We start from the raw sequence: 46,083 nt of genomic DNA on the forward strand, positions 1-46,083 counted from the left end.
CGTCGAAGGCATCGCCGTCGTCCTCGCCGTCGGCCACTCCCTGAGCGGGCTCAGTCGACCGCTGCCGCCTTGGGCTCCAGGATCGCCTGGGTGATCATCGGTGCCGTGATCGCGATCTGCCAGGCACGGGCGCCGAGACGCGCGAGCTCTTCCTCGACGGCGGCCTCCATGTCACCGGTGGTCACCGGCGGCTTCCACAGCACCCGCCGCAGGTAGTCGGGGGTCAGCAGGTTCTCCACCGGCACGTCGTGCTCCTCCGCGAAGGCGTTGACCAGCGCCCGTGCCGTCGACAGCCGGGCGGCCGCCACCGGGTCGCGCTCGGCCCAGACCCGCGGAGCCGGCGGACCGTCGGAGCGGATCGTCAACGGGGGCAGCTCGTTGTCGCGCAGGGCCTTGGCCCGGGCGAGGGCAGCGAGCCACTGGTCGGAGTAGCGGCGCGCCCCGCGACCGTGGAAGCCCTGGGTGTCCAGCAGCTCGGAGGTGGTGCTCGGCATGGTGTTGGCGGCCACGATGAGCGCGGAGTCGGGGATCAACCGGCCGGGCGTCGTGTCGCGCTGGGCGGCGATCGTGTCGCGGGCCGTCCACAGCTCGCGTACGGCGGCCAGCGCGCGCCGCCCCTTGGCCTTGTGGATCCCGGACGTACGCCGCCACGGGTCCTGACGAGGCGGCGGGACGTGGTTGATGAGGTGCTGGAACTCCTGCTCGGCCCAGTCGTCCTTGCCCGACTCGACCAGGGCCGCGGCGATCACGTCGCGCAGCTCGACCAGCACCTCGACGTCGAGGGCGGCGTACTCCAGCCAGGGTTGGGGCAACGGCCGCCGTGACCAGTCGACCGCGGAGTGCTCCTTGCGCATCGACCGGCCCAGGATGACCTCGACCAGGGTGGCCAGGCCGACGCGGGGATAGCCCAGCAGCCGGGCTGCCAGCTCGGTGTCGAAGAGCCGCACCGGCGTGAGCCCGACCTCGCGCAGGCAGGGGAGGTCCTGGCTGGCGGCGTGCAGGATCCACTCGGCGTCGCCGATGGCCTCGTTCAGCGAGGACAGGTCGGCGAAGGCGATCGGGTCGATCAGCGCCGTACCCGATCCCTCGCGGCGCAGCTGGATCAGGTAGGCGCGGGGGGAGTAGCGGTAGCCGGACGCGCGCTCGGCGTCGAGGGCGATCGGTCCAGTGCCGGCCGCCACCCTGGTCACGACGTCGGCCAGGGCTGCCTCGGTCTCGGTGATGTCGGGCAACCCGTCGCGCAGCGTCAGCAGCGGCGCAGGAGGCGCCTCCGGCTCTGCGGAGGTCGCGTCAGTGGTGTCGATGGGCTCGCGGTCGTCGGTGGGCTCTGGCGGATTGCTCGGCCCCGACATCAGCCGCCACGTTGTCCGCGTCGGGAGGGCATCGTCGCCACGCCCTCGGGCACCGGCGGGAGTCCGACGGCGGTGCAGAGCAGCTCACCCCATGCCTCGACGTGGGCCGTGAGGTCGCCGGTCGGTGACCAGGACGCCCGGATCTCGAGCTGGGCGGTGGCCGGCTCGTCGGCCATCCCGCCGAAGCTCTCGGAGCTGACGCAGGTGACGCTGCCCGACGGCACGGCGTACGCCGCTCCGTGGGCCTCCAGCGCCTCGGTGAGCCAGCTCCAGCCGACGCCGGCCAGCATGGGATCGCTGACCAGCTCGGGGTCGATCTCGGCGCGGGCGTAGGCCACGCAGCGGAAGGTGCCGAGCCAGGCGTCGTTGCCGGCCGGGTCGTGGAGCACGACGATGCGACCCGACCCGACGTCCTCGCCCTCGACGGTCACGTCGGCCGACAGGGCAGACGCGAACGGGGCGATCCGCTGGGGGGCGGGCATCTCCTCGACGAAGAGCTCGGAGCGGAACTTCGCCGCCCTCATCTGCTTCACGGCGCGACTGAACTCGGGCGGAGCCGACGGTGGCTCGATGCGGGGTTGCTCGGGTGCCGCCATGTCGACAGGTTAGGCCGACGCGGTGGTCCCGGGGACCCGACTCGCCGCCTGACCTGCGAAGATCGGCGCATGCCCGCCGCCTCCGCGACCAATCCGGCGCTGCGCGACTCGGCCTTCCTGCGCGCCGCGCGGAGCGAGCCGACGCCCTACACGCCGGTGTGGTTCATGCGTCAGGCCGGGCGCTCGCTGCCGGAGTACCTCAAGATCCGCGAGGGCACCACCATGCTCGAGTCGTGCATGCGGCCCGAGCTGGTCGTGGAGATCACCATGCAGCCGGTGAGGCGGTACGGCGTCGACGCGGCGATCTTCTTCAGCGACATCGTGCTGCCCCTGAAGGCCGTAGGCGTCGACCTCGAGATCGAGCCGGGGGTCGGGCCGGTCGTGGCCGAGCCGGTGCGCACGCTCGCTGACGTCGAGGCCATCCCCGACCTCACCCCCGAGCACGTCCCGTTCATCACCGAGGCGGTGCAGGGGCTGGTCGGCGAGCTCGGGAACACACCGCTGATCGGCTTCGCCGGTGCGCCGTTCACCGTGGCGTCGTACCTCGTCGAGGGAGGTCCCTCCAAGGAGCACGCCCAGACCAAGGCGCTGATGTTCGGGGCTCCCGACGTGTGGGACGCGCTGATGCGCAAGATCTCCGGGATCGCGGCGGCCTACCTCGAGGTGCAGGTCGACGCCGGTGCCTCGGCGGTGCAGCTGTTCGACTCCTGGGCCGGTGCGGTGACGCGCGACGACTACGGCACCTATGTCCAGCCGTGGTCGGCCGAGGTGCTGAGCCGGATCGGTGAGACCGGCGTGCCGCGGATCCACTTCGGGGTCGGCACCGGCGAGATCCTCGACCTGATGGGCGAGGCCGGCGCCGACGTGGTGGGCGTCGACTGGCGGGTGCCGCTGTCAGCAGGCATCGAACGGGCCGGTGGCCGCGCCGTCCAGGGCAACCTCGACCCGACACTCGTCTTCGCGCCCACCGAGGTCATGCTCGAGCGGGCCCGCCAGGTGCTCGATGCCGGTGCTGCGGCTCCCGGTCACATCTTCAACCTCGGCCACGGCGTGATCCCGTCCACCGATCCCGACCAGCTGGCCCGGCTGACCGCCTTCGTCCAGGAGCACTCGGCCCGCTGACCGCTCAGGCCTCGGCGACCGGGGTCGACGGCAGCCGGCGGCGGCGTACCACCCACCACAGAGGTACGCCGAGCAGCGCCAGCAGCACGGCGAACGGGAGCACGGCCCCGAGCCCCGTGAGCACTGCCACGAAGGTGGCCCGGAACGCGTCCCAGCCGTTCTCCAGCCCGGCCAGGAACCCCTTCGCCTCGTGCGTCGTGCCGTGCACCATCGGGCGGCTCAGGTACACCGTGATCGTGCTGAGCGAGGTCTGGTCCTCCAGCCACGCCTGCTGCGACTTCAGCGAGTCGAGGTCGGCCTGCCGGCGGGCGAGGTCGTTCTCGATCGCGATGACGTCGCCGAGCTTCTGCGCCCGCGAGAGCAGGGCCTCGATCTGCTGCACGCTGCGCTCGCCCGCGCGGACCCTGGCATCGGTGTCGATCACCTTGGTGGTGACGTCCTCGGACTTCTGGCTGCGCTGCTCGACCTCGCCGAGCGTCCCGAACGCGCTCATCGCCTCGTCGAAGTGGTCGCTCGGCACCCGCAGGGTGAGGGTGCTGTCCGCCAGCCGCCCGTGCTCGTCGCTCGTGCTCTGCTCGTCCGCCACCGACCCGCCCCACGACGTGACCAGCCGGACGACCTCGGACCGGGCCCTGGCCATGTCCTTGGCGTGCAGTGTCACCTGCCCGGTCGAGATGACCGCGCGCGTCATCGGCGTGGTGACGGAGGCCTCCCGGATGGACGAGTCGGGCTCCGCCTTCAGCGCTGACGCGCTGGGCTCGGTGCTGCCACCGGCCGTGTCGGCCGTGGCACCCGAGCTGTCGCTGTTGGCCACGTTGTCGCCGTCGCGGCCGCCGAGCACCATGGCCGCGTAGACGACGCCGAGGACGACGAGGAGGACGGTGATCACCAGAGCCTGCTTCTTGGTCATGGTGCTGTGACGCGGGTGACGCCGCATCGGTTCCCCCGATGCCGTTGTGCCACGCTTGCGACGTGCGCGAACCCAGCAGCAGACCGGTCGTGGCGGTCGTCGGCGGCGGAGTCTCCGGTCTCGCGGCCGCACACCGTGTGCAGCAGCTGCTGCCCACTGCCGAGGTCGTCGTGCTGGAGGCCTCGCCGCGCATCGGAGGCAGCCTGCGCACCGCCGAGGTCGCCGGTCTCGTCACGGACGTCGGCGCCGAGTCGATCCTCAACCGGCGCCCCGAAGGAGTGGACCTGGCCCGTGAGGTGGGGCTCGGCGACGACCTCGTGCACCCGGCGACCATCACGGCCAGCCTGTGGAACCGCGGCCGGCTGGTGCCGATGCCGCGCACCTTGATGGGCGTCCCGCTCGACCTGCACGGCCTCGACGACGTCCTGTCCGCGAAGGGCCGGGCCAGGGCGGCCATGGATGCCGTGCTCCCGCAGACCGAGCTCGGCGATCGCGACGTCAGTGTCGGCCACCTCGTGGAGGAACGGCTCGGCAAAGAGGTCGTCGACCGGCTCGTGGAGCCACTGCTCGGCGGGGTGTACGCCGGGCACGCCCGCGAGATCTCGGCCCGGGCCGCCGTACCCCAGCTGGTGGCGAAGCTCGGTCAGGACCGCTCCCTGATGCACGCCGCAGCGGCCGCCACCCGTCCGCCCGACTCGACGGCCGCGCCAGTGTTCGCCGGCCTGCGCGGGGGAGTGGGGCGCCTGCCCGGGGAGCTGGCCCGCGCCGCTGGCGCCACGATCCGCACCGGCGCTACGGTCCGGGAGCTGGCGCGCCGACCGGACGGTGGCTGGAGTCTCGTCGTCGGTCCGACTCGTGACCTGGAGCTGGTCCTGGCGGACGCCGTCGTGCTGGCGACGCCGGCCCGCGCCACCTCGAGGCTGCTCGCCGATGCTGCGCCGGCGTCCGCGCTGGCGCTCGGGCGTGTCGAGTACGCCTCGATGGCCATCGTCACGCTGGCCGTCGCGTCTGCGGCGTTCCCCGAGGTGCCCGGCTCCGGCTTCCTGGTACCACCGGTCGACGGGCACGCCGTGAAGGCATCGACCTTCTCCTTCGCCAAGTGGGACTGGGTCCGCGAGGCGGGAGCGGGCGCCTCTGATCCGGTGGTCATCCTGCGTTGCTCGCTGGGCCGTCACCGGGAGGAGCAGACGCTCCAGCGCACCGACGAGGAGCTGGTCGGGCTGGCCCTGCGTGACCTCACCGATGCGATCGGGCTCTCGGTCCGGCCGGTCGACACGCACGTGCAGCGGTGGGGTGGCGCACTGCCTCAGTACGCCGTGGGCCACCTCGACCGGGTCTCCTCGATCCGGGCCGAGCTGGCTCGGCTGCCCGGCATCGCGGTCTGCGGCTCGGCGTACGACGGAGTGGGGATCCCCGCCTGCATCGCCTCGGCACACCTGGCGGCTGCGGAGGTCGTGGAGGACCTTGCGACAATGGGGCCATGACCAGCGGGAAGAAGGCGCGCGAGCTCAACGACACGATCCGCTACACGATGTGGTCGGTGTTCCGGCTGCGCGACGTGTTCGGCGACGACGCGTTCCGCCACGAGGAGGCGCGGCAGGTCGACGAGCTGGTCGCCAAGCTCGCGGCGGACGACGTCGTGGTCCGGGGCATGTACGAGCTCAGCGGACTCCGCGCCGACGCCGACGTGATGGTCTGGTGGCACGCAGAGGAGATCGAGAAGCTCCAGGACGCCTACCAGCAGCTGCGGCGTACGTCGTTCGGCAGTCGGCTCGAACCCGTGTGGTCACAGGTCGCCCTGCACCGCCCGGCGGAGTTCAACAAGAGCCACATCCCGGCCTTCCTGGCCGACGAGGAGGCCCGTGCCTACGTCTGCGTCTACCCGTTCGTGCGCTCCTACGAGTGGTACCTCCTCGAGGACTCCGAGCGCCGTCGCCTGCTCGCCGAGCACGGCCAGATGGCGCGTGAGTACCCCGACGTCCGCGCCAACACCGTCGCCAGCTTCGCCCTCGGCGACTACGAGTGGCTGCTGGCCTTCGAGGCCGACGAGCTGCACCGCATCGTCGACCTGATGCGCCACCTCCGCGGCTCGGAGACCCGCCGCCACGTCCGCGAGGAGATCCCCTTCTACACCGGCCGCCGGCGTACGCCGACCGAGCTGGTCACCTCGATGCCGTAGCCGCCGACATGCCCACCTTCACGACGACCGTGCTCCAGGACGGCAACAACACCGGCATCGAGGTGCCCGAGGAGATCGTGCTCGGCTTCGGCGCCGGCAAGCGCGTGCCGGTCGTGGTCACCCTCAACGGCCACACCTGGCGCTCGACGGTCGCGGTGTACGGCGGCAAGTACCTGCTCGGCATTGCCAAGGTCAACCGCGAGGCAGCCGGGGTGAGCGGCGGCGAGACCCATGAGATCACCCTGGAGCACGACACCGCCGAGCGCACCGTCGAGGTCCCGGCCGACCTGGCCGCGGCACTGGCCGAGGCGGGCCTGCGCGCAGCCTTCGACGCCCTCGCCTTCACCTACCGCAAGGAGCACGTCCGCTCGGTGGAGGAGGCCAAGGCCCAGGCCACCGGCGAGCGCCGGATCGCCAAGGTGGTCGACGGGCTCCGGTAAGCGGTCACACGAGTGCTCAGGTTTCACAACACGTGTTGTGAAACCGACAACCCCTTCACGCGTCCTCCGGCCCATCCTCAGGCTCGAGCGTCAGGCTGATCGAGTTGATGCAGTAGCGCTGGTCGGTGGGGGTGCCGTAGCCCTCGCCCTCGAAGACGTGGCCCAGGTGTGAGCCGCAGTTGGCGCACCGGACCTCGGTACGGACGCTGCCGAACGAGCGGTCCTCGATGTACTCCACCCGGTCCTCGGCCAGCGGCGCGTAGAACGACGGCCAGCCGCAGTGGGAGTCGAACTTGGTCTCCGAGCGGAACAGCTCGGTCTTGCAGGCGCGGCAACGGTAGACGCCGACGGTCTTGGTGTCGGTGTACTCACCCGTGAACGGCGCCTCGGTGCCGGCCTGGCGCAGCACCTTGAACTCGTCGGCCGACAGCTCCTCGCGCCACTCGGCGTCGCTCTTCTTCACCTGGTAGGTCATGCCTCCACGGTAGTGACCGCTGCAAGAGACAGTCGCGCAGAGGACTTGACGACTTCGGTGTACGACTGTTCACTGGGGAGTTCATCCCACGATCGACAGGAGACGGACAGGCATGGTCGCTGAGAGGGTCTCGTGGTCCGAGGTCCGCAAGTTCGGAGCCCGTCTGACCACTCCGCTCCACCCCGACGACTACCTCTCCCTGATCAACCCGCTCTGGACCGCGCGCGAGCTGCGCGGCCGGGTCGAGAAGGTCATCCCGGAGACGGACGACGCCGCGACGATCGTGATCAGGCCCGGCTGGGGCTGGCGCTACGACCACAAGCCCGGGCAGTACGTCGGCATCGGGATCCAGGTCAAGGGCAAGTTCCACTGGCGCTCCTACTCGGTGTCCTCGCCGCCCAAGCGGGACGGGCGCACCATCGCCATCACGGTGCGCGCCATGCCCGAGGGCTTCTTGTCCAGCCACCTCGTGCAGGGGCTCGAGCCGGGCACGATCATCCGGCTGGCGGAGCCCAACGGAGACTTCGTGCTGCCGGAGCCGCCGCCCGAGAAGATCCTCTTCCTGGTCGCCGGCAGCGGCATCACGCCCGTCATGGCGATGCTGCGCACCCTCGACCGCCGCAACACGATGCCCGACGTGGTGGTGGCCTACAGCTCGCCGACCAAGGAGCGGATGATCTTCCGCGACGAGATCGTCGAGCTCAGCGAGAAGCACGAGGGCCTGTCCCTCCACGAGCAGCACACCGACTCCGACGGCATCCTCGAGATGAGCGACCTCGAGCGCATCTGCCCGGACTGGAAGGAACGCGAGACGTGGGCCTGTGGGCCGTCGCCGATGCTCGACGCGGCCGAGGAGCACTGGGAGGCAGCAGGTCTCGAGGACTCGCTCCACCTCGAGCGCTTCACCCTCGAGCTCGGTGGCGAGGGTGGGGAGGGCGGCACGATCACCTTCCGCAACTCCAACAAGACCACGGACGCCGACGGCGCGACCTCGCTGATGGAGGCCGGGGAGGAAGCCGGCATCGGCATGCCCTACGGCTGCCGCATGGGCATCTGCCACACCTGCACGCTCACGCTCGTCGAGGGGACGGTGCGCGACATGCGCAACGGCGACGAGACCTCCGGCCCCAACGAACCCATCCAGACCTGCATCACTGCAGCAGCCGGTGACTGCACGCTCGACATCTGACCGACCACGAAGGGACACCCGGCATGGCTATCGCCGATGTGAAGGAATACACGCACCTCAGCGAGGAGGAGGTCGACGAGCTCGGCCGAGAGCTCGACCAGATCCGCCAGGACATCGAGGAGTCGCGCAACGACGACGACGCGGCGTACATCAACCGGATGATCACGATCCAGCGACGGCTCGCCGTCGCCGGACGCATCACTCTGTTCGCGAGCAAGTGGAAGCCGGCCTTCTGGGCTGGCGCCGGCATGCTCGCCGCGGCCAAGATCCTCGAGAACATGGAGATCGGCCACAACGTCATGCACGGCCAGTGGGACTGGATGAACGACCCCGAGATCCACTCCAGCACCTGGGAGTGGGACACCGCCCAGCCCGCCGAGCAGTGGAAGCACTCACACAACTACGTGCACCACCAGTTCACCAACGTGCTGGGTCACGACAACGACATCGGCTACGGCGTCCTGCGGATGGCCCGCGAGCAGAAGTGGAGCCCGTTCAACCTCGGGCAGCCGGTCTACAACGCCATGCTGGCCACGTTGTTCCAGTGGGGCGTCGCGCTGCACGACCTCGACATCGAGGCGATCCGCAAGCGCGAGAAGGACCCCAAGGTGATGAAGAAGCAGCTCGCGCAGATCGGCCGGAAGGTACGCCGCCAGATCGGCAAGGACTACCTCTTCTTCCCGGCGCTGACCGGGCCTGCCTTCCTGCACACGGCGGCCGCCAACGGGCTGGCCAACCTGACGCGCAACCTGTGGTCCTACATGATCATCTTCTGCGGGCACTTCCCCGACGGCGCCCTGCACTTCACCGAGGAGGAGATCGAGGACGAGACCCGCGCGGAGTGGTACCTCCGCCAGATGCTCGGCTCGGCCAACTTCACCGGCAGCCCGCTTCTGCACATCGCCTCCGGGAACCTCGGCTACCAGATCGAGCACCACCTGTTCCCCGACCTGCCGAGCAACCGCTACGCGGAGATCAGCGACCGGGTGCGACCGCTGGCCGAGAAGTACGGCATCCCGTACACCACCGGCCCGCTGTACAAGCAGTACGGCCAGGCGCTGCGCACGATCACGAAGCTCTCGCTGCCCAACAAGTTCACCAAGCCGGACCGGCGCGACTACCCGGAGACTCCCGAGGTTCCCCGCGGCCGGCGCCGCGACGACGAGCGTCCGACCCGGGCCTCCGAGACCGGTGCCTGGACCTCCAAGGTGACCGCGTGATCGACCAACCGGCAGGCGGACTGGACATCCGCGGGGGAGATGTCCCGTTCGCCAGCATGGGTGATCTCGGGCTGGACAAGCGCAAGGTCACGCAGTGCGCGCTGAGCCGGATCTGCGGGGTGTGCGGCGACAGCCTCGCGCGCCCGGTGGCCTTCCTCGGCAGCGAGGACGAGGCGGAGCGCAACGAGTTCCACTTCCCGCCGACGCACCGGGCCTGTGCGGAGGCGGCCATCGAGGTGTGGGGTAGCAGGTCCGCCTCGCTGGGGCACGCGTCGCAGCCGTCCTCCTGGGCGCTGGTGACCACCTCGGGCTTCGAGTTCGTCCGACCCACCGCGGAGTGGGTCGATCGACGGCCGGTGTTCGCGCCGAACTCGGTGATCGAGGACGTCAGGCTGCCCGCGTCCTGAGGGCTTCCCCGGCTTCCCCGGGGCTGCTTGCGTAGATTGCGGGCATGGCAACTCCCGCAGCCGAGGTCGACGCCGACGGCGTGCCGGTCCGGGTCTCCAGTCCCGACCGCCTGATCTACCCGGCCACCGAGTCCACACCCGAGATCACCAAGCTCCAGGTCGCGGAGTACTACGTCGCTGTCGGCGAGGGCATCATGCGTGCCCTCGGAGATCGCCCGACCGCCCTCGAACGCTGGACGAGCGGCGTACACCCCGGCATCACGCTCGCCACCGGTCGTGGCGACAAGAGCGACGCGTTCTACAGCAAGCGGGTGCCCAAGGGTGCTCCGGAGTACGTCGAGACCACGCGGGTGACCTTCCCGAGCGGGCGCACCGCCGACGAGGTGTGCGGCGCCAACCTGGCGACCATCGCGTGGTGTGCGCAGATGGGCACGATCACCTTCCACCCCTGGCCGACGCGCAGCGGTGACAACGACCACCCCGACGAGCTCCGGATCGACCTCGACCCCCAGCCCGGCACCACCTTCACCGACGCCGTCCGGGTAGCCGGCGTCGCCAGGGAGCTGCTCGAGGAGCTCGGCATCACCGGCTACCCGAAGACGAGCGGCAACCGCGGCGTGCACATCTACGTGCGCATCGAACCGCGCTGGGAGTTCACCGACCTGCGCCACGCGGCGATCGGCTTCGGCCGCGAGCTGGAGCGGCGCGACCCCGGCGTCACCACCGCCTGGTGGAAGGAGGAGCGCGGAGAGCGCATCTTCGTCGACTTCAACCAGAACAACCGCGACCGCACCATCGCCTCGGCGTACTCCCTGCGCCCCAAGGCCGGCGCACCGGTCTCCACCCCGATGACCTGGGAGGAGCTGGCCACCCTCACCGACCCCAACGAGTTCAACCTGTTCACGGTCCCTGAGCGACTGGCCGACGGTGACCCGTGGGCTTCGATCGACGACACGGCGTACTCCCTGGAGCCCCTGCTGCAGCTCTGGGAGGAGCTGCCCGGTGGAGAGCTGAACTTCCCGCCCGACTACCCGAAGATGCCCGGCGAGCCGCCGCGGGTGCAGCCGTCGAAGAAGGTCGCCGCCCACTGGAACGAGCAGGGCGAACGGATCGAGGACTGAGCCTGCGATGTGGACCTACTGTTCGTGCGGTGAGCGGCACTGGGGACGGTACGGTGCTGCCGGGCTGCTGCTGACCGACCCCGCCCGCACGGGAGTGGTGCTGCAGAAGCGGTCGCGGATGGTGCACCACGGTGGCACCTGGAGCGTTCCCGGTGGTGCCATCGAGGGGCTCGAGGGCCCCGTCCGCGCGGCCCTGCGCGAGGCCCACGAGGAGGCCGGCATCGAGGCCGAGGGCATCGACGTCGTCGACACGATCCTGGGTACCGACCACGGCGAGTGGACCTACACCTACGTGCTGGCCGAGGCCGAGCGACCCGCGGATCCGAGGCTCGGCACGTCCTGGGAGGCCGACCACACCGCCTGGGTCGACCTCGACCGAGTGGCCACCCGGCGGCTGCACCCCGGGCTGCGGGCCGACTGGCCCGGTCTGCTGACCACGCTGGAGGACTGCGACGGGAGGACCGCATGAGGGGAGAGCCGCACTGGACGGTCGGGAGCGACCCGGCCCAGCTGTTCACGGCCTACCTCGACTTCTACCGCGAGAAGGCGATCGCCAAGGTCACCTCCCTGTCGCCGGAGGAGCAGGACACCAGCCGGGTGCCCTCGGTCTGGACGCCGCTCCAGCTGCTGCACCACCTAGCCCACATGGAGCAGCGCTGGTTCGTGTGGGGCTTCCTCGCCGAGCCGGTGGCCGAGCCGTTCGGCGACGAGGTCGACGGCGTCTGGGGCATCCCGCCCGGACGCGGAGTCGAGGAGATGGTCGCGATGCTACGACGGACGGGGGAGCGGACCCGGTCGGTGCTCGCGTCGTACCCGCTCGACACCGTCGCCTCGGTCGGCGGCCGGTTCAGCGCCGACCCCCCGTCGCTGTCGTGGATCTGCTTCCACGTGCTCCAGGAGTACGCCCGGCACGTCGGCCACCTCGACGTAGCCGTCGAGCTCGCTGGCGGGCCGACGGGCGAGTGAGTGCCTGGATGGGTAAGTCCAGTGGGGCGCAGCGTGCTCCCCCTTGGATTTGCGCATCTACGCCTCGGGTGGGTCGACCGCGACGCCGAGGGAGCGGACGAACGAGCGCAGCGCGGTCAGGTCGAACGGGTCGATCGGCGGGTACGTCGCCGGATCGACCTGGACGACCACCCGCCGAAGGCCCTCCTCCCCGAGGGCGGCCACGAGGATCTCCACGGCAGCCTCGGCGCGCGGCCCCTCGGGCAGCTCGGGAAACGCGGGGTGGTGGACGATGACCGAGAGTCCCGGGCCCTCGACCCGGGCAGCGACCAGCGCCTTCGACAGCGCGAGCGTCTGTCCTCCGACCTCGATCGAGGCGCTGGCGAGATCGGCGACGGCCGGCCGGGACGTCGTACGTCGCTTGAAGAGGCCCATGGCAGTCAGATGGCCAAGCCCAGGAGGTCGCACGCTGCGCCCCACTCATCACGCACGCTGGACTGCGTTGTCGTCAGTCGCCGTGGCTCCGCCACGGCTCCCTCCTCCGCCAAGCCAGCACCCCACGGAATCACTCGCTGCGCTCCGGATTCCGCGGGGACCCCGGAAGAGCGAACGCACGCACTGAGCGGCGCTCGCATGCACGACCCCCTGCGCTTCCCCATCTCAGAAGCCGCTGATGCCTTCGCCCTCGCCGGCCTGTTCGTCGAAGGTCTCGTGCTCGAGCAGGTGCAGCACCGGGACGCCGAGCTTGCGACGGGCGCGCGAGGTCCAGTCGACGTGGAAGAACTCCCTGACCACGTGGGGGCGGGTCAGGATGATGACCTCGCGGGAGTCGACCTCGGCCACCTTGGCGACGAGCGCGCGGATGGGGTCGTTGGTCACGGGGTCGCCGAACGCCTTGCCGCCGGCCTTCTCGATCGCGGCGATGGTGGCGTTCACGCTCTCGCGACAGGTGTCGAGCAGCTCGTTGCGCAGGCCCTCGATGTCGGCGTCGCCGACGGCCACCGCAGGGGTGCTGAGCACCTCGCCGGTGGCCAGCGAGCCCATCGCCGACTCGACCCGGGAGGAGGCGTCCTCCACCGGTAGCAGGACGTGGTAGACCACCTGCTCCTCGATGTTCTCGTGCAGCGCCCGGAGGTTGGCGGCGTCCTTCTCGGTGAACGCCTGCTCGACGAGCAGGACCACGTGGTACTCGGTCATGACCCACCTCCCGCGGCATCCATACCGAGAACTGTAGTCAAGTCGTAGCTCACCGGCTGCTCGAGCTGGTCATAGGTGCACGACTCGGGGTCCCGGTCGGGTCGCCACCGCTTGAAATGGGCCGTGTGGCGAAAACGCCGGCCCTCGAGGGCGTCGTACTTCACCTCGAGGACACGCTCAGGACGCAGTGGTGTGAAGGACAGGTCCTTGCCCTGGCTCCAGCGACTCTGGGTGCCGGGCACGCGGTCGGGGTTGGCGATCGCCCATTCCTGCCACTCGCCCCACGGGTGGTCCGCGATGTCGCACTCCAGCGGGGTGAGCTCCTGGAGCAGCTCGGCCCGCCGCGCCTCGGTGAACGAGGCCGAGACCCCGACGTGCTGGAGCTTGCCGTCGGAGTAGAGCCCGAGCAACATCGACCCGAGCAGCGGTCGTTCGGGGGTCGAGGTCTTGTGCAGGCGGTAGCCGGCGAGCACCACGTCGGCCGTGCGCTCGTGCTTGATCTTGAGCATGGTCCGGGCGTTCTGCTGGTACGGCGCCCCCAGCGGCTTGGCCACCACGCCGTCGAGTCCGGCTCCCTCGAACTGCTCGAACCAGCCCTCGGCCTCCGCGGCATCGGTCGTCGTCCGGGTGAGGTACGTCGGACCGGTCAGCCCGCCCAGCTCCTGCTCCAGCCGCGCTCGCCGGACCGAGAACGGCTGGTCGACCAGCGACTCGTCACCGATCGCGAGCAGGTCGAAGGCGACGTACGACGCCGGCGTCTTCTCGGCGAGCATCGTGATGCGCGACTCGGCCGGGTGGATGCGCTCCTGGAGCACCTCGAACTCGAGCCTCGGCCCGACTGCGACGAACAGCTCGCCGTCGAGCACGCACCGGTCGGGCAGCTGCTCGCGGATCGCCGCCACCACCTCGGGGAAGTAGCGGGAGAGCGGCTTGGTGTTGCGTGAGGTGAGCTCGACCTCGTCACCGTCCTTGAACACGATGCACCGGAACCCGTCCCACTTCGGTTCGAAGGACAACCCGTCGTCGAACTTCGCGGGGTCGGGGATGCCCTTCACGGACTTCGCGAGCATCGGCTGGACGGGCGGCATGACTGGCAGGTCCACGGGTCGACCGTACCCGCGTGGCAGGACGACCTGCCTGCGACATACTCGGGCGCATGGCCTACACCGTCACCGACCTGCTCCGCCTGCCCTCGGGATCCGGCACGCTCGCCGACCGTGACCCTGCCGCCACGCCCGGCTTCAAGCACGGCAAGCGCGCGGCCGAGAAGGCGCTGCGCGACATCGGGCCGGAGCTGGCGGACCTCCAGGAGCGGATGTTCGCCGACGCCTACACGGGCGGACGACGCCGCGTGCTGGTCGTGCTCCAGGGCATGGACACCGCCGGCAAGGGTGGGGTCATCGACAAGGCCCTGGGCCTGCTCAGCCCCAACGGGTTCCGCCTGAAGTCGTTCAAGAAGCCCACCGAGGATGAGCTCGCCCACGACTTCCTCTGGCGCATCGACCAGGCGCTGCCCGATGCCGGGATGGTGGGCGTCTTCGACCGCTCCCACTACGAGGACGTGCTGGTCGGTCGCGTGCGGGAGCTTGCCGACGAGCAGGAGATCGAGCGTCGCTACGACGCCATCAACGCCTGGGAGAAGAACCTCGTCGACGAGGGCACGGTCGTCATCAAGTGTCTGCTGCACATGTCGCGCGAGGTCCAGCGCGAGCGTCTCCTGGCCCGGCTCGACGACCCCGACAAGCAGTGGAAGTTCCACCCCACCGATGTCGACGAGCGCGCCCTGTGGGAGGACTACCAGAAGGCCTACGCGATCGCGCTCGAGCGCTGCAACACCGATGCGGCTCCGTGGTACGTCGTCCCCAGCGACCGCAAGTGGTACCGCAACTGGGCCGTCGGACAGCTGCTCCTCGAGGCGTTGCGCGGGATGCGGCTGGAATGGCCGAAGCCGGAGTACGACGTCGCCGAGCAGCGCAAGCGGCTCGAGGACGAGGACGCGTCTTGAAGCAGGTCCGTGCGACCCGTTACGTGACACCTCTCCGCGAAGGCGGCTCACTTCCGGGCATCGTGGAGGCCGACGACCTGGGCACCTACGTCTGCAAGTTCCGTGGCGCCGGACAGGGGTTGCCGGTGCTGGTGGCCGAGGTGGTCGTCAGTGAGCTGGCGCTGCGGCTCGACCTGCGCACGCCGCGACTGGTGGTGCTCGAGCTCGAGCCGGCGATCGCACGCTACGAGGCCGACGAGGAGGTGCAGGACCTGCTCAACGCCAGCCTGGGCCTCAACCTGGGCGTGGACTTCCTGCCGGGGTCGTTCGGCTTCGACCCGACATTCCAGGTCGCGCCCGACATCGCCGCGCGGACGCTCTGGCTGGACGCCTTCGTCGCCAACGTCGACCGCAGCTGGCGCAACCCCAACCTGCTCGTCTGGCACGGCGACCTCTGGCTGATCGACCACGGCGCCTCGCTCTACTTCCACCACGCCTGGAGCGGCGGCATCACCGACCCGGCCCGCTTCGCGGTTCAGCCGTACGACGTGGGCGACCACGTCCTGGCCGCCCACGCCTCGGGTGCAGCGGCGGTCGATGCCGAGCTCGCTGCGCGCCTCGACACGAGCGTGCTCGAGGAGGTGCTGGCCCAGGTGCCCGACATGTGGCTCGAGCCACGGCCGGGTGCCGACTCGCCCGATGACGTGCGGGCGGCGTACGTCGCCTTCCTCCGCGCCCGACTCGAGGGCGGCCGCGCGTGGGTGCCGGGAAGGGCGGCGGCATGAAGCCCTACCAGTACGTCGTGCTGCGCTGCGTCCCGCGCGTGGAGCGCGAGGAGTTCGTCAACGTCGGCGTGGTGCTCTACTGCCAGGCCGCCGACTACCTCGACGCCCGCTGGGAGGTCTCGCCGGAACGGCTGGCGGCACTCACTCCGGGGGTGGACGTCGACGCAGTCTGCGACGGTCTCGAGTTCGTCGCCGCCGTCTGCCACGCCGACCCTGCCGCCGGCTCGGTCGCGACCAAGGACCCCGGCACCCGCTTCGGCTTCCTCAAGGCACCGCGCTCGACCGTCGTACAGCCCGGCCCGGTGCACGGCGGCCTCACCGCCGATCCCTCCGCCGAGCTCGACCGCCTGCTGGGGGCACTGGTCGGCTGACCCACCCGTCGGCTACTCGAACGTCCTCCATCGCCCCTCGGAGATCACCTCGACCGAGCCGTCGACGACCTGGATGGCCGTCTGCTCGTCGATGGCATAGGACGGCACGCCGATGTCGGCGGCCCACCGCTCCGCGTCGGCCATCGAGTTGCCGGGGAAGGCGTCGAGGTGCGGGAAGATCGAGAAGTCGACGAGCCCCAGGGTGCGGTCGTCCGGCGCGGACGGCCACTCCACGAAGTAGTCGCCGATCCGGGGCGTCAGCACCATGCTTCCGGCACTCACCCCCACCCAGACCTTGTCGGGCAGCGCCGGCACCAGCTCGGCCAGCCCGGACTGGCGCAGCCAGTGACAGAGGTACGTCGCGTCGCCACCGTCGACCAGGAGCACGTCGGCGTCCCGGAGCCAGGGGACCCATCGCTCCGTGCCGATGGAGGGGAGTGCGGTGAGCTCGAGGGCGCCGAGCGACGCCCAGCCGAGGCCGGTCAGGTACCGGAAGTCGGGCTCGGGGGCCAGCAGGCCGCGTACCGAGGTCGGACCGCACATCGGATGGCCCCACTGCGCCGTCGGGATGCAGAGCGCGTGGCAGTCGGCGATCGGCTTGCCGAGCAGGTGCACGAGGGCCGAGTGGATGCTCGGGTTCGTGACCCCACCTGAGGTGAGCAACAGCTTCAACGTTCCTCCCGGTTCGGGCGCGGACGACGGATCACATGTGCAGACCCGGCGCCGACCCGAGACTCATCGACGTCGGGGCAACGATTCGAACCTCAGCCGATCCGCTCGGTCAACGAGACGACGATCCCCTCGGGTCCGCGGACGTAGGCCATCAGCCAGGTGCCCTCGTGCTCGCCGATGCCGCCGACGAGTCCGTATCCCTCCGCAGCGAGGTCGTCCACGGCGGCCCGGAGGTCGTCGACCTCGAGGCAGACGTTGCGCAGACCGATCTCGTTGGCCATCGCCTCGGGGGAGCCGGGCACGTGGTCCGGCCTGACGAAGCTGGCCAGCTCCAGCCAGGTCCCACCACCAGGCACCGTCAGCCCCACGATCTCGGTGCGCGCCCCCGGGATGCCGCAGACCGTGTCGAGGAACTCACCCTCCACCGACATCCGCTCGCTCGCCTCGAGACCCAACCTGACGAAGAACTCCGTCGCTCGGTCGAGATCCTCGACGGTGATGCCGACATGGTCGAAATGCTTCACCTGTGCCATCGCTGCTGTCCTCCAGTGTTAGTCGGTCTCGTGTCCCTGGGACGTAGCCGCCCGTGCATTCTCGACATGGTGGCGGAGCTCGCGCGGTCCATTGTCCGCGCGACACCTCGGCTAGCGTGCGGGGATGTCCTCACGACTCGTCGCAGTGACGTACGACGCCGTCGACCCTGCAGGACTGGCCTCGTTCTGGGGCAGCCTGCTCGACAGGGAGGTCCTCCGTGAGGTACGCGGTGCCCTGCTTCCCGGGGAGGAGGCCCAGGTGGCCCTGCGCTTCGTCGCCCCTCCGGTCGGGGGGACCGGACCCGATCGGCTGCACCTCCACCTCACCAGCAGCAGCGTGAGCGACCAGGAGGAGACCGTCGCCCGCGCCCTGGCCCTCGGTGGCCGGCACCTCGACGTCGGCCAGCTCCCCGAGGAAGGGCACGTCGTGCTGGCCGACCCCGAGGGCCACGCCTTCTGCGTCATCGAGGCCGGCAACCAGTTCCTCGCCGGGTGCGGCTACCTCGGCGAGGTCTCCTGGGAGGGCAGCCGGAGAGTCGGTCTGTTCTGGCGCGAGGCGCTCGGTTGGCCACTGGTCTGGGACCGGGGAGAGGAGACGGCGATCCAATCCCCCGCCGGGGGCACCAAGCTCTCCTGGGGAGGTCCGCCCTTTCCACCCAAGGGGGCCAGGAACCGGCAGCGCTTCGACCTCGAGGCGTTCGACCTCGAGGAGGAAGTCGTGCGGCTGGTCGCGCTGGGGGCGACCCGGCTCGGTGACCGCGACGACGGGGTCGAGCTCAGCGACCCTGACGGCAACGAGTTCCGCGTGCTGCCGACCTCGACACCGCGAGCGGATCGGTGAGGCGGGGACACCCGGGACCAGCTCGTGTCACACCAGGGCTGTGCAGGCGAGCCGGTCACGACTCCTGTGTGACGCGAGGGAGGAATCCCCGGGCGCCCGGGGAAACCTACAGCCCCTGAACCCCTCGCCGCCGAGACACGAGCGCAACCGGGGCATTCCGGGGGCGATCCGGACGGCGTCGCGGGCGTGGACGGCAGGTTCAGCCCGCTCGCGCCACGTCCGAGGCACGAGGTCCGACGACCGAAGGGGGCACCGCCGTCGGCGGCAGGGTGACCCTGAAGGTGGTGCCCCGACCGGGCTCGCTCTCCACCGTCACCGCACCGTCGTGCGCTGCGACGATCGAGCTGACGATGTCGAGCCCGAGACCGGTGCCGGGGATGTGGCTGACACGGGCGTCGCTGCCCCGGTAGAAGCGCCCGAAGACGTCGTCGAGCTCCTCGGGCGGGATGCCGATGCCGGTGTCAGTGACGACGAGCTCGACGCCGTCGGCCTCCTGGCGCACGCCGACTGACACCGACCCGCCTGCGTTGCCGTACTTGATCGCGTTCGAGATCAGGTTGTCGAGCACCTGACGCATGCGCTGCCCGTCGGCGACGACACAGAGACGCTCGGGCGCCTCGAGCTCGAGGGCCATGCCGCACTTGTCCGCGACCGGTCGGGACGCCTCGATGGCCTCCTGCACGACCTGGACCAGGTCCACGGGAGCACGCTCCACCTGCAGACCGCCTTCGTCGGCCTGGCCGACGTGCAGGAGATCCGACAACAGGGTGCGCAACCGGAGGGCGTTGCGCTGCATCACCTGGAGCTGGGAGATCACGTCGTCAGGCAGGTCGTCGTGCTCGCACAGGATCTCGAGATATCCCAGCAACGAGGTGAGCGGCGTACGCAGCTCGTGCGACACCGACGACACGAACTCGTCCTTGACCTGCAAGGCCCTGATCAGGTCGGTGATGTCCTGGTAGGCGAGCGCGGCGCCGAGCTTCTCTCCTGCGGGGCCGCGCACCTGACGAGCAGACGTCGAGAAGGCCTTGCGGGTGCGCGGGTCCTCGCCCACCCAGTAGCAGTAGTCGTCGAACTCCTCGCCCTGGACAGCGCGGTACGACGGCATCTCCTCCATCGACATCCTGGTCTTGCCGTCGAGGAAGTAGACGTGCCCCAGCTGGCCCGCCGTGCCCTCGTGACCGGTCGGGAACGGCAGGTGCATGGACTCCTGGTGACGGCGGTTGCTGCGCTCGTAGTGCCCGTCCGGGCCGATCAGCAGCAGGCCGACCCCCACCGTCTCGAAGACGGCCTCGAGGGTCTGGTGCTCCCGCTCCATCTCGGCGTTGAGGGCCTTGAGCCGTTCGGCATGGGCATGCTGCTCGGAGACGTCGAGGATCTGGGAGATGAAGTGCAGCGGAGAGCCGTCCGGCTCACGCACCAGAGCCACCGACAGGTCGCCCCAGATGACGTGTCCGTCGGCGTGCAGGTAGCGCTTGTGCAGCCGGTAGGAGTCGATGTCACCGGCGACGGCCCGGTCGAACAGCTCGAGGTCGGCGTCGAGGTCGTCGGGGTGGGTGAGCTCCTGGAACCCGCGCTGGGAGAGCACGTCGGCGTCGTACCCGAGCATCTCGCACAGCGCGCGGTTCACCATCAGGAGTCGGCCGTCGAGCCCGACCAGCGTCATGCCGATGGGGGAGTGCTGCAGGGTCAGGCGCCACAGTGCGTCGTCGTCCGTCGGCGCGACCATCCAGCACCTCCTACCTGCACCGTGGCGGGGAGCGTTCTCCCACACCTTCAGGAACGGTAGTTGCCTGCCGTACGTTACGGAATGATATGTCCGTTTTGCTGGCAACGGGGAGATTCCCTCAGGTGCGCCAGGTCGAGCCGCCCCCGCGCGTGCGGTCGGAGAGGTCCCCTCAGACGGGCACGAGCTCGACGGCCCCGACCGCGTAGCGCGCCAGGATCGTGCGGGCCAGCTCCGGGTCGGCGCCCAGGGGCTCGGAGACGGCGACGGCACCGGCCTCCAGGGCGAGCTCCGCGGCACGGTCGGGCAGGAAGCCCGGCGCGAGGAACATGGACGCGACGGCCACGTGCCTCCGGCCCTCGGCGCGGAAGGCGCGCACCGCCTCGCCGGTGGCCGGAGGCGCGGCCGAGGCGAAGGCAGCGGTGACCGGGAGCTTGTGCCGGGCACCCCAGACCCGGGCCAGCCGACCGATGGCCTGGTTGGCGAGTGGGTCCGACGAACCCGCGGCAGCGAGCACGAGGGCATCGAGCTCGCGCACCCGGGCCGCGCTCAGCGCGTCGCGCAGGCGCCGGTCGAGCACGTCGAGGAACGTCGGCTCGAGGCCGAGGATGCCCGTCATCCGGATCTGCAGGCCGGGGTGGCGCTCGGTGGCCTCCGCGATCTGGCTCGGCACGTCGATCTTGGCGTGGTAGGCCTCGCTCAGCAACAGGGGTACGACGACGATCTCGTCGAACCCGGCCTTGACCAGCCTGTCGACGACGTTGCCGAAGGCGGGGCGGGACAGCTCGAGGAAGGCCGCCTCGATGCGCAGGTCGGGGCGCATGGCGCGGGTCTCGGCGACGAGTGCCTTGATGGTGGCGGCCGAACGAGGGTCGCGGCTGCCGTGGGCGAGGGTGATGAGGGCTGGAGCGGTCATGTCGATCCGTCTCCCTTCGAGCTCGTGCGTCGGACGCCGGCGCCGTTGGCGTCGTCCTCGGCAGTGGGAATGGGTGCCGTCAGGCTCTGGGGCAGGCTCATTGGTGGATGCCGCACTCGGTCTTGTTGCTGCCGACCCAGCGGCCGCTGCGGGGGTCCTCGCCCTCGGCCACCCGCTGCGTGCACGGCCAGCAGCCGATGGACGGGTAGCCGTCGTACTGGAGCGGGTTGACGAGGATGCCGTTCTCGGCGATGTACTTCTCGACGTCCTCGTCGGACCACCGCGCCAGCGGGGAGACCTTGACCTTCTGCTTCTTCTCGTCCCAGCCGACGACCGGGGCGATCACGCGGTTGTGGGTCTCAGCGCGGCGCAGCCCGGTCGCCCAGGCGTCGTACCCCGCGAGGCGCTCGGCCAGGGGCTGCACCTTGCGCAGCTTGCAGCACAGGTCGGGGTCGCGCTTGTAGAGGTCCTTGCCGTACGTCGCGTCCTGCTCCGCCACCGACTGCACGGGCGTGATGTTGATCAGGTTGACCGGCATGGTCGCCTCGACCGCGTCGCGGGTGCCGATGGTCTCGGCGAAGTGGTAGCCGGTGTCGAGGAACAGCACGTCGATGCCGGGCGCCACCCTGGAGGCGATGTGCGAGAGCACGGCGTCGCTCATCGAGGAGGTCACGCAGAACCGCTCGCCGAAGGTGGCCAGCGCCCACTCGATGATGTCCTCGGCCGGCGCGAGCTCGAGCTCGGCGCCGACGTGGGAGACGATCGCGCGGAGCTCGTCGGTGCTGCGACCCTCGGTCTCCGAGCCGCGGCGAGCGCGGGCGGCCAGGGTGTTGGGGGCGGTCATCGGACATCCCCCTTGGCGTGAGCAGAGGCCGGGGGACGCAGTTGTCCGATCATGTTGAGCTTGAACGCCCGCATGCACGAACGGCATTCCCACTGGCCGTGTCCCGGACCCTCGTCGGACTCGTGCGGCCACAGGTTCTCGTCCCCGCAGTAGGGGCAGTGGAACGGGACCGCACGGGCGCTCATACTGTCGCCCCTCCGGACAGGGCCTTGTCGCCCCGCAACAGCTCCTCGTCGGTCCGGGTCGCCCAGGCGGCGAAGCTCTCGCCGTCGACGCGGTCGACCAGGTAGTTGCCGACGATCGTGGTGATGTAGTCGTCCAGCCCGTCGCTGGTCACCTTGTGGGCGCGCAGCTTCTTGCCGAAGCCGGCGTTCAGTCCGAGGGCACCGCCGAGGTGCACCTGGAAGCCCTCGACCTGGTTGCCGTCGTCGTCGAGCACCAGCATGCCCTTGAGGCCGATGTCGGCGACCTGGGTGCGGGCGCAGGCGTTGGGGCAGCCGTTGACGTTGATGGTGATCGGGGTGTCGAGATCGGGGAAGCGTCGCTCCAGCTCGCTGACCAGGTCGATCGCGCGGTTCTTGGTGTCGACGATCGCGAGCTTGCAGAACTCGATGCCGGTGCAGGCCATCGTCGAACGGCGCCAGTTCGAGGGGCGGGCATCGAGGTCGATCGACTTCAGGTCGCCGACCACCGACTCGACGTCGTCGTGGGCCACGCCGAGGAGCACCACCTTCTGGTGGGCCGTCAGGCGAGCGCCGGCCAGGCCATAGCGCTCCACGATGTCGCCGAGGCCGAGCAGCGTCTCGCCGTTGATCCGGCCGGCCACCGGAGCGGCACCGATGTAGAAGGCGCCGTCCTTCTGGGCGTGTACGCCGATGTGGTCGTCTCCGCCGGGAGTGGGCTCCGGGGAGGGGTTGTCCACGAGCTTCTTCTCGAGGTACTCCGTCTCGAGCACCTCGCGGAACTTCTCCACGCCCCAGTCGGCGACCAGGAACTTCAGCCGGGCCCGCGACCGCAGTCGGCGGTAGCCGTAGTCACGGAAGACCGAGGTGACGGCCTCCCACGCGTCCGGGACCTCGTCGAGCGGGATCCACACGCCGAGCTTCTGCGCGAGCATCGGGTTGGTCGACAGCCCCCCGCCGACCCAGAGGTCGAACCCGGGGCCGTGCTCGGGGTGGACGGTGCCGACGAAGGAGACGTCGTTGACGGCCGGGACGCAGTCGTGGCTGGGGTGTCCGCTGGCGGAGGTCTTGAACTTGCGCGGGAGGTTGGAGAACTCCGGATTGCCGATGTAGCGGCGCTTGATCTCCTCGAGCGCCGGGGTGGCGTCGATGATCTCCTCGGCGGCGACCCCGGCGACGGGGGAGCCGAGGAAGGGCCGTGGAGAGTCACCGCAGGCCTCGATGCTGGTCATGCCGGCGTTGTCGAGGCGCTCCCAGATCTCCGGGACGTTCTCGATCTCGATCCAGTGGAACTGGATGTTCTGGCGGTCGGTGATGTCGGCGGTGCCGCGTGCGAAGTCGGTGCCGATGCTGCCCAGGGCCCGGAGCTTGGCCGCATCGAGCAGCTCGCCGTCGCTACGCACCCGGAGCATGAAGAACTCGTCGTCGAGCTCCTCCTCCTCGAGCATCGCCGTCTTGCCGCCGTCGAAGCCGGGAGCGCGCTGTGTGTAGAGACCCATCCAGCGGAAGCGGCCACGCAGGTCGGCCGGATCGATCGAGGCGAAGCCGCGCTTGGAGTAGATGTTCAGGATGCGCGCGCGGACGTTGAGCGGGTTGTCGTCCTTCTTGGACTGCTCGTTCTTGTTCAGCGGCTCGGTGTAGCCGAGTGCCCACTGGCCTTCGCCGCGCTTGGGGCGGGCTCGTCCGGAACGGCCGATTCGTCCCTCGGTCGGGGCCGGGCGGGTGCTGGTCATCAGTCAGAGTCCCTGGTGTGTCGTGTTCGGGGAGCCGGCGGGCGTCAGGCGGACGGCGTTGTCTGCGACGCTGCGGCGGCCAGGGCGGTTGTGAGCGGGAGGTTCAGAACCGGCGATGACACATCATGCTGCGGGTACGACCGAGGTCCACGTGGCGGCGGGCCACGAGCCAGGTGGTCGTATCGGCAGCGATCATGCGACGAGTCTCATCTTCCGGACGCCCGTTCCACAAACGTCAATCTCATGTCGTGAGACGGCTGTCCAAAATGTGGATCGCCAAATCGGGGCTGGACGGGGCCGACAGGTGGTCCCCTAGTCTGAGCGCATGACGGACGCGACGAGCCCAGGATCGGCAGTTTCAGGCGTGACGGGAGACCCGGGGGCGCTGGCCAAGACTGCGTCGGCGGCGTACGACGCCGCACTCGAGGTGATCGCCTCGGTGGAGCCCCGTGTGGCAGAGGCCACACGCAAGGAGCTGGCCGACCAGCGGTCGTCGCTGAAGCTGATCGCCTCGGAGAACTACGCGTCGCCGGCGGTGCTGCTCACCATGGGCACCTGGTTCAGCGACAAGTACGCCGAGGGCACCGTCGGCCACCGTTTCTACGCGGCCTGCCAGAACGTCGACACCGTGGAGGCCCTCGCCGCCGAGCACGCCCGCGAGCTGTTCGGGGCGCCGTACGCCTATGCCCAGCCGCACTCCGGCATCGACGCCAACCTCGTCGCCTTCTGGTCGATCCTCGCCAACCGTGTGGAGACGCCGGCGCTCGAGCGACTCGGCGCCAAGAACGTCAACGAGCTCTCCGAGACCGACTGGGAGGAGCTGCGCCACGAGTTCGGCAACCAGCGGCTGCTCGGCATGGCGCTCGACGCCGGCGGCCACCTGACCCACGGGTTCCGGCCCAACATCAGCGGCAAGATGTTCCACCAGCAGCAGTACGGCACCGACCCCGAGACCGGCCTGCTCGACTACGACGCCGTCGCGGCCAAGGCCCGAGAGTTCAAGCCCTTGGTGCTGGTGGCCGGCTACTCGGCGTACCCCCGCCGCGTGAACTTCGCCAAGATGCGCGAGATCGCCGACGAGGTCGGCGCCGTGCTGATGGTCGACATGGCGCACTTCGCCGGTCTCGTCGCGGGCAAGGTGTTCACCGGCGAGGAGAACCCGGTGCCGTACGCCCACGTCACCACCACGACCACACACAAGTCGCTGCGCGGCCCGCGGGGCGGTCTCGTGCTCGCCCAGGAGGAGTTCGCCGCCGATGTCGACCGTGGCTGCCCGATGGTGCTCGGCGGTCCGCTGTCGCACGTGATGGCCGCCAAGGCGGTCGCACTGGCCGAGGCGCGGCAACCGGCGTTCCAGACCTACGCCCAGAACATCGCCGACAACGCCAAGTCGCTGGCCGAGGGGTTCAACTCGCGGGGCGCGAAGCTGGTCACCGGTGGCACCGACAACCACATCGTGCTGCTCGACGTGTCGTCGTACGGCCTGACCGGCCGGCAGGCCGAGTCGGCGCTGCTCGACTCCGGTGTCGTCACCAACCGCAACTCGGTGCCGCAGGACCCCAACGGCGCCTGGTACACCTCCGGCATCCGCTTCGGCACGCCGGCGCTCACCACGCGCGGCTTCGGCCACGACGAGTTCGACACCGTGGCCGACCTCGTCCACGAGGTGCTCTCCCACACCACGCCCGGCACCAACAAGGCAGGGGCCCCGTCGAAGGCGACCTACCGCCTGGCCGACGGGGTCGCGGACCGCGTCCAGGCGCGGGCGCAGGAGATGCTCGACAAGAACCCGCTCTACCCGGGTCTCGAGCTCACCTGAGCGAGCTCACCGTCTCCAGAGGTAGTTGACCTCTGGCCGCCCGCTGCCGCCGTGCCGTTGGTGGCGCAGCACGAGTCCCTGGTCTGCGAGGTGCTCGAGGTAGCGGCGGGCGGTCACCCGGGAGACACCCACCGCGTCGGCCACCTCGCTCGCGGACAGACCCTCGGCCGCGTCACGGATGACGTCCGTGACCTGGCGCAACGAATCCGGGCTCATGCCCTTCGGCAGGTCGACCTGGCCCGACCGGTTGCGCAGCGCGCCGAACAGCTGGTCGACCTCGTCCTGGACGACGTCGTCCGCGGCCCCGGCGAGCTGCGCGCGGTAGTCGGCGTACTGCTCGAGCTTGGCCCGGAAGGTCGCGAACGAGAACGGCTTGAGCAGGTACAGCACCACGCCCTGGGTGACCGCGCGGCGGACCACCTCGGCGTCGCGGGCCGAGGTCACTGCGATCACGTCGCACAGGTGCCCGGCGGCGCGCAGTCGCTGCAGCAGGCCCAGCCCGTGACCGTCGGGCAGGTGCATGTCGAGCAGGATCAGGTCGACGTCCTGGTGCGCCGTCAGGTGGCGCACCGCCTCACCCGCCGAGCGAGCGATCCCGACGACCTCGAAGCCGTCCAGCCGGCGGGTGTACTCGGCGTGGGCCTCGGCCGCCAGCGCCTCGTCCTCCACGACGAGCACGCGCACGCTCATCGGTCACCGCCGAGGCTGACGGTGAACTCGGCGCCGCCGAGAGCGGAGGTGCCCACCGAGACTGTGCCGCCGTGGCGACGGGCCACCTGGCCCACGAGCGCCAGCCCCAGCCCGCGTCCGGAGGTCGCCTTGCTCGACCACCCTCGTTCGAGCACGCGCTCCGCGTCCTCCGGGGGTACGCCGGGCCCGCTGTCGCCGACCACGACCACCACGCGGTCCTCGTCCTCGACGATGGAGACGCTCACCTTGCGCTCGGAACTCTCGGTCACGGCGTCGAAGGCGTTGTCGACGAGGTTCCCGACCACCGTGACGAGGTCCCGAGCCGCGACCGGCAGCGCCTCGGAGCCCACGTCACCGCCGACGGTCAGCTCGATCCCGCGCTCCGCAGCCTGGGAGGTCTTGCCGAGGAGCAGGGCCGCCAGCACGGGGTCGTGCACCGCCCGGACGACGCGGTCGGCGAGGTCCTGGGCGATGCGGAGGTCCTCGGTGGCCAGCTCGACGGCGGTCTCCGGCCGGCCCATCTCGATCAGGGACACGACCGTGTGCAGCCGGTTGGCGGACTCGTGGTTCTGGGCGCGCAGCGACTCCGTCAGGCCCCGCACCAGGTCGAGCTCGCCGGTGACGTGCTGGAGCTCGGTGCGGTCGCGGAGCGTCACCACGGCGCCGACGTCCTGTCCGCCCCAGTAGGCCGGAGCCGAGCTGATCACCAGGACCTGCTCGTCGAGCACGTAGAGGGTGTCCGACTCCGAGAGGTCGCTCTCGATCGCCTCGACCAGGCCGGGCGGCAGTCCGAGGTCCACGAGGGACCTGCCGATGACGTCCTCGGGCAGGTCGAGCAGGCGCCGGGCCTCCTCGTTGACCAGCTGCACGCTGCCGTCGCCGTCGATCAGCACCAGACCCTCGCGGACCGCCTCGAGCACGGCACGGTAGTACTCGTACATCCGGGTGATCTCGCGCTCACCCATGCCGTGGGTCTGGCGGCGCAGCCTCCTGCTGATCAGCCAGGCGCCCAGGAGTCCGACCGCCAGGGCGCCCAGCGCAGCGAGGACGATCGCGGGCAGCTCGCTGCGCAGCTGGGCGTCGATGCGGTCGAGGGTGATCCCGACCGACACCAGGGCGACCACCTTGCCGCCGTCCAGGACCGGCACCACCGAGCGGATCGACGGACCGAGCGTGCCGGCGTACTCCTGGGTGAACACCTTGCCCTGCAGGGCGCCGCCGAGGTCGCCCACGAAGCGCCCGCCGATGCGGGCCGGGTCGGGATGGGTGTAGCGGGTGCGGTCGGGGGCCATCACCACCACGAAGTCGACGTCGGCGTCGGCGCGGACCGCCTCGGCGTACGGCTGGAGGGTGGTGCTGGGGTCGGCGGTGTGCAGTGCGTCCCGTACGGCGGGGGAGTCGGCGATGCTCCGCGCCACCGCGATCGCCTGCTCCCGGGCGCGGTCACGGGTGTCCCGGCGGGCATCGAGGGTGGCCAGGGCCAGGGCGGAGCCGACCAGCACCACCACGACCAGCACCTGGAGCACGAGGAACTGCCGGGCGACCGTGCCCTCCCCGTGCCTGCCCCGCCTCAGCAGCGTCCGCATCGCCCGCCTTCCGTACCGGTCGTGAACTCAACGAACACAAGGGTGACGCCGGTCACACACTTCACCACGATGGCGATGTCCGGACCAGCCCGGACACCGACCTGGAGGACTGATGAGCTCGATCCACCCCGGCAGCCCGAAGACGGCACCGCGTCGTGACCGCACCCACTATCTCTACATCGCCGTTGTCGTCGCCATGGTCCTCGGTGTCGCCGTGGGTCTGCTGGCCCCGGAGTTCGCGACCGGGCTGGCCTGGATCGGTGAGACCTTCGTGGCGCTGATCCGGATGATGATCCAACCGGTCATCTTCTGCACGCTCGTGCTCGGCGTGGGGTCCGTGCGCAGCGCGGCCAGCGTCGGCAAGGTCGGCGGCTTGGCCCTCGGCTACTTCATCGCGATGTCCACGGTGGCCCTCGCGATCGGGCTCGTGGTCGGCAACCTGATCGACCCGGGCGAGGGACTCAACCTGTCCCGCGACATCGCCGGCGAGGGCGCCAAGCAGGCCGACGGGGCTGGCTCGACCACCGACTTCATCGTCGGCATCGTGCCGGACTCGCTGTTCTCGTCGTTGACGTCGGGGGAGGTGCTCCAGACGCTGCTCGTGGCACTGCTGGTCGGGTTCGCGCTGCAGGCCATGGGTCGCACCGGCGAGCCCATCCTGGTGGGCATCGGCCACCTGCAGCGACTCGTCTTCCGGGTCCTCGCGATGATCATGTGGGTGGCCCCGGTCGGCGCCTTCGGCGCGATCGCGGCGGTGGTCGGCCAGACCGGCTGGGAGGCGTTGAAGAGCCTGGCCGTGCTGATGTTCGCGTTCTACCTGACCTGCTTCCTCTTCGTCTTCGTCGTGCTGGGCGCGATCCTCAAGGTGACGACCGGACTGAACATCTTCAGCCTGCTGAAGTACCTCGCTCGCGAGTTCCTGCTGATCCTCTCGACCTCCTCCTCGGAGTCGGCGTTGCCGAGGCTGATCGCCAAGATGGACCACCTCGGCGTCGACCGCGCAACCGTGGGCGTCGTGGTGCCGACCGGCTACTCCTTCAACCTCGACGGCACCGCGATCTACCTGACGATGGCCTCGATCTTCATCGCCGACGCGCTCGGCGACCCGCTCTCGCTGGGTGAGCAGATCTCGCTGCTGCTGTTCATGATCATCGCGTCGAAGGGTGCCGCCGGCGTCACTGGCGCCGGCCTGGCGACCCTGGCCGGTGGTCTCGCGTCGCACCGGCCCGACCTGCTCGACGGGGTCGGCTTCATCGTCGGCATCGACCGCTTCATGTCCGAGGCGCGGGCGCTGACCAACTTCGCGGGCAACTCGGTCGCCACGGTCCTGGTGGGGCACTGGACCCAGACGATCAACCGCGAGCAGGTGGACCGGGTCCTGGCCGGCGCGGACCCGTTCGACGAGACCACCATGCTGGACACTGACCACTCCGAAGGGGACCGGTCCAACGTGGTCCCCGGGGTGGACGAGGTCGAGGGGATCAAGGCCTAGGTCACGCGGTCGCGTCGACCAGGTCGAGACTGAACCGCGCGATGGCGGCCCTGTGGGCGGCGACCTGGTGCAGCTCGGGCGTCGGCTCGGCGTCCAGCAGGTCGAAGGGCAGCGCCGACAGGCCGGTGAAGATCAGCAGCTGCAGTGCGTGCGAGCGGCGTACGACGTCGTCGGGGATCCAGCACTCCTCGTCGCGGAGTCCGGCCATGTACCCGGCGAAGATCGCGTCCTCGACCTGGGCCAGGTCGGCGCTGCTGCGACGCCCGATCTGCACGTCGCCGACGAGCAGCTGGGATAGGTCGTACCCGATGGGGCCTGGTCCCCAGAACCCGTAGTCGATCAGCACGAAGTCGTCGGAGTCCGCACGTGCCAGCAGGTTGTTCGGGCACGCATCACCGTGCGCCGCCACGATCGGCCTGCTGCTCAGCTCCTCGGCGTACTCCGCCGAGCGGTCCGCCGCCTCCAGGAGCCGAGCCCGGAGGCCGTCGTCGAAGGCTGCGGCCACGAGCGGGTGCCGCCACACGCTGTCATCACGGAGGACGGGCAGCACGGCCATCGACAGACGTCCGTCGTAGTAGGTCTGGATCGTCATCGTGTGCCCGACACTGTCGAGCAGCTCCATCACGCGCGCGCTGGTGGCGTGCCGGCCGAGCAGCCTGGCCGCCTGCGAGTAGCGGCCCATGTCCCACTCGCGAGCGACGAGCGGGATCTCCTCCAGCCAGACGGCGTTGGACTCTTCGTCTAGGTCGAAGACACCGAGCGCCCGGACCATGGTGAGTCCTTGCGGCAGGCGGTCCCCGAGGTCGGAGCGGTAGGCCAGTGCCTCGGTCCGCCAGGGGACGGTCGCGGCAGCCCACTCGCGCTGCTCGGGCGGCACCATCGCGAAGAACGGGTGCCGTGCCCAGCTCTGGACGTGCTTGACGAACATCCGGAACGGCTTCGGGTCGCCGCCGACCTCGGCGGTGCCGCTGACCCAGTAGCGGCCCGCGGTGGTGATGGCCGGCAGGTCGTAGGGGAACTCCTGCGCGACGGACTCGAGGACCCTCGTCTCCGCCGGGTCGGTGTCGAACAGTTTGGCCACCATCTCGCCGAGCTGCTCGTCAGAGACGTCGGCCGGGCCGAGAGCGCTGCGGTCATGCATGAGAACTCCTGGTGGGAAAGTGGGTTTACCACTCCGAAGAAGGTAAACTTGCTTTATGAGTTCGGTCAAGCGGGTATTCCCCAGCGAGGAGCTGCACGCAACGCTGCTGATGGGCCTGCTCTTCCGCGAGGTGCGCCAGGTCTTCGCGGCCGAGGACTGGAAGGGCCTGCGCCAGTCGCACTTCCGGGTGATGTCGGCCGTTCCGCCCGAGGGCATCAGCGTCACCGAGCTGGGTGAACGGGTCGGGATGAGCAAGCAGGGCTGCGGCCAGTTCGTGACCAGCCTGGTGGGCTCCGGTCATCTGCGGACCGAGCCTGAGCCCTCCGACCGGCGCGTCCGCCGGGTGCGTCGTACGCCGAAGGGCAACCGCACCGTTGCCGCCGTCACGAAGCGGATGCTCGAGATCGAGGAGTCGTGGGCCGAGCGCGTGGGGGAGCGTCGCTACCGCATTTTCCGCAGCGTGCTCGAGGAGCTAGCTCTCGAGCAGTGACCGGTAGACGTCCATCGTCTGCTCGGCGATCGCCGGCCAGCTGAAGGACTCCTGGGCCCGACGCCGCCCGGCCAGTCCACGCTCGCGCGCCCGATCGGGGTCGCTGACGGCGTCCACCAGGGCGGCCGCCAGATCGGCGACGTAGCGCTCCGGCTCGATCGGCGTACCGGTCCCGTCGGCGGCCTGGTCGATGGGCACCAGCCAGCCGGTCTCCCCGTGTACGACGACCTCGGGGATGCCTCCGGTCGCGGTGGCCACGACAGCCGTCTCGCAGGCCATCGCCTCGAGGTTGACGATCCCCAGCGGCTCGTAGATGGACGGGCAGGCGAACACCGTCGCCGCGGTGAGCAGCGCGACCACGTCGTGCCGCGGCAGCATCTCCGCGATCCAGACGACGCCGTCCCGCTCGGCGGCCAGCCCGTCGACCAGGGCCCGGACCTCGGCCTCGATCTCCCTGGTGTCCGGTGCGCCCGCGCACAGCACCAGCTGCACCTCGGGTGGCAGCTGTGCCGCGGCCCTCAGGAAGAGCGGCAGGCCCTTCTGGCGGGTGATGCGGCCGACGAAGATGACACTGGGGCGGTCCGGGTCGAGCCCCAGCTCGCGGACCCGCTGCGGGTTGGCCACCGGCTTCCAGTCGTCGGTGTCGATGCCGTTGTGCACCACGTGCACGCGTGCCGGGTCGACGGCGGGATAGCTGCGCAGCACGTCGTCACGCATGGCAGCACTGACCGCGATCACCGCGTCGGCTGCGTCGTACGCCGTGCGCTCGACCCAGCTCGAGACGGCGTACCCGCCACCCAGCTGCTCGGCCTTCCACGGGCGCATCGGCTCGAGGCTGTGGGCCGTCACGACGTGGGGGACACCGTGGAGGAGCTTGGCGAGGTGACCGGCCATGTTCGCGTACCAGGTGTGCGAGTGGACCAAGTCGGTACCGGCACAGCCGCCGACCATCTCGAGGTCGACGCCCAGGGTTCGCACCGCCGCGTTGGCGTCGACGAGCTCCTGCGGGTCGGCGTACCCGGTGGTGCCCTCCTCGGCCCGTTCGGACCCGAAGCAGTGCACGCGCGTGTCGACGCCGTCGACCGAGCGAAGGGCACGGACGAGCTCGGCGACGTGGACGCCGGCGCCTCCGTAGATCTCGGGTGGGTACTCCTTCGACAGCACGTCAATCCGCATGCAGGCCAACATAGGCCCAGCCCCTCGCATTGTGGTGGCCGTCACCACTACGTTCGTTGCATGAGCCGCCAAACGAACCGGAAGAACGTCCTGGCGATCGTGCTCGCGGGTGGTGAGGGCAAGCGGTTGATGCCGCTCACCGCCGACCGGGCGAAACCAGCGGTGCCGTTCGGCGGCATCTACCGGCTGATCGACTTCGCCCTGTCCAACGTCGTGAACTCGGGCTACCTCAAGGTCGTCGTGCTCACGCAGTACAAGTCGCACAGCCTCGACCGCCACGTCACGACCACGTGGCGGATGTCGACGCTGCTCGGCAACTACGTGACGCCGGTGCCGGCTCAGCAGCGCGTCGGCAAGCGCTGGTATCTCGGCAGCGCCGACGCGATCTTCCAGTCGCTCAACCTGCTCTCCGACGAGCGACCCGACATCGTCGTCGTCGTGGGTGCCGACCACGTGTACCGGATGGACTTCTCGCACATGGTCGACCAGCACGTCGAGTCCGGCGCTGGCTGCACGGTCGCGGCCATCCGCCAGCCGATCGACCTCGCCGACCAGTTCGGCGTGATCGACGTCGACCCGACGTCACCGGACCGCATCCGCGCCTTCCTGGAGAAGCCGAAGGACCCCGTCGGCCTCCCGGACTCGCCGGACGAGGTGCTCGCCTCGATGGGCAATTACGTCTTCGATGCGGACGCACTGACCGACGCGGTGACCCGCGACGCCCAGGCGGAGCGCTCGAAGCACGACATGGGCGGTGACATCGTGCCGTGGTTCGTCGACCGCACCGAGTCGGCCGTCTACGACTACAAGGACAACGAGGTCCCCGGGTCCAACGAGCGCGACCGTGGCTACTGGCGCGACGTGGGGACGATGAGCTCCTACTACGCCGCCCACATGGACCTGGTCGCGCCACTGCCCGTGTTCAACCTCTACAACAAGAACTGGCCCATCTACACCAGCTACGGTCCGCAGCCGCCGGCCAAGCTGGTCGAGGGACACGCCGGCCAGCCGCTGACGACCTTCAACTCGATCCTGTCGCCCGGCGTGGTGGTGACCGGCGGCACGGTGAACACCTCGGTGCTGTCGCCGGCCTGCTACGTCGACGAGGGTGCCGAGGTCTCGGGCTCGGTACTGCTTCCCGGGGTGACGGTCGGAGCCGGTGCCGTGGTGCGCAACGCGATCATCGACAAGAACGTGGTGATCCCGCCCGGCGCCGAGATCGGCGTCTCGCCCGAGGACGACCTCGAGCGCGGCTTCGTCGTCGAGGAGGGACTGACCGTGCTCGCGAAGGGGCAGGAGGTTCCCAAGCCTTGAACGACTCCCGAGCCGGTCAGCCGGCCCAGCCCTCTGACCTCGTCGACATCCCCCACCTGGTCACGGCCTACTACACCGGACAGCCCGATCCCGACGACGTCGACCAGCAGGTCGCGTTCGGCACCAGTGGGCATCGGGGTACGTCGCTGAAGACGTCCTTCAACGAGACGCACATCCTGGCGACGACACAGGCGATCTGCGACTACCGCCGTGACCAGGGGTACGACGGACCCCTGTTCATCGGCCGCGACACCCATGGCCTCTCCGAGCCGGCCTGGTCGTCGGCCCTCGAGGTGCTGGCCGCCAACGACGTGACGGTGCTCGTCGACGACCGCGACGGCTACACCCCGACCCCCGCCGTGTCGCACGCGATCATCCGCGCCAACCGTGGCAAGGACCTCGGCTCCGGCTCGGGGCTGGCCGACGGCATCGTGGTCACGCCGTCGCACAACCCACCCACCGACGGCGGCTTCAAGTACAACCCGCCCCACGGCGGCCCGGCCGACACCGACGCGACGAGCGTGATCGCGAAGCGAGCCAACGAGCTGATCACCGGCGGGCTCTCCGAGGTGAAGCGGATCCCGTTCGCCCGGGCCCGAGCGGCGGCCTCGTCGTACGACTTCATGGGGACCTATGTCGACGACCTGTCGTCGGTGCTCGACATCGACAAGATCCGCTCGGCCGGCGTACACATCGGAGCCGACCCGCTCGGTGGGGCGAGCGTCGCCTACTGGGGCGAGATCGCCGAACGGCTCGGTCTCGACCTGACCGTGGTCAACCCGCTCGTCGACCCGACGTGGCGGTTCATGACACTCGACTGGGACGGCAAGATCCGGATGGACTGCTCCTCCCCGTCGGCGATGGCGTCGCTGATCGGCCGCAAGGACGACTACGACATCGCGACCGGCAACGACGCCGACTCGGACCGGCACGGCATCGTCACGCCGGACGCCGGACTGATGAACCCCAACCACTTCCTGGCCGTGGCCATCGGCTACCTGTTCGGCGGTGCGCGTCCCGACTGGCCCTCAGGGGCGCAGATCGGCAAGACGCTGGTCTCGTCATCGATGATCGACCGGGTCGCGGCCTCTCTCGACAAGCCGATGGTGGAGGTGCCGGTCGGCTTCAAGTGGTTCGTGCCCGGCCTGATCGACGGTTCGTTCGGCTTCGGCGGCGAGGAGTCCGCGGGAGCGTCGTTCCTGCGCCGCGACGGCGGCACGTGGACCACCGACAAGGACGGCATCATCCTCGCGCTGCTGGCCTCCGAGATCCTGGCCGCGACGGAGAAGACCCCGAGCGAGCACTACGCCGACCTGGTGGCCCGGCACGGCGATCCGGCGTACGCCCGCATAGACGCTGCCGCCGACCGGGAGCAGAAGGCCAAGCTGGCCGCGCTGTCACCCGACGACGTGACCGCCACCGAGCTGGCGGGCGAGCCGATCACGGCCAAGCTCACCGAGGCCCCCGGCAACGGCGCCAGGATCGGCGGCCTCAAGGTCACCACCGACTCGGCCTGGTTCGCCGCCCGGCCCTCCGGTACCGAGGACGTCTACAAGATCTACGCCGAGTCCTTCCAGGGCGTCGACCACCTCCATCAGGTGCAGGACGAGGCCCGGGAGGTCGTCTCGGCTGCTCTGGGTGGGTGAGGTCGGTTTCCCCGGGCGCCCGGGGAAACTGCCGCCGGTACGCCGAAACTTCCCCCGCCCACCTCCAGGACTGCCTGCCAGCCCTGTCCGTTTCGTTCAGACGACCGGCGTGGTCCGCTCCACGATCGACGGCAGGTCCGTCCCCACCGGCAGCGTCCCGAGGGTGCCGTTGTAGTCGCCGCCGAGCCGGGTGGCGCAGAAGGCGTCGGAGATCGCGGGGGGAGCGAACCGCACCAGCAGCGAGGCCTGCAGGCACGCCGCCATCTGTCCGGCGAGCCGACGGGCGGAGACCTCGAGGGTGGTGGTGTCCGCCAGCATCGAGAGCACGCCCTCGATCGCGCGGTCGAGACGCGGGTCCTCACCCTGGGCCAGGCCGACCTCGGTGAGCCAGGCCTCCAGCACCTCCGGCTCGCGGCCGAGCGCGCGCAGTACGTCGAGGGCGTTGACGTTGCCGGATCCCTCCCAGATCGAGTTCAGCGGCGACTCCCGGAACAGCAGGGGCATGCCGGACTCCTCGACGTACCCGTTGCCGCCCAGGCACTCCAGCGCCTCGGCCACCATCATCGGGGTGCGCTTGCAGACCCAGAACTTCGCCAGCGGCAACGCGATCCGGCGCAGCGCCGCCTCGTGCGGGTCCGACCGGTTGTCCACGGCCGAGGCCAGCCGCATCGCCAGCGCCGTGGCCGCCTCGGACTCCACGGCCAGGTCGGCGATCACGTTCTGCATGAGCGGCTTGTCGGCCAGCACCCCCCCGAACGCCGAGCGGTGCGCCACGTGCCACGACGCCTCCGCCAGCGCGGACCGCATCAGCGACGAGGAGCCCAGCACGCAGTCGAGTCGGGTCGCCGCGACCATCTCGATGATCGTGCGTACGCCGCGACCCTCGTCGCCGAGCCGCTGCGCCCAGGTGCCGTGGAACTCCAGCTCGGAGGAGGCGTTGGAGCGGTTGCCCAGCTTGTCCTTCAGTCGTACGACGTCGAGCCGGTTGCGCTCGCCGGACGGCAGCACCCTCGGCACCAGGAAGCAGGAGAGACCGCCGGGTGCCTGCGCGAGCACCAGGAACACGTCGTTCATCGGCGCCGAGGTGAACCACTTGTGGCCGTGCAGGGTGTACTCGCCGTCCACCGACGTGGGCCGCGCCTCGGTCTCGTTGGCGCGTACGTCGGACCCGCCCTGCTTCTCGGTCATGCCCATGCCGGCGAGGGCACCCGTCTTCTGCGAGAGCGGTCGCAGCCCGGGGTCGTAGGACCGAGCCGCCAGCTTCGGCGTCCACTCCTTCGCGATCGCGTCGTCGACCCGGAGGGCGGGGATCGCGGCGTACGTCATCGAGATGGGGCAACCGTGGCCGGGCTCGGTCTGCCACGCGAAGAACCCGGCCGCCCGGCGTACGTGCGCGTGCGGGTCGTCGGACTCCCACGGCGCCGCCTGCAGCCCGTGACCCACCGCGCGCTCCAGCAACCAGTGCCACGAGGGATGGAACCGCACCTCGTCGATGCGGTTGCCGTAGCGGTCGAACGGGGTCAGCTCCGGGTGGTACTCGTTGGCGAGCATGCCCTGCTCACGTGCCTCGGCCGAGCCTGCCTCGTCGCCCAGCGCCAGCAGTGACGACAGGGTGCCGGCCGACCCGTGCCGCTCGATCGCCTCGACCAGTGCGGCGTCCGAGGTGACGGTGTTGTGCCCAACGAGCGGGGGAGCCTGGTTGCGGGCTACCCGGTTGTCGATCGTCATGGCCTTACCGTAGTTCTCATGGCAGCCGGAAGCAGTTCGCGGCCCGGGGCGCGGACGCTTTCGTGGGAGGTGGTTCGCGACAACCTGTGGCGACTGATCGTGTCCACCGTCGGCACCTGCATGCGCAACCGGGTCACCGGGCTCGCGGCCGAGGCGGCCTTCTTCGCGGTGCTCTCGTTGCCGCCGCTGATCTTCGCCCTGGCCGGCTCGATCGGCTACATCTTCGCCCAGTTCAGCGACACCCAGGTCGGCGAGGTGCGCAACACCGTCCTCGACATCGCCGGACAGGCACTGACCCCCCAGACCGTCAACAGCATCATCAAGCCCACCCTCAACCAGGTGCTCAACGGTGGCGGCCGCTACGACGTCGTCTCGATCGGCTTCATCCTGGCGCTGTGGTCCGGCTCGCGAGCCCTGAACGTCTTCGTCGACACCATCACGATCATGTACGGCCTTGGTGGGCACCGCGGGATCATCCAGACCCGGGCCCTGTCCTTCCTCCTCTACGTGCTCGGCATGATCACCGGAGTCGTCAGCATCCCGTTGGTGGTCGCCGGCCCGACCCTGATCAGGAAGTGGATCCCGGAGCGCTTCGAGGTCCTCAACCAGCTCTACTGGCCGACGGTGCTGCTGCTCGGCATCCTCTTCCTCGCCACGCTCTACCACGTCTCGGTACCGGTCCGGACACGCTGGCGCTACAACCTGCCCGGCGCGGTGTTCACCATGTTCTGCTGGGTGTTCGGCTCGGCGCTGCTCCGTCTGGTCCTCGTCGGTACGGCGAAGGGTTCGACCTCCATCTACGGGCCCCTCGCAGCGCCGATCGCCGTGCTGCTCTGGCTCTACCTGCTCTCCATCGCCGTGCTCATCGGTGCTGCCCTCAACGCCGCCTTCGACCAGCTCTGGCCGCAGAAGGAGCTCACCTCGGCCCGTCTCGAGCGGCTCAGGCGGCTCAAGCTGGAGAACGTGCTGCCCTGGCGCTCGTCGCTGGAGCGCGCCGCCTCGGCAGCCCCGGAGGAGGGACGCTCCGCCGAGTCCAGTGATCCGCGGAGCGATCCGGGCAGTGATCCGGCCGGCGACTCGCCGCCGGGTGACGCGAAGGGGAAGCAACCGGGAGCCTGAGCCGCGTGACCACCAGCGATATTGCGGTGCGAGGCAGCAGGGCGCGACGTACATTCCTGTCATGGAGGCCGTTCCTTGACCGCGGTACCCGCTCCTCGGGGCGAGGAAGCCGTCGGCTGCGTGCTTGCTCGTGACATCGGGGTCCTCGTCGTCCTGACGGACGTCGGGCCGGTGCGTGCGTCGTACGGCGCCCGCATGCTGGCCGAGATCGCCCGCGACCGCTCGCGGGTCCCGGAGCCGGGGGAGTGGGTCGTCCTCCGGCGCTGGTACGACGGTCCGGTGACCGTCGACTCCGTGCTCACCAGGCGACCGTCGCGGATCGCTCCCGTGGTGCCCCTGCGCCGTCCGCGCACCTGAGGGTCGCTGCCCGGACCGGCCGAACCCGCGTGCCATGCTTCACCCGTGGGAAACGTGACCCTGCCGACCCCCGTCTTCCTGGCCGGTGGCGCCCTCTGCCTCGTCGCCGGATACCTCGCCGGCACCGTCACCGGACCCGGGACCCCGCAACGCACCACGGCCGAGGTGGTCAGCTTCGACAGCGGCACCGAGAAGCTCTGCCTGAAGGGGGACGCCATCAAGGACCAGGAGGGCGTCGACTCGTCGGGCCAGCTCTGCGGCACGCTGCGGCGCGCCCCCAGCTCTCAGGTCCCCCGCAAGGGCGACGACTTCCGTTTCGTGTCCGTGGAGACCTCGGGCGAGGACAACGGCAAGCCCAAGCAGCAGGTCGTCATCTACGGCGCCGTGGTCGACTGAGTTCCCGTGGCAGACGACCAGACCGAGCCGGGGTACTCCGGCCTGCTGAAGCTCCCGGCGCCCACCCGGTCTCCGTGGTGGCGGCTGGCGATCCGTCTGCTGATGGCCATCGGCATCCTGGTCTTCACCGTGCTGCTGGTGTACGTCGACCGCGACGGCTACACCGACCAGACCGACCCGACCCACGAGGTCAGCCTGGTCGACTCGATCTACTACACGACGGTCACCCTGAGCACCACCGGCTACGGCGACATCGCCCCGATCTCGGACGGCGCCCGTCTGGTCAACGCGTTCATCATCACGCCGTTGCGCATCGCGTTCCTGGTGCTGTTGATCGGTACGACGCTCGAAGTGCTCGCCTCGCAGGGGCGAGAGCTGTTCCGCGCGGCCCGCTGGAGGAAGAACATGGACAAGCACGTCGTCGTCATCGGCTACGGCACGAAAGGCCGCAGCGCCGTCGACACCCTCGTGAGCAACGGGCTCTCCCGCGACTCCGTGGTCGTCGTCGACCCCGGGACGGTCGCCCAGGAGGAGGCCCACGCCGACGGACTGGCCGTGGTCACCGGCGACGCGACGCGCCGGGAGGTGCTCCGTCGCGCCGGCGTCGATCGGGCCCAGCAGGTCATCATCACGACTGCCCGCGACGACACGACGGTGCTGGCGACGCTGACCGTACGCCAGCTGAACCCGGACACCTACATCGTCGCGGCCGTGCGCGAGCAGGACAACGTGCCGCTCGTGCGCCAGAGTGGCGCCGACTCGGTGATCACCTCCTCCGACGCCGTCGGTCGACTGCTCGGGCTCGCGTCGTTCTCACCCAACCTCGGCTCGGTGATGGAGGACCTGCTCACCCACGGCGAGGGGCTCGAGGTCGCCGAGCGCGACCTGATGGTGAGCGAGGTGGGCAAGGCACCGCAGTCGCTGCCCGACCAGGTGATCGCGGTGGTCCGCGACGAGAAGGTCTACCGCTACTTCGACCCGACGGTCACGTTGCTGGCCCGGGGCGACCAGCTGATCGTCGTACGCCCGGCCAAGGAGCTGCCGTGGGCGCCCCGACCCGGGACCCACAACGAGGACGCGAGCGACGACGAGCCGTGACCTGTTGTGCACGCACTCGTAGGCTGACGGCGTGAAGAGCACCGTCAAGCGGTACCTGGTCGGAGCACTGGGGTTCCTCGTGGTCGCCGTGGGCATCGTCCTGATGCCGTTGCCCGGTCCCGGGGTGCTCATCGTCCTCGCCGGCGTGGTGATACTCGCGACCCAGTTCGAATGGGCCGAGCGCCGGGTCGACCAGGTGAAGGACGCCGCGCTCCGGGGAGCGGCCGACAGTGTCAAGAGCTGGCCGCGCATCGTGATGTCGGTGATCGGAGTGATCTGGCTGATCGGCTTCGGCATCCTGTGGGGCCTCCACCCGGCGTCGCCCTCCTGGTGGCCGATCGACGACAAGTGGTGGCTCTACGGCGGCTGGGGCCCCGGCGCGACGCTCATCCTCTCGGGCGTGGCGGCGGCTGCGGTGCTGGTCTACAGCTACCGGAACTTCCGGGAGATCAAGCAGGAGCAGGCGCAGGCGCACAACGCTGCCGTCGACTGACGGGGCGAGCAGTACCCACAGTGGTGGCCGCCAACACCCGGTCAACGCGACCGGCCGCGTGAGGTGACGCAATCCACCCACTTGGTCTAGTTCACCCGGGCCGTCCGCACGCCGAATACTTTGCCCCGACTGGTCCTGTGACTGACGATGGTCGCGCAACCATCAGCAGAGAGGGGCTGCCAGTGCGCACGATGTACGTCGCCGTGGTCGAGGTCGCCACCCGCAACGAGATCGATCTCGACGAGGCGAAGCGGCAGCTGGCCGACTACCGTCCCATCATCGGTACCTCGCCACGAGGCTGGGCCGAGGTCCAGATGAGCTTCATGGCGACCGGTCTGGCGCATGCCTGCACCAAGGCGGCAGCCCTAGCCCGCGCTGCCACCGGTGCCGAGTCGATCGCCTGCCAGGTGATGACCGAGCACGAGTACATCGCTCGTCAGGGTCTCGAACCAGGACTGGTGGGCGGAGGACGACACACCGCCAGCCACGAGCAGTGGTCGCTGCCGCGTCAGCCGACGGCGCGCGAAGCCACCTAGGCGAGGTCAGCCGCAGGCGCGCTCGTCGTACCGGTGCTCTTCGTGCGTCTGCGCGGGCACGCGCGCACGATCGAGCAGTGCGAGCTCTTCACCCACCCGGTCGCCCCAGCGCTCACCGGTCCAGTAGCGGTGCAGGTTCGGCCGCTCGGTGTCCCGATACCAGCCGGCAGGCTGCGCTCGCATGTCTCGCATTCGTCCCCCAACGAAGATCTGTTGTCCCCCAGCAAACGACGTCCGAAGAGGGATGTCACGAACCATTGATGTGACATGCGCGGTTCGTCCGGATTAATCCACTTATGGCGTTCAGCATCCGGACGAGATCGTCGTCGGCATCCGGGACGGACACCTGCGTGCGCTCCTGGCGCCGGGCTGTCGGGGAGTGCCGGGAGGTTTCACGACACGGGCTTGTGGGGTACACGGTCAGCACATCGAAGTTCTGGGAGGGACAAAGAAATGGCATTCATCCTGTGGTTGATCGCCGTCGTGCTGGTCATCGGCGGCATCGTGACGCTCGTGCGCGGCCAGATCCTGTTCGGCATCCTGCTGATCGTCGTCGGCCTGCTCGTGGGTCCCGGCGGCGTGAGCATCTTCACCTGAGGATCGGCGTCCCGATGGGCGACCCGCCCAGGTCGCTCATCGGGACAAACCGCCCAAATGTGGACATGATGCTGCATGCTTGACGCATGGACGGGGGATCGGCCGCAGGGCATCTGACGGCGCCTGCAGCTGCGCCGTCCGTACGCCGTGAACCCGGTCCCCGCCGAGGTCCCGCCTTCAGGCGATCGCTCGCTCGTCGCGAGCTGCTCGCCGTCGCAGTGGCGTGCACATGGGCCTTCGATCTCGCCCTGCGCTACGACTGGGTCGACTCGGTACTGGACTGGGCCCGGCGCCACGAGACCTCGGGCCTCGGGGTGCTGCCCGCTCTGTTCCTCACCGGCGTCGTCGGCGTCTGCCTGATCGCCTGGCGGAGCCATCTGGACGGGCTGGGAGAGTCGCGGGCGCAGGATCGCGCGACGCAGCCTCTGGCCGCCACCCGCGAGGAGTGCCCGTCGCCCGTCGAGGGCCACCCGAGGGTGACCGCCTCGGGCGTGGTGACGGACAGCGCGCGGGTGGCGTTCGACGTACGTCTCCTGGCCGGCGGCGTCGCGGCGCTGGTGCGACCCGCGGCCGAGCGCAAGGGGTTGTTCTTCAAGTGCAGCGTGGGACCGGGAGTTCCCGACCTGGTGCACGGTGACCCGGCCAAGATCGCCACGGTGCTCACCTACCTGCTCGACGAGGCGATTTCCTCCACCCAGTCGGGCTGGGTGCGTCTGTGCGTCACCAGTGCTCACCACTTCGGCGAACACGTCGGCATCCGCTTCGAAGTGCACGACTCCGGTGTCGGCGTACTCGAGGACCAGGAGCGGCGCCGCTGCCTCGCAGTCGACGAGGTGCCGAAGACGGTTGTGGGTGACCACCGCGGGGGATCCGGGCTCGGCCTGGTCGTCTCCCAGGGGCTGGTGACCTCCATGGGCGGGGTGATCGGGCTGAGCAGCGTCCCCGGCCTGGGCAGCGCCTTCAGCTTCACGCTGCGGTTCGCGCTCCCCGTGGAGGGCGACGCGTCGTCCAGCGCCGGCGCCTAGCAAACGCCCCGTCGATTCCGGCGCACTTCGCAAATAGCGCTTTTAGTGGTCTAGAGCACAAAAGGTAAGACTTGTGATTACCTGTCCCGGTAAGTCCGGATTTGCCACACTTTGAGTAGCGCAAGCCCGGGCATCCCGCCCCGACCCCCGAGGACACGAACCATGTTGGACATCTTCCGCAGCTTTTCTCGCAGCCGCCGGAACACCGAGGACGGTGCCTCCGCCGTGGAGTACGGACTGCTCGTCGCCGGCATCGCCGCCCTCATCGTCGCGATCGTCTTCCTCTTCGGCGGCGTGATCAAGAACAGCTTCTCCAAGACCTGTGGCGCCATCTCCAGCAAGGGGTCGGCGTCGGCGACCTGCTGAGGCAGCGCCACCAGGAAGCACGGATCACGGCTCTAGGGGTAGAAGCCCGATGGATCCTGCACCAACGAAAGAGGCCCTCCACGAGGGCCTCTTTTCGTTTGCCCGGACGACCTAGCACGTGGTCATCTTCGTAAGCTCACACTAGCTGATCGGGTGCCACGGATTGCCGAGACCGTCTTCAGTGGACGCTGGACTAGGACACGAGAGCGCTTCATTCGGCCTTTCATCGAAATTGGCTTACGTTCCCGCAGTCATAGGGGGAACTCGGATGAAGAAGACACTTGCTGGCGCGTTCACGTCTCTTGTCTTGGCAGGGGGTGGACTCTCAGTAGTTGCGGCTCCTGCTGAGGCGGTGACCGGCGTGAGCATTTCGGCGCCTAACGTCAGTGTGCGGCTGAACGCTTGTGGCCATTCCCGCGTCACTATCACGGGGGACTGGGGCACCGACCCGTACAACTCGATCGAGGCTGACGTGACGGGGCCCCAGGGCGATTGGGTAGACGGGGATTACTGGTTCGACGAGACAACGGGATCTCTCGCACTGGATGTTGAGCTGTGTGGTTCTTACAACACCCCTGGCCGGTACACCGTCACCGTCCACACCGAGGGATACGACGAAAACTACGACAACGAAACGGTGGCCGACGCCACCAAGATGTTCACCTTCACCAAGGTCGACCCCCGGGCAAGAACGGCCATCACCAAGAACGCCAAGCGCACTCACGGTAAGTACAAGTGGAGGGTCGCAGGGCACCTCTTCCGCGCGGGACGCGGATACGTGAATCGACGAGTCGTGATTCAGGCGGTCATCGTGGGGGAGTGGACGGACATCGCCGCTCAACGAACCAAGCGCAAGGGACTGTTCGGCTGGAAGTTCAAGCCGAATGGCATCAGGTGGAGATACGCGTTCTACGGCAACGCCACCTCAAAGCCGTCTGTATCCACCCCCTTCAGGACTCCCCGGAAGGGTGGCAGCGGCGGACGTGAAGCCCAGGTGGACCCGAGGTCCTTTATTTCTTAGTTCGCGCTGAGACCACCGGACTCGTCGTCGACCCGATGTTCGGCTCCTCGGCAACCCGGGCTCCGTTTGGATCTCGGCGGGCCCTTGCGGATCATCGTCGGCACGTGCGAGACGATTCCCGCACGGCGTATAGAAAGAGGCCCTCGAAAGGGCCTCTGACCTGCTGTTTCTCTGGTGGGCGATACTGGGTTTGAACCAGTGACCTCTTCCGTGTCAAGGAAGCGCGCTACCGCTGCGCCAATCGCCCCAGGGTGATGCTCTATGTAGTTAGAGGTGGGTACGGGATTCGAACCCGTGTTGACGGATTTGCAGTCCGTTGCCTCGCCTCTCGGCCAACCCACCGCGGAGGCTTCGGCTTCTCTCCGAGCGGACGACGAGGCTCGAACTCGCGACCTCAACCTTGGCAAGGTTGCGCTCTACCAACTGAGCTACGTCCGCTTGCGACCGCCGGTTCCCCTGCGGTGCGAAGGAAACCATAGCCGAAGTGCTGACCGGCACAAACTCGGGGCAACCGCCGCGCGGCGGACATCCAAGACGTCCCCGTCGAGCGGGTTAGTGTCGAGCGCATGCACGCCTGGGTCAACGGCCAGCTGCTCACCGATCCGCAGTCGCCGGCCATCGTCGTCAGCGACCACGGACTCACCGTCGGGGACGGGGTGTTCGAGGCGGTCAAGGTCATCGACGGGCGGCCGTTCGCGCTGACCCGCCATCTCGAGCGGCTCGGTCGTTCGGCGGCGGCGCTGGGGTTGCCGGCGCCGGACGTCGAGGGGCTGCGGGAAGCCGTCTCCGACGTACTCGCCCAGGAACACCTGGCCCTCGGCCGGATCCGGATCACCTACACCGGTGGCCCCGCACCCCTCGGGTCGGGACGCGGTGACGCCATGCCGACGACGGTCGTGGTCGCGGCCCCGATGAACGCCGCGCCCAGGACCAGCGCCGTGGTGACGGTGCCCTGGCCGCGCAACGAGCGGGGCGCCCTCGCGGGCGTGAAGTCGACGTCGTACGCCGAGAACGTCGTCGCCCTGGCCGAGGCCGCCAAGCAGGACGCGTCCGAGGCGATCTTCGCCAACCTGGCCGGCCACCTGTGCGAGGGGACCGGCTCCAACGTCGGCTATGTCGTCGGGGGAGAGGTGCGGACCCCGACCTTGGCGTCCGGATGCCTGGCCGGCGTGACGCGGGCCGTGCTGCTGGAGTGGTACGACGTGCGTGAGGTCGACGAGCCGATCGAGGTGCTCGACTCGGCCGAGGAGATCTTCCTGCTCTCCACCACCCGTGACGTGCAGGCGGTACATCGCTGGAACGACCGCGACCTGGAGGCTCCTGGTCCGGTCACCCGTCAGCTCATGGAGCTGTGGGCGGCCAGGGAGGTCGAGGACATCGACCCCTGAGGGTCAGCCGGCTCGAGGAGCGCTCAGGCGCTGAGGATCTGGGCGAGCTCGTCGTCGAAGTCGACGTAGGAGCTCTCCTGGCCGTCCGGAACCGAGTCCAGCATCGACCGTACGAAGGTGGTGACGCTGCGGGAGCTCGCCTGGACGAGCAGCTCGCCGTCGGGGGAGCACAGCTCGATGATCACGACGGCGCTGCCGTCGGAGCTCAGGCACGGCCACACGTGGACGTCGCCGTCACCGGTGGGCTCGAAGAGACCTTCGACGAGCAGTTCCCGGCCGAACGTCCAGAGGACTTCCTGTACGCCGGTGCGGAACACCATGGTCACGGCGTACGGGTCGGCCGGGTCGAAGACCAAGTCGGCGTCGATCGAGGTGGCCTCGCCCTGCGGGTCCACGAACTCGAGTTCAACACTCTCGGTGACGACCTGTGCGGTCTTCGTCTGCTTCATCGTTACTCCCCTTGTTCCCGGTCAGGATCTCCCTCCAGAGACCCCTTCGCGCCCTCCACGCGATAGGGAGATGATGCTCACGGTTTCCAGCGGGCGACAGGCCTTCTTCCGATATGTCCGATTAATCCCCTGAGTGGTCTATGTTTCTCACGCCACTGGTCTATTTCAAGGGTCTATTGGTCTAGTCAGGTTCGCGCCGTTATGTGTGTCCCGACGCTGCGCACGGTATAGCGCCCAGAGCCCTTCGCCCGGCCCGGGCAGACAGGTGTCGATTCGGAGGCGACCGGCTCCTGCGCTATGGTTTCCCGCGCATCGACCGGGGCGATTGGCGCAGTGGTAGCGCGCTTCGTTCACACCGAAGAGGTCACTGGTTCGAACCCAGTATCGCCCACCAGTTTCGAGGCGCCGGCCCGGCG

The 46,083-nt window shown here is 69.5% G+C and carries 51 protein-coding genes and 4 tRNA genes (1 of these 55 cut by a window edge); 32 read left to right on the forward strand and 23 right to left on the reverse strand.

The genetic code is table 11. The annotated features are described in order from the left end of the window. Positions 1–44: the end of an ABC transporter substrate-binding protein gene (locus H976_RS0119060; protein ID WP_027862840.1), read on the forward strand. Its footprint begins 1,315 nt before the window's first position; the window shows 44 of its 1,359 coding nt (coding positions 1,316–1,359); its start codon lies off the left edge, out of view; its stop codon occupies positions 42–44. Positions 45–50: 6 nt separating this feature from the next. On the opposite strand, the gene H976_RS27340 is transcribed toward H976_RS0119060, so the two are convergent. Continuing rightward, a complete protein-coding gene (locus H976_RS27340; RefSeq protein ID WP_036227421.1) occupies positions 51–1,352 on the reverse strand; it encodes an HRDC domain-containing protein in 1,302 nt (433 codons plus the stop codon). Further along, on the reverse strand, positions 1,352–1,948 hold the full coding sequence (locus H976_RS0119070) for a DUF3000 domain-containing protein (protein ID WP_027862841.1): 597 nt from the start codon (positions 1,946–1,948) through the stop codon (positions 1,352–1,354). The genes H976_RS27340 and H976_RS0119070 overlap by 1 nt, the downstream gene beginning before the upstream one ends. 69 nt (positions 1,949–2,017) lie before the next feature. Between H976_RS0119070 and hemE the strand changes: the two genes are divergently transcribed. Continuing rightward, positions 2,018–3,070 (forward strand): uroporphyrinogen decarboxylase, encoded by a 1,053-nt coding sequence (hemE, locus tag H976_RS0119075; protein ID WP_027862842.1) that lies wholly within the window; start codon positions 2,018–2,020, stop codon positions 3,068–3,070. 4 nt (positions 3,071–3,074) lie between these two features. Here the strand turns inward: hemE and H976_RS0119080 are convergent, their stop codons facing one another. Beyond that, positions 3,075–3,980 carry a DUF4349 domain-containing protein gene (locus tag H976_RS0119080; RefSeq protein ID WP_027862843.1) on the reverse strand — a complete coding sequence of 302 codons (906 nt, stop codon included), beginning with the start codon at positions 3,978–3,980 and terminating at the stop codon, positions 3,075–3,077. Positions 3,981–4,042: 62 nt separating this feature from the next. Here H976_RS0119080 and hemG point away from each other — a divergent pair, with 62 nt between their 5' ends. From hemG to H976_RS0119095, 3 genes are read left to right on the forward strand one after another with little or no spacing between them, the layout of a single operon-like run. Continuing rightward, positions 4,043–5,464 (forward strand): protoporphyrinogen oxidase, encoded by a 1,422-nt coding sequence (gene hemG, locus H976_RS0119085; protein ID WP_027862844.1) that lies wholly within the window; start codon positions 4,043–4,045, stop codon positions 5,462–5,464. Then, a complete protein-coding gene (hemQ, locus tag H976_RS0119090) occupies positions 5,461–6,159 on the forward strand; it encodes a hydrogen peroxide-dependent heme synthase (protein ID WP_027862845.1) in 699 nt (232 codons plus the stop codon). The genes hemG and hemQ overlap by 4 nt, the downstream gene beginning before the upstream one ends. Before the next feature lie 8 nt (positions 6,160–6,167). Then, the gene (locus tag H976_RS0119095; RefSeq protein ID WP_027862846.1) at positions 6,168–6,599 is read left to right on the forward strand and encodes a YdeI/OmpD-associated family protein; all 432 of its coding nucleotides are present in this window, start codon (positions 6,168–6,170) and stop codon (positions 6,597–6,599) included. A 55-nt stretch (positions 6,600–6,654) separates the two neighbouring features. Here the strand turns inward: H976_RS0119095 and msrB are convergent, their stop codons facing one another. Further along, positions 6,655–7,074, reverse strand: a complete 420-nt coding sequence (gene msrB / locus H976_RS0119100) for a peptide-methionine (R)-S-oxide reductase MsrB (protein ID WP_027862847.1) — start codon at positions 7,072–7,074, stop codon at positions 6,655–6,657. 112 nt (positions 7,075–7,186) lie between these two features. On the opposite strand from msrB, the gene H976_RS0119105 reads away from it, so the two are divergent. Genes H976_RS0119105 through H976_RS0119130 form a run of 6 tightly spaced genes read left to right on the forward strand, consistent with a single transcriptional unit; the run spans position 7,187 to position 11,977 of the window. Next, on the forward strand, positions 7,187–8,263 hold the full coding sequence (locus tag H976_RS0119105) for a ferredoxin reductase (protein WP_027862848.1): 1,077 nt from the start codon (positions 7,187–7,189) through the stop codon (positions 8,261–8,263). Positions 8,264–8,286: 23 nt separating this feature from the next. Beyond that, the gene (locus H976_RS0119110) at positions 8,287–9,483 is read left to right on the forward strand and encodes an acyl-CoA desaturase (RefSeq protein ID WP_027862849.1); all 1,197 of its coding nucleotides are present in this window, start codon (positions 8,287–8,289) and stop codon (positions 9,481–9,483) included. Beyond that, positions 9,480–9,890 (forward strand): hypothetical protein, encoded by a 411-nt coding sequence (locus tag H976_RS0119115; RefSeq protein ID WP_027862850.1) that lies wholly within the window; start codon positions 9,480–9,482, stop codon positions 9,888–9,890. The genes H976_RS0119110 and H976_RS0119115 overlap by 4 nt, the downstream gene beginning before the upstream one ends. A gap of 44 nt (positions 9,891–9,934) precedes the next feature. Next, positions 9,935–11,011 (forward strand): DNA polymerase domain-containing protein, encoded by a 1,077-nt coding sequence (locus tag H976_RS0119120; protein WP_027862851.1) that lies wholly within the window; start codon positions 9,935–9,937, stop codon positions 11,009–11,011. A gap of 7 nt (positions 11,012–11,018) precedes the next feature. Then, the gene (locus H976_RS27345) at positions 11,019–11,480 is read left to right on the forward strand and encodes an NUDIX domain-containing protein (RefSeq protein WP_051277079.1); all 462 of its coding nucleotides are present in this window, start codon (positions 11,019–11,021) and stop codon (positions 11,478–11,480) included. Beyond that, positions 11,477–11,977, forward strand: a complete 501-nt coding sequence (locus tag H976_RS0119130) for a DUF664 domain-containing protein (RefSeq protein WP_027862852.1) — start codon at positions 11,477–11,479, stop codon at positions 11,975–11,977. Before H976_RS27345 ends, H976_RS0119130 begins: the two co-directional genes overlap by 4 nt. Before the next feature lie 57 nt (positions 11,978–12,034). Here the strand turns inward: H976_RS0119130 and H976_RS0119135 are convergent, their stop codons facing one another. The 3 genes from H976_RS0119135 to H976_RS0119145 form a co-directional block, all read right to left on the reverse strand. Next, positions 12,035–12,391 carry a hypothetical protein gene (locus H976_RS0119135; RefSeq protein WP_027862853.1) on the reverse strand — a complete coding sequence of 119 codons (357 nt, stop codon included), beginning with the start codon at positions 12,389–12,391 and terminating at the stop codon, positions 12,035–12,037. A 225-nt stretch (positions 12,392–12,616) separates the two neighbouring features. Continuing rightward, positions 12,617–13,153, reverse strand: coding sequence for a hypothetical protein (locus H976_RS0119140; protein WP_027862854.1), 537 nt, complete (start codon positions 13,151–13,153; stop codon positions 12,617–12,619). Next, complete coding sequence (locus tag H976_RS0119145; RefSeq protein WP_027862855.1) at positions 13,150–14,256, reverse strand: ATP-dependent DNA ligase; 1,107 nt, start codon at positions 14,254–14,256, stop codon at positions 13,150–13,152. Before H976_RS0119145 ends, H976_RS0119140 begins: the two co-directional genes overlap by 4 nt. A 53-nt stretch (positions 14,257–14,309) precedes the next feature. Between H976_RS0119145 and H976_RS0119150 the strand changes: the two genes are divergently transcribed. From H976_RS0119150 to H976_RS0119160, 3 genes are read left to right on the forward strand one after another with little or no spacing between them, the layout of a single operon-like run. After that, positions 14,310–15,158 (forward strand): phosphate--nucleotide phosphotransferase, encoded by an 849-nt coding sequence (locus tag H976_RS0119150; protein WP_036227423.1) that lies wholly within the window; start codon positions 14,310–14,312, stop codon positions 15,156–15,158. Further along, positions 15,155–15,922 (forward strand): HipA family kinase, encoded by a 768-nt coding sequence (locus H976_RS0119155; protein ID WP_036227424.1) that lies wholly within the window; start codon positions 15,155–15,157, stop codon positions 15,920–15,922. Before H976_RS0119150 ends, H976_RS0119155 begins: the two co-directional genes overlap by 4 nt. Further along, positions 15,919–16,293, forward strand: a complete 375-nt coding sequence (locus H976_RS0119160; RefSeq protein ID WP_036227475.1) for a DUF3037 domain-containing protein — start codon at positions 15,919–15,921, stop codon at positions 16,291–16,293. Before H976_RS0119155 ends, H976_RS0119160 begins: the two co-directional genes overlap by 4 nt. A 12-nt stretch (positions 16,294–16,305) precedes the next feature. On the opposite strand, the gene H976_RS0119165 is transcribed toward H976_RS0119160, so the two are convergent. Both H976_RS0119165 and H976_RS0119170 read right to left on the reverse strand, forming a co-directional pair. Next, complete coding sequence (locus tag H976_RS0119165) at positions 16,306–16,965, reverse strand: Type 1 glutamine amidotransferase-like domain-containing protein (RefSeq protein WP_027862859.1); 660 nt, start codon at positions 16,963–16,965, stop codon at positions 16,306–16,308. A 92-nt stretch (positions 16,966–17,057) separates the two neighbouring features. Continuing rightward, on the reverse strand, positions 17,058–17,498 hold the full coding sequence (locus tag H976_RS0119170; protein WP_027862860.1) for a VOC family protein: 441 nt from the start codon (positions 17,496–17,498) through the stop codon (positions 17,058–17,060). 124 nt (positions 17,499–17,622) lie between these two features. Here H976_RS0119170 and H976_RS0119175 point away from each other — a divergent pair, with 124 nt between their 5' ends. Next, positions 17,623–18,339, forward strand: a complete 717-nt coding sequence (locus H976_RS0119175) for a VOC family protein (protein ID WP_027862861.1) — start codon at positions 17,623–17,625, stop codon at positions 18,337–18,339. A 199-nt stretch (positions 18,340–18,538) separates the two neighbouring features. On the opposite strand, the gene H976_RS27350 is transcribed toward H976_RS0119175, so the two are convergent. The 4 genes from H976_RS27350 to H976_RS0119195 all read right to left on the reverse strand — a co-directional run bounded on the left by H976_RS27350 (position 18,539) and on the right by H976_RS0119195 (position 23,740). Next, positions 18,539–20,068, reverse strand: a complete 1,530-nt coding sequence (locus tag H976_RS27350) for an ATP-binding protein (RefSeq protein ID WP_051277084.1) — start codon at positions 20,066–20,068, stop codon at positions 18,539–18,541. A 169-nt stretch (positions 20,069–20,237) separates the two neighbouring features. Further along, positions 20,238–20,981 (reverse strand): sirohydrochlorin chelatase, encoded by a 744-nt coding sequence (locus H976_RS0119185; RefSeq protein WP_027862862.1) that lies wholly within the window; start codon positions 20,979–20,981, stop codon positions 20,238–20,240. A gap of 97 nt (positions 20,982–21,078) precedes the next feature. Then, positions 21,079–21,825 (reverse strand): phosphoadenylyl-sulfate reductase, encoded by a 747-nt coding sequence (locus H976_RS0119190; RefSeq protein ID WP_027862863.1) that lies wholly within the window; start codon positions 21,823–21,825, stop codon positions 21,079–21,081. 181 nt (positions 21,826–22,006) lie between these two features. Next, complete coding sequence (locus H976_RS0119195) at positions 22,007–23,740, reverse strand: nitrite/sulfite reductase (RefSeq protein ID WP_051277085.1); 1,734 nt, start codon at positions 23,738–23,740, stop codon at positions 22,007–22,009. Positions 23,741–24,065: 325 nt separating this feature from the next. Here H976_RS0119195 and H976_RS0119200 point away from each other — a divergent pair, with 325 nt between their 5' ends. Then, positions 24,066–25,559, forward strand: coding sequence for a glycine hydroxymethyltransferase (locus H976_RS0119200; protein WP_081683040.1), 1,494 nt, complete (start codon positions 24,066–24,068; stop codon positions 25,557–25,559). A gap of 6 nt (positions 25,560–25,565) precedes the next feature. Here H976_RS0119200 and H976_RS0119205 read toward each other — a convergent pair whose 3' ends face one another. Both H976_RS0119205 and H976_RS0119210 read right to left on the reverse strand, forming a co-directional pair. Beyond that, entirely contained in the window at positions 25,566–26,249 is a 684-nt protein-coding gene (locus tag H976_RS0119205; RefSeq protein WP_027862866.1) for a response regulator, read from the reverse strand. Beyond that, on the reverse strand, positions 26,246–27,835 hold the full coding sequence (locus H976_RS0119210) for a sensor histidine kinase (RefSeq protein ID WP_036227425.1): 1,590 nt from the start codon (positions 27,833–27,835) through the stop codon (positions 26,246–26,248). The genes H976_RS0119205 and H976_RS0119210 overlap by 4 nt, the downstream gene beginning before the upstream one ends. Before the next feature lie 112 nt (positions 27,836–27,947). Between H976_RS0119210 and H976_RS27355 the strand changes: the two genes are divergently transcribed. After that, the gene (locus H976_RS27355) at positions 27,948–29,327 is read left to right on the forward strand and encodes a cation:dicarboxylate symporter family transporter (RefSeq protein WP_036227428.1); all 1,380 of its coding nucleotides are present in this window, start codon (positions 27,948–27,950) and stop codon (positions 29,325–29,327) included. Between the two features lies 1 nt (position 29,328). On the opposite strand, the gene H976_RS0119220 is transcribed toward H976_RS27355, so the two are convergent. Next, on the reverse strand, positions 29,329–30,468 hold the full coding sequence (locus H976_RS0119220) for a phosphotransferase (protein WP_027862868.1): 1,140 nt from the start codon (positions 30,466–30,468) through the stop codon (positions 29,329–29,331). A gap of 55 nt (positions 30,469–30,523) precedes the next feature. Between H976_RS0119220 and H976_RS30160 the strand changes: the two genes are divergently transcribed. Continuing rightward, positions 30,524–30,958, forward strand: a complete 435-nt coding sequence (locus H976_RS30160) for a MarR family winged helix-turn-helix transcriptional regulator (protein WP_051277087.1) — start codon at positions 30,524–30,526, stop codon at positions 30,956–30,958. Here the strand turns inward: H976_RS30160 and glgA are convergent. Beyond that, positions 30,941–32,134, reverse strand: coding sequence for a glycogen synthase (gene glgA, locus H976_RS0119230; RefSeq protein ID WP_027862869.1), 1,194 nt, complete (start codon positions 32,132–32,134; stop codon positions 30,941–30,943). The genes H976_RS30160 and glgA overlap by 18 nt on opposite strands. Positions 32,135–32,194: 60 nt before the next feature. Here glgA and glgC point away from each other — a divergent pair, with 60 nt between their 5' ends. Continuing rightward, positions 32,195–33,448 carry a glucose-1-phosphate adenylyltransferase gene (glgC, locus tag H976_RS0119235; RefSeq protein WP_027862870.1) on the forward strand — a complete coding sequence of 418 codons (1,254 nt, stop codon included), beginning with the start codon at positions 32,195–32,197 and terminating at the stop codon, positions 33,446–33,448. Beyond that, entirely contained in the window at positions 33,445–35,094 is a 1,650-nt protein-coding gene (gene pgm, locus H976_RS0119240) for a phosphoglucomutase (alpha-D-glucose-1,6-bisphosphate-dependent) (protein ID WP_027862871.1), read from the forward strand. The genes glgC and pgm overlap by 4 nt, the downstream gene beginning before the upstream one ends. 96 nt (positions 35,095–35,190) lie before the next feature. On the opposite strand, the gene H976_RS0119245 is transcribed toward pgm, so the two are convergent. Beyond that, positions 35,191–36,822 carry an acyl-CoA dehydrogenase family protein gene (locus tag H976_RS0119245; protein WP_027862872.1) on the reverse strand — a complete coding sequence of 544 codons (1,632 nt, stop codon included), beginning with the start codon at positions 36,820–36,822 and terminating at the stop codon, positions 35,191–35,193. A gap of 18 nt (positions 36,823–36,840) precedes the next feature. Here H976_RS0119245 and H976_RS27365 point away from each other — a divergent pair, with 18 nt between their 5' ends. The 6 genes from H976_RS27365 to H976_RS0119275 all read left to right on the forward strand — a co-directional run bounded on the left by H976_RS27365 (position 36,841) and on the right by H976_RS0119275 (position 40,821). Beyond that, complete coding sequence (locus H976_RS27365) at positions 36,841–37,941, forward strand: YihY/virulence factor BrkB family protein (RefSeq protein WP_231388995.1); 1,101 nt, start codon at positions 36,841–36,843, stop codon at positions 37,939–37,941. Between the two features lie 75 nt (positions 37,942–38,016). Next, positions 38,017–38,298: a hypothetical protein gene (locus H976_RS0119255; protein WP_155918530.1), complete on the forward strand. Its 282-nt coding sequence runs from the start codon at positions 38,017–38,019 to the stop codon at positions 38,296–38,298. A gap of 45 nt (positions 38,299–38,343) precedes the next feature. Then, a complete protein-coding gene (locus H976_RS0119260; protein ID WP_027862874.1) occupies positions 38,344–38,694 on the forward strand; it encodes a hypothetical protein in 351 nt (116 codons plus the stop codon). Between the two features lie 6 nt (positions 38,695–38,700). Beyond that, positions 38,701–39,792, forward strand: a complete 1,092-nt coding sequence (locus H976_RS0119265) for a TrkA family potassium uptake protein (RefSeq protein WP_027862875.1) — start codon at positions 38,701–38,703, stop codon at positions 39,790–39,792. Between the two features lie 31 nt (positions 39,793–39,823). Then, complete coding sequence (locus H976_RS0119270) at positions 39,824–40,285, forward strand: PGPGW domain-containing protein (protein WP_027862876.1); 462 nt, start codon at positions 39,824–39,826, stop codon at positions 40,283–40,285. Between the two features lie 182 nt (positions 40,286–40,467). Further along, positions 40,468–40,821: a hypothetical protein gene (locus H976_RS0119275; protein ID WP_027862877.1), complete on the forward strand. Its 354-nt coding sequence runs from the start codon at positions 40,468–40,470 to the stop codon at positions 40,819–40,821. A gap of 6 nt (positions 40,822–40,827) precedes the next feature. Here the strand turns inward: H976_RS0119275 and H976_RS29685 are convergent, their stop codons facing one another. Continuing rightward, on the reverse strand, positions 40,828–41,004 hold the full coding sequence (locus H976_RS29685) for a DUF2510 domain-containing protein (protein WP_196804144.1): 177 nt from the start codon (positions 41,002–41,004) through the stop codon (positions 40,828–40,830). A gap of 270 nt (positions 41,005–41,274) precedes the next feature. On the opposite strand from H976_RS29685, the gene H976_RS30465 reads away from it, so the two are divergent. The 4 genes from H976_RS30465 to H976_RS0119300 all read left to right on the forward strand — a co-directional run bounded on the left by H976_RS30465 (position 41,275) and on the right by H976_RS0119300 (position 43,830). Beyond that, positions 41,275–41,418: a GPGG-motif small membrane protein gene (locus tag H976_RS30465; RefSeq protein ID WP_196804145.1), complete on the forward strand. Its 144-nt coding sequence runs from the start codon at positions 41,275–41,277 to the stop codon at positions 41,416–41,418. Positions 41,419–41,504: 86 nt separating this feature from the next. Beyond that, positions 41,505–42,443, forward strand: coding sequence for an ATP-binding protein (locus tag H976_RS0119290; RefSeq protein WP_081683044.1), 939 nt, complete (start codon positions 41,505–41,507; stop codon positions 42,441–42,443). A gap of 162 nt (positions 42,444–42,605) precedes the next feature. Beyond that, complete coding sequence (locus H976_RS0119295; RefSeq protein ID WP_027862879.1) at positions 42,606–42,809, forward strand: Flp family type IVb pilin; 204 nt, start codon at positions 42,606–42,608, stop codon at positions 42,807–42,809. Positions 42,810–43,077: 268 nt separating this feature from the next. Further along, positions 43,078–43,830 (forward strand): hypothetical protein, encoded by a 753-nt coding sequence (locus tag H976_RS0119300; RefSeq protein WP_155918533.1) that lies wholly within the window; start codon positions 43,078–43,080, stop codon positions 43,828–43,830. Between the two features lie 172 nt (positions 43,831–44,002). On the opposite strand, the gene H976_RS0119305 is transcribed toward H976_RS0119300, so the two are convergent. From H976_RS0119305 to H976_RS0119315, 3 genes are all read right to left on the reverse strand, one after another. Further along, positions 44,003–44,077, reverse strand: a tRNA-Val gene (locus H976_RS0119305). Between the two features lie 24 nt (positions 44,078–44,101). Continuing rightward, positions 44,102–44,172, reverse strand: a tRNA-Cys gene (locus tag H976_RS0119310). Positions 44,173–44,195: 23 nt separating this feature from the next. Continuing rightward, positions 44,196–44,268, reverse strand: a tRNA-Gly gene (locus H976_RS0119315). A 128-nt stretch (positions 44,269–44,396) separates the two neighbouring features. Between H976_RS0119315 and H976_RS0119320 the strand changes: the two genes are divergently transcribed. Next, positions 44,397–45,218: an aminotransferase class IV gene (locus H976_RS0119320; protein ID WP_027862881.1), complete on the forward strand. Its 822-nt coding sequence runs from the start codon at positions 44,397–44,399 to the stop codon at positions 45,216–45,218. 23 nt (positions 45,219–45,241) lie between these two features. On the opposite strand, the gene H976_RS27370 is transcribed toward H976_RS0119320, so the two are convergent. Continuing rightward, positions 45,242–45,667: an SsgA family sporulation/cell division regulator gene (locus H976_RS27370; RefSeq protein WP_051277089.1), complete on the reverse strand. Its 426-nt coding sequence runs from the start codon at positions 45,665–45,667 to the stop codon at positions 45,242–45,244. Positions 45,668–45,986: 319 nt separating this feature from the next. Between H976_RS27370 and H976_RS0119330 the strand changes: the two genes are divergently transcribed. After that, positions 45,987–46,061 (forward strand) — tRNA-Val (locus tag H976_RS0119330). Positions 46,062–46,083 lie beyond the last annotated feature (22 nt).

It is taken from the genome of Marmoricola sp. URHB0036, assembly GCF_000426045.1.
Lineage (GTDB): Bacteria > Actinomycetota > Actinomycetes > Propionibacteriales > Nocardioidaceae > Marmoricola.

Coding starts and splice junctions, on each gene's coding strand:
- H976_RS27340 (WP_036227421.1), bottom strand. CDS start 1,352: ATGTCGGGGCCGAGCAATCCGCCAGAGCCCACCGACGACCGCGAGCCC.
- H976_RS0119070 (WP_027862841.1), bottom strand. CDS start 1,948: ATGGCGGCACCCGAGCAACCCCGCATCGAGCCACCGTCGGCTCCGCCC.
- hemE (WP_027862842.1), top strand. CDS start 2,018: ATGCCCGCCGCCTCCGCGACCAATCCGGCGCTGCGCGACTCGGCCTTC.
- H976_RS0119080 (WP_027862843.1), bottom strand. CDS start 3,980: ATGACCAAGAAGCAGGCTCTGGTGATCACCGTCCTCCTCGTCGTCCTC.
- hemQ (WP_027862845.1), top strand. CDS start 5,461: ATGACCAGCGGGAAGAAGGCGCGCGAGCTCAACGACACGATCCGCTAC.
- H976_RS0119095 (WP_027862846.1), top strand. CDS start 6,168: ATGCCCACCTTCACGACGACCGTGCTCCAGGACGGCAACAACACCGGC.
- msrB (WP_027862847.1), bottom strand. CDS start 7,074: ATGACCTACCAGGTGAAGAAGAGCGACGCCGAGTGGCGCGAGGAGCTG.
- H976_RS0119105 (WP_027862848.1), top strand. CDS start 7,187: ATGGTCGCTGAGAGGGTCTCGTGGTCCGAGGTCCGCAAGTTCGGAGCC.
- H976_RS0119110 (WP_027862849.1), top strand. CDS start 8,287: ATGGCTATCGCCGATGTGAAGGAATACACGCACCTCAGCGAGGAGGAG.
- H976_RS0119120 (WP_027862851.1), top strand. CDS start 9,935: ATGGCAACTCCCGCAGCCGAGGTCGACGCCGACGGCGTGCCGGTCCGG.
- H976_RS27345 (WP_051277079.1), top strand. CDS start 11,019: ATGTGGACCTACTGTTCGTGCGGTGAGCGGCACTGGGGACGGTACGGT.
- H976_RS0119130 (WP_027862852.1), top strand. CDS start 11,477: ATGAGGGGAGAGCCGCACTGGACGGTCGGGAGCGACCCGGCCCAGCTG.
- H976_RS0119135 (WP_027862853.1), bottom strand. CDS start 12,391: ATGGGCCTCTTCAAGCGACGTACGACGTCCCGGCCGGCCGTCGCCGAT.
- H976_RS0119140 (WP_027862854.1), bottom strand. CDS start 13,153: ATGACCGAGTACCACGTGGTCCTGCTCGTCGAGCAGGCGTTCACCGAG.
- H976_RS0119150 (WP_036227423.1), top strand. CDS start 14,310: ATGGCCTACACCGTCACCGACCTGCTCCGCCTGCCCTCGGGATCCGGC.
- H976_RS0119160 (WP_036227475.1), top strand. CDS start 15,919: ATGAAGCCCTACCAGTACGTCGTGCTGCGCTGCGTCCCGCGCGTGGAG.
- H976_RS0119170 (WP_027862860.1), bottom strand. CDS start 17,498: ATGGCACAGGTGAAGCATTTCGACCATGTCGGCATCACCGTCGAGGAT.
- H976_RS0119175 (WP_027862861.1), top strand. CDS start 17,623: ATGTCCTCACGACTCGTCGCAGTGACGTACGACGCCGTCGACCCTGCA.
- H976_RS27350 (WP_051277084.1), bottom strand. CDS start 20,068: ATGGTCGCGCCGACGGACGACGACGCACTGTGGCGCCTGACCCTGCAG.
- H976_RS0119185 (WP_027862862.1), bottom strand. CDS start 20,981: ATGACCGCTCCAGCCCTCATCACCCTCGCCCACGGCAGCCGCGACCCT.
- H976_RS0119190 (WP_027862863.1), bottom strand. CDS start 21,825: ATGACCGCCCCCAACACCCTGGCCGCCCGCGCTCGCCGCGGCTCGGAG.
- H976_RS0119195 (WP_051277085.1), bottom strand. CDS start 23,740: ATGACCAGCACCCGCCCGGCCCCGACCGAGGGACGAATCGGCCGTTCC.
- H976_RS0119200 (WP_081683040.1), top strand. CDS start 24,066: ATGACGGACGCGACGAGCCCAGGATCGGCAGTTTCAGGCGTGACGGGA.
- H976_RS0119205 (WP_027862866.1), bottom strand. CDS start 26,249: ATGAGCGTGCGCGTGCTCGTCGTGGAGGACGAGGCGCTGGCGGCCGAG.
- H976_RS0119210 (WP_036227425.1), bottom strand. CDS start 27,835: ATGCGGACGCTGCTGAGGCGGGGCAGGCACGGGGAGGGCACGGTCGCC.
- H976_RS27355 (WP_036227428.1), top strand. CDS start 27,948: ATGAGCTCGATCCACCCCGGCAGCCCGAAGACGGCACCGCGTCGTGAC.
- H976_RS0119220 (WP_027862868.1), bottom strand. CDS start 30,468: ATGCATGACCGCAGCGCTCTCGGCCCGGCCGACGTCTCTGACGAGCAG.
- H976_RS30160 (WP_051277087.1), top strand. CDS start 30,524: ATGAGTTCGGTCAAGCGGGTATTCCCCAGCGAGGAGCTGCACGCAACG.
- glgA (WP_027862869.1), bottom strand. CDS start 32,134: ATGCGGATTGACGTGCTGTCGAAGGAGTACCCACCCGAGATCTACGGA.
- glgC (WP_027862870.1), top strand. CDS start 32,195: ATGAGCCGCCAAACGAACCGGAAGAACGTCCTGGCGATCGTGCTCGCG.
- H976_RS0119245 (WP_027862872.1), bottom strand. CDS start 36,822: ATGACGATCGACAACCGGGTAGCCCGCAACCAGGCTCCCCCGCTCGTT.
- H976_RS27365 (WP_231388995.1), top strand. CDS start 36,841: ATGGCAGCCGGAAGCAGTTCGCGGCCCGGGGCGCGGACGCTTTCGTGG.
- H976_RS29685 (WP_196804144.1), bottom strand. CDS start 41,004: ATGCGAGCGCAGCCTGCCGGCTGGTATCGGGACACCGAGCGGCCGAAC.
- H976_RS30465 (WP_196804145.1), top strand. CDS start 41,275: ATGGCATTCATCCTGTGGTTGATCGCCGTCGTGCTGGTCATCGGCGGC.
- H976_RS0119290 (WP_081683044.1), top strand. CDS start 41,505: ATGGACGGGGGATCGGCCGCAGGGCATCTGACGGCGCCTGCAGCTGCG.
- H976_RS0119295 (WP_027862879.1), top strand. CDS start 42,606: ATGTTGGACATCTTCCGCAGCTTTTCTCGCAGCCGCCGGAACACCGAG.
- H976_RS0119300 (WP_155918533.1), top strand. CDS start 43,078: ATGAAGAAGACACTTGCTGGCGCGTTCACGTCTCTTGTCTTGGCAGGG.
- H976_RS0119320 (WP_027862881.1), top strand. CDS start 44,397: ATGCACGCCTGGGTCAACGGCCAGCTGCTCACCGATCCGCAGTCGCCG.
- H976_RS27370 (WP_051277089.1), bottom strand. CDS start 45,667: ATGAAGCAGACGAAGACCGCACAGGTCGTCACCGAGAGTGTTGAACTC.